This is a genomic window from Copranaerobaculum intestinale (genome assembly GCF_009831105.1).
Taxonomy (GTDB): Bacteria; Bacillota_I; Bacilli_A; order Erysipelotrichales; family Erysipelotrichaceae; genus Copranaerobaculum; species Copranaerobaculum intestinale.
Map to the genome: position 1 here is coordinate 1 of NZ_WUUQ01000006.1, position 57,671 is coordinate 57,671.

The 57,671-nt window shown below is 42.4% G+C and carries 59 protein-coding genes, 2 tRNA genes and 1 pseudogene (1 of these 62 running past the window's edge); 47 read left to right on the plus strand and 15 right to left on the minus strand.

Translation table 11 applies throughout. The features are described from left to right. Positions 1-117 (plus strand): annotated as a pseudogene (locus GSF08_RS10220) (IS30 family transposase); the annotation flags it as partial. A gap of 44 nt (positions 118-161) precedes the next feature. Here GSF08_RS10220 and GSF08_RS10225 read toward each other — a convergent pair. Next, positions 162-365, minus strand: a complete 204-nt coding sequence (locus GSF08_RS10225; protein WP_160625695.1) for a type II toxin-antitoxin system antitoxin — start codon at positions 363-365, stop codon at positions 162-164. Positions 366-377: 12 nt separating this feature from the next. Then, a complete protein-coding gene (locus GSF08_RS10230) occupies positions 378-1,382 on the minus strand; it encodes an SPFH domain-containing protein (protein WP_249806089.1) in 1,005 nt (334 codons plus the stop codon). A gap of 172 nt (positions 1,383-1,554) precedes the next feature. Here GSF08_RS10230 and GSF08_RS10235 point away from each other — a divergent pair, with 172 nt between their 5' ends. Beyond that, positions 1,555-1,953, plus strand: coding sequence for a hypothetical protein (locus GSF08_RS10235; protein ID WP_347338002.1), 399 nt, complete (start codon positions 1,555-1,557; stop codon positions 1,951-1,953). 10 nt (positions 1,954-1,963) lie between these two features. Here the strand turns inward: GSF08_RS10235 and GSF08_RS10240 are convergent, their stop codons facing one another. Together GSF08_RS10240 and GSF08_RS10245 are read right to left on the minus strand one after the other, a co-directional pair. Further along, positions 1,964-2,926: an L-lactate dehydrogenase gene (locus tag GSF08_RS10240; protein ID WP_160625775.1), complete on the minus strand. Its 963-nt coding sequence runs from the start codon at positions 2,924-2,926 to the stop codon at positions 1,964-1,966. A gap of 420 nt (positions 2,927-3,346) precedes the next feature. Then, entirely contained in the window at positions 3,347-4,714 is a 1,368-nt protein-coding gene (locus GSF08_RS10245) for a S1C family serine protease (RefSeq protein ID WP_249806091.1), read from the minus strand. A gap of 197 nt (positions 4,715-4,911) precedes the next feature. Here GSF08_RS10245 and GSF08_RS10250 point away from each other — a divergent pair, with 197 nt between their 5' ends. From GSF08_RS10250 to GSF08_RS10300, 11 genes are all read left to right on the plus strand, one after another. Beyond that, a complete protein-coding gene (locus GSF08_RS10250; RefSeq protein WP_160625696.1) occupies positions 4,912-5,979 on the plus strand; it encodes a hypothetical protein in 1,068 nt (355 codons plus the stop codon). A gap of 104 nt (positions 5,980-6,083) precedes the next feature. Beyond that, positions 6,084-6,159 (plus strand) — tRNA-Glu (locus GSF08_RS10255). 68 nt (positions 6,160-6,227) lie between these two features. Further along, positions 6,228-6,872 (plus strand): flavin reductase family protein, encoded by a 645-nt coding sequence (locus tag GSF08_RS10260; protein WP_160625697.1) that lies wholly within the window; start codon positions 6,228-6,230, stop codon positions 6,870-6,872. 603 nt (positions 6,873-7,475) lie between these two features. Next, complete coding sequence (locus GSF08_RS10265) at positions 7,476-8,108, plus strand: RpiB/LacA/LacB family sugar-phosphate isomerase (RefSeq protein WP_160625698.1); 633 nt, start codon at positions 7,476-7,478, stop codon at positions 8,106-8,108. 79 nt (positions 8,109-8,187) lie between these two features. Beyond that, positions 8,188-8,718: a dihydrofolate reductase family protein gene (locus tag GSF08_RS10270; RefSeq protein WP_160625699.1), complete on the plus strand. Its 531-nt coding sequence runs from the start codon at positions 8,188-8,190 to the stop codon at positions 8,716-8,718. Between the two features lie 91 nt (positions 8,719-8,809). Further along, positions 8,810-9,367 (plus strand): sugar O-acetyltransferase, encoded by a 558-nt coding sequence (locus tag GSF08_RS10275; RefSeq protein ID WP_160625700.1) that lies wholly within the window; start codon positions 8,810-8,812, stop codon positions 9,365-9,367. Between the two features lie 50 nt (positions 9,368-9,417). After that, positions 9,418-10,686, plus strand: coding sequence for a replication-associated recombination protein A (locus GSF08_RS10280; RefSeq protein ID WP_160625701.1), 1,269 nt, complete (start codon positions 9,418-9,420; stop codon positions 10,684-10,686). Positions 10,687-10,831: 145 nt separating this feature from the next. Then, a complete protein-coding gene (locus GSF08_RS10285; RefSeq protein ID WP_160625702.1) occupies positions 10,832-11,641 on the plus strand; it encodes a BtpA/SgcQ family protein in 810 nt (269 codons plus the stop codon). Between the two features lie 2 nt (positions 11,642-11,643). Continuing rightward, positions 11,644-13,155 carry an FGGY-family carbohydrate kinase gene (locus GSF08_RS10290; RefSeq protein ID WP_160625703.1) on the plus strand — a complete coding sequence of 504 codons (1,512 nt, stop codon included), beginning with the start codon at positions 11,644-11,646 and terminating at the stop codon, positions 13,153-13,155. A 182-nt stretch (positions 13,156-13,337) separates the two neighbouring features. Next, positions 13,338-14,273 (plus strand): AEC family transporter, encoded by a 936-nt coding sequence (locus tag GSF08_RS10295; RefSeq protein WP_160625704.1) that lies wholly within the window; start codon positions 13,338-13,340, stop codon positions 14,271-14,273. A gap of 69 nt (positions 14,274-14,342) precedes the next feature. Further along, positions 14,343-14,843, plus strand: a complete 501-nt coding sequence (locus GSF08_RS10300) for a hypothetical protein (protein ID WP_160625705.1) — start codon at positions 14,343-14,345, stop codon at positions 14,841-14,843. Between the two features lie 52 nt (positions 14,844-14,895). On the opposite strand, the gene GSF08_RS10305 is transcribed toward GSF08_RS10300, so the two are convergent. Further along, positions 14,896-14,971 (minus strand) — tRNA-Asn (locus tag GSF08_RS10305). Between the two features lie 95 nt (positions 14,972-15,066). On the opposite strand from GSF08_RS10305, the gene GSF08_RS10310 reads away from it, so the two are divergent. Beyond that, complete coding sequence (locus tag GSF08_RS10310; RefSeq protein ID WP_249806093.1) at positions 15,067-15,459, plus strand: thioesterase family protein; 393 nt, start codon at positions 15,067-15,069, stop codon at positions 15,457-15,459. Positions 15,460-15,553: 94 nt separating this feature from the next. Continuing rightward, complete coding sequence (locus tag GSF08_RS10315; RefSeq protein ID WP_160625706.1) at positions 15,554-16,729, plus strand: hypothetical protein; 1,176 nt, start codon at positions 15,554-15,556, stop codon at positions 16,727-16,729. A 71-nt stretch (positions 16,730-16,800) separates the two neighbouring features. Here the strand turns inward: GSF08_RS10315 and GSF08_RS10320 are convergent, their stop codons facing one another. Beyond that, complete coding sequence (locus GSF08_RS10320; RefSeq protein ID WP_160625707.1) at positions 16,801-18,609, minus strand: ABC transporter ATP-binding protein; 1,809 nt, start codon at positions 18,607-18,609, stop codon at positions 16,801-16,803. Then, positions 18,602-20,335 carry an ABC transporter ATP-binding protein gene (locus GSF08_RS10325; RefSeq protein WP_160625708.1) on the minus strand — a complete coding sequence of 578 codons (1,734 nt, stop codon included), beginning with the start codon at positions 20,333-20,335 and terminating at the stop codon, positions 18,602-18,604. Before GSF08_RS10325 ends, GSF08_RS10320 begins: the two co-directional genes overlap by 8 nt. A gap of 313 nt (positions 20,336-20,648) precedes the next feature. Between GSF08_RS10325 and GSF08_RS10330 the strand changes: the two genes are divergently transcribed. From GSF08_RS10330 to GSF08_RS10355, 6 genes are all read left to right on the plus strand, one after another. Further along, positions 20,649-21,419, plus strand: coding sequence for a threonine/serine exporter family protein (locus tag GSF08_RS10330; RefSeq protein WP_160625709.1), 771 nt, complete (start codon positions 20,649-20,651; stop codon positions 21,417-21,419). After that, complete coding sequence (locus tag GSF08_RS10335; protein WP_160625710.1) at positions 21,416-21,871, plus strand: threonine/serine exporter family protein; 456 nt, start codon at positions 21,416-21,418, stop codon at positions 21,869-21,871. The genes GSF08_RS10330 and GSF08_RS10335 overlap by 4 nt, the downstream gene beginning before the upstream one ends. 77 nt (positions 21,872-21,948) lie before the next feature. Beyond that, a complete protein-coding gene (locus GSF08_RS10340; RefSeq protein ID WP_160625711.1) occupies positions 21,949-24,231 on the plus strand; it encodes a U32 family peptidase in 2,283 nt (760 codons plus the stop codon). 15 nt (positions 24,232-24,246) lie between these two features. Then, positions 24,247-25,635 (plus strand): MATE family efflux transporter, encoded by a 1,389-nt coding sequence (locus GSF08_RS10345; RefSeq protein ID WP_160625712.1) that lies wholly within the window; start codon positions 24,247-24,249, stop codon positions 25,633-25,635. Further along, entirely contained in the window at positions 25,595-26,560 is a 966-nt protein-coding gene (locus tag GSF08_RS10350) for a D-2-hydroxyacid dehydrogenase (protein WP_160625713.1), read from the plus strand. The genes GSF08_RS10345 and GSF08_RS10350 overlap by 41 nt, the downstream gene beginning before the upstream one ends. 160 nt (positions 26,561-26,720) lie before the next feature. Continuing rightward, on the plus strand, positions 26,721-27,161 hold the full coding sequence (locus GSF08_RS10355; protein ID WP_160625714.1) for a LytTR family DNA-binding domain-containing protein: 441 nt from the start codon (positions 26,721-26,723) through the stop codon (positions 27,159-27,161). 29 nt (positions 27,162-27,190) lie between these two features. Here GSF08_RS10355 and GSF08_RS10360 read toward each other — a convergent pair whose 3' ends face one another. Together GSF08_RS10360 and GSF08_RS10365 are read right to left on the minus strand one after the other, a co-directional pair. Continuing rightward, the gene (locus GSF08_RS10360; RefSeq protein ID WP_160625715.1) at positions 27,191-29,797 is read right to left on the minus strand and encodes a hypothetical protein; all 2,607 of its coding nucleotides are present in this window, start codon (positions 29,795-29,797) and stop codon (positions 27,191-27,193) included. Beyond that, a complete protein-coding gene (locus GSF08_RS10365) occupies positions 29,794-30,516 on the minus strand; it encodes an ABC transporter ATP-binding protein (protein ID WP_160625716.1) in 723 nt (240 codons plus the stop codon). The genes GSF08_RS10360 and GSF08_RS10365 overlap by 4 nt, the downstream gene beginning before the upstream one ends. Before the next feature lie 172 nt (positions 30,517-30,688). Here GSF08_RS10365 and GSF08_RS11675 point away from each other — a divergent pair, with 172 nt between their 5' ends. From GSF08_RS11675 to GSF08_RS10375, 3 genes are all read left to right on the plus strand, one after another. After that, positions 30,689-30,823, plus strand: a complete 135-nt coding sequence (locus tag GSF08_RS11675; protein ID WP_283809462.1) for a hypothetical protein — start codon at positions 30,689-30,691, stop codon at positions 30,821-30,823. 23 nt (positions 30,824-30,846) lie between these two features. Beyond that, positions 30,847-31,137 carry a LytTR family transcriptional regulator DNA-binding domain-containing protein gene (locus tag GSF08_RS10370; RefSeq protein ID WP_160625717.1) on the plus strand — a complete coding sequence of 97 codons (291 nt, stop codon included), beginning with the start codon at positions 30,847-30,849 and terminating at the stop codon, positions 31,135-31,137. 212 nt (positions 31,138-31,349) lie between these two features. Then, the gene (locus tag GSF08_RS10375) at positions 31,350-31,829 is read left to right on the plus strand and encodes a hypothetical protein (protein ID WP_160625718.1); all 480 of its coding nucleotides are present in this window, start codon (positions 31,350-31,352) and stop codon (positions 31,827-31,829) included. Between the two features lie 178 nt (positions 31,830-32,007). On the opposite strand, the gene GSF08_RS10380 is transcribed toward GSF08_RS10375, so the two are convergent. Further along, a complete protein-coding gene (locus GSF08_RS10380; protein WP_160625719.1) occupies positions 32,008-33,525 on the minus strand; it encodes an FAD-dependent oxidoreductase in 1,518 nt (505 codons plus the stop codon). A gap of 79 nt (positions 33,526-33,604) precedes the next feature. Between GSF08_RS10380 and GSF08_RS10385 the strand changes: the two genes are divergently transcribed. The 5 genes from GSF08_RS10385 to fusA all read left to right on the plus strand — a co-directional run bounded on the left by GSF08_RS10385 (position 33,605) and on the right by fusA (position 39,547). After that, positions 33,605-34,135 (plus strand): GNAT family N-acetyltransferase, encoded by a 531-nt coding sequence (locus GSF08_RS10385; RefSeq protein WP_160625720.1) that lies wholly within the window; start codon positions 33,605-33,607, stop codon positions 34,133-34,135. 20 nt (positions 34,136-34,155) lie between these two features. Beyond that, positions 34,156-34,665, plus strand: a complete 510-nt coding sequence (locus tag GSF08_RS10390) for a nitroreductase family protein (RefSeq protein ID WP_249806095.1) — start codon at positions 34,156-34,158, stop codon at positions 34,663-34,665. 335 nt (positions 34,666-35,000) lie between these two features. After that, on the plus strand, positions 35,001-36,548 hold the full coding sequence (locus tag GSF08_RS10395) for an ATP-binding cassette domain-containing protein (protein WP_160625721.1): 1,548 nt from the start codon (positions 35,001-35,003) through the stop codon (positions 36,546-36,548). Positions 36,549-36,782: 234 nt separating this feature from the next. Continuing rightward, positions 36,783-37,451 (plus strand): ankyrin repeat domain-containing protein, encoded by a 669-nt coding sequence (locus GSF08_RS10400; protein WP_160625722.1) that lies wholly within the window; start codon positions 36,783-36,785, stop codon positions 37,449-37,451. A gap of 14 nt (positions 37,452-37,465) precedes the next feature. Beyond that, positions 37,466-39,547 (plus strand): elongation factor G, encoded by a 2,082-nt coding sequence (gene fusA / locus GSF08_RS10405; protein ID WP_160625723.1) that lies wholly within the window; start codon positions 37,466-37,468, stop codon positions 39,545-39,547. A gap of 167 nt (positions 39,548-39,714) precedes the next feature. On the opposite strand, the gene GSF08_RS10410 is transcribed toward fusA, so the two are convergent. After that, entirely contained in the window at positions 39,715-41,220 is a 1,506-nt protein-coding gene (locus GSF08_RS10410; RefSeq protein WP_249806097.1) for a carboxypeptidase M32, read from the minus strand. Between the two features lie 112 nt (positions 41,221-41,332). Here GSF08_RS10410 and GSF08_RS10415 point away from each other — a divergent pair, with 112 nt between their 5' ends. The 3 genes from GSF08_RS10415 to GSF08_RS10425 are packed head-to-tail and all read left to right on the plus strand — an operon-like array spanning position 41,333 to position 43,028. Next, complete coding sequence (locus GSF08_RS10415; RefSeq protein ID WP_160625724.1) at positions 41,333-41,794, plus strand: phosphatidylglycerophosphatase A family protein; 462 nt, start codon at positions 41,333-41,335, stop codon at positions 41,792-41,794. A gap of 23 nt (positions 41,795-41,817) precedes the next feature. Continuing rightward, positions 41,818-42,243, plus strand: coding sequence for a DUF6568 family protein (locus GSF08_RS10420; RefSeq protein ID WP_160625725.1), 426 nt, complete (start codon positions 41,818-41,820; stop codon positions 42,241-42,243). Beyond that, complete coding sequence (locus GSF08_RS10425) at positions 42,213-43,028, plus strand: AAC(3) family N-acetyltransferase (RefSeq protein WP_160625726.1); 816 nt, start codon at positions 42,213-42,215, stop codon at positions 43,026-43,028. The genes GSF08_RS10420 and GSF08_RS10425 overlap by 31 nt, the downstream gene beginning before the upstream one ends. Before the next feature lie 15 nt (positions 43,029-43,043). Here the strand turns inward: GSF08_RS10425 and GSF08_RS10430 are convergent, their stop codons facing one another. Further along, complete coding sequence (locus GSF08_RS10430; RefSeq protein WP_249806099.1) at positions 43,044-43,580, minus strand: GNAT family N-acetyltransferase; 537 nt, start codon at positions 43,578-43,580, stop codon at positions 43,044-43,046. Beyond that, positions 43,580-44,458: a VIT1/CCC1 transporter family protein gene (locus GSF08_RS10435; protein WP_160625727.1), complete on the minus strand. Its 879-nt coding sequence runs from the start codon at positions 44,456-44,458 to the stop codon at positions 43,580-43,582. The genes GSF08_RS10430 and GSF08_RS10435 overlap by 1 nt, the downstream gene beginning before the upstream one ends. 210 nt (positions 44,459-44,668) lie before the next feature. Here GSF08_RS10435 and GSF08_RS10440 point away from each other — a divergent pair, with 210 nt between their 5' ends. The 11 genes from GSF08_RS10440 to GSF08_RS10490 all read left to right on the plus strand — a co-directional run bounded on the left by GSF08_RS10440 (position 44,669) and on the right by GSF08_RS10490 (position 52,231). Then, complete coding sequence (locus GSF08_RS10440) at positions 44,669-45,301, plus strand: SGNH/GDSL hydrolase family protein (protein WP_160625728.1); 633 nt, start codon at positions 44,669-44,671, stop codon at positions 45,299-45,301. Next, a complete protein-coding gene (locus GSF08_RS10445) occupies positions 45,298-45,669 on the plus strand; it encodes a hypothetical protein (RefSeq protein ID WP_160625729.1) in 372 nt (123 codons plus the stop codon). The genes GSF08_RS10440 and GSF08_RS10445 overlap by 4 nt, the downstream gene beginning before the upstream one ends. Before the next feature lie 58 nt (positions 45,670-45,727). Beyond that, entirely contained in the window at positions 45,728-46,498 is a 771-nt protein-coding gene (locus tag GSF08_RS10450) for a polysaccharide deacetylase family protein (protein ID WP_347338003.1), read from the plus strand. A 103-nt stretch (positions 46,499-46,601) separates the two neighbouring features. Continuing rightward, positions 46,602-47,423: a MurR/RpiR family transcriptional regulator gene (locus GSF08_RS10455; RefSeq protein ID WP_160625730.1), complete on the plus strand. Its 822-nt coding sequence runs from the start codon at positions 46,602-46,604 to the stop codon at positions 47,421-47,423. A gap of 180 nt (positions 47,424-47,603) precedes the next feature. Next, the gene (locus GSF08_RS10460; protein ID WP_160625731.1) at positions 47,604-48,020 is read left to right on the plus strand and encodes a PTS sugar transporter subunit IIA; all 417 of its coding nucleotides are present in this window, start codon (positions 47,604-47,606) and stop codon (positions 48,018-48,020) included. Positions 48,021-48,024: 4 nt separating this feature from the next. Next, on the plus strand, positions 48,025-48,507 hold the full coding sequence (locus GSF08_RS10465; protein ID WP_160625732.1) for a PTS sugar transporter subunit IIB: 483 nt from the start codon (positions 48,025-48,027) through the stop codon (positions 48,505-48,507). 21 nt (positions 48,508-48,528) lie between these two features. Then, positions 48,529-49,287: a PTS mannose/fructose/sorbose/N-acetylgalactosamine transporter subunit IIC gene (locus GSF08_RS10470; RefSeq protein ID WP_160625733.1), complete on the plus strand. Its 759-nt coding sequence runs from the start codon at positions 48,529-48,531 to the stop codon at positions 49,285-49,287. Between the two features lies 1 nt (position 49,288). Continuing rightward, on the plus strand, positions 49,289-50,119 hold the full coding sequence (locus GSF08_RS10475) for a PTS system mannose/fructose/sorbose family transporter subunit IID (RefSeq protein WP_249806104.1): 831 nt from the start codon (positions 49,289-49,291) through the stop codon (positions 50,117-50,119). An 18-nt stretch (positions 50,120-50,137) separates the two neighbouring features. Then, the gene (locus tag GSF08_RS10480) at positions 50,138-50,863 is read left to right on the plus strand and encodes an N-acetylmannosamine-6-phosphate 2-epimerase (RefSeq protein WP_160625734.1); all 726 of its coding nucleotides are present in this window, start codon (positions 50,138-50,140) and stop codon (positions 50,861-50,863) included. Between the two features lie 40 nt (positions 50,864-50,903). Further along, the gene (locus GSF08_RS10485) at positions 50,904-51,440 is read left to right on the plus strand and encodes a hypothetical protein (protein WP_160625735.1); all 537 of its coding nucleotides are present in this window, start codon (positions 50,904-50,906) and stop codon (positions 51,438-51,440) included. After that, positions 51,437-52,231, plus strand: a complete 795-nt coding sequence (locus GSF08_RS10490; RefSeq protein WP_160625736.1) for a Nif3-like dinuclear metal center hexameric protein — start codon at positions 51,437-51,439, stop codon at positions 52,229-52,231. The genes GSF08_RS10485 and GSF08_RS10490 overlap by 4 nt, the downstream gene beginning before the upstream one ends. Before the next feature lie 132 nt (positions 52,232-52,363). Here GSF08_RS10490 and GSF08_RS10495 read toward each other — a convergent pair whose 3' ends face one another. Together GSF08_RS10495 and GSF08_RS10500 are read right to left on the minus strand one after the other, a co-directional pair. Beyond that, positions 52,364-52,777: a helix-turn-helix domain-containing protein gene (locus tag GSF08_RS10495; protein WP_160625737.1), complete on the minus strand. Its 414-nt coding sequence runs from the start codon at positions 52,775-52,777 to the stop codon at positions 52,364-52,366. A 181-nt stretch (positions 52,778-52,958) separates the two neighbouring features. Then, positions 52,959-54,161 carry an acetyl-CoA C-acetyltransferase gene (locus GSF08_RS10500; protein ID WP_160625738.1) on the minus strand — a complete coding sequence of 401 codons (1,203 nt, stop codon included), beginning with the start codon at positions 54,159-54,161 and terminating at the stop codon, positions 52,959-52,961. Between the two features lie 371 nt (positions 54,162-54,532). Between GSF08_RS10500 and GSF08_RS10505 the strand changes: the two genes are divergently transcribed. The 4 genes in view from GSF08_RS10505 to GSF08_RS10520 are tightly spaced (at most 45 nt apart) and all read left to right on the plus strand, a layout consistent with a single transcriptional unit that may run on beyond the window. After that, a complete protein-coding gene (locus GSF08_RS10505; RefSeq protein ID WP_160625739.1) occupies positions 54,533-55,672 on the plus strand; it encodes an acyl-CoA dehydrogenase in 1,140 nt (379 codons plus the stop codon). Positions 55,673-55,692: 20 nt separating this feature from the next. Beyond that, the gene (locus tag GSF08_RS10510) at positions 55,693-56,481 is read left to right on the plus strand and encodes an electron transfer flavoprotein subunit beta/FixA family protein (protein WP_160625740.1); all 789 of its coding nucleotides are present in this window, start codon (positions 55,693-55,695) and stop codon (positions 56,479-56,481) included. Between the two features lie 12 nt (positions 56,482-56,493). Further along, positions 56,494-57,516 (plus strand): electron transfer flavoprotein subunit alpha/FixB family protein, encoded by a 1,023-nt coding sequence (locus GSF08_RS10515; protein WP_160625741.1) that lies wholly within the window; start codon positions 56,494-56,496, stop codon positions 57,514-57,516. 45 nt (positions 57,517-57,561) lie between these two features. Then, positions 57,562-57,671 carry the 5' portion of a 3-hydroxyacyl-CoA dehydrogenase family protein gene (locus GSF08_RS10520; RefSeq protein ID WP_160625742.1) on the plus strand. 730 nt of this gene lie beyond the right edge of the window, so only the first 110 of its 840 coding nucleotides appear in the window; it begins with the start codon at positions 57,562-57,564; its stop codon lies off the right edge, out of view.

Here is a 57,671-nt window from a genome sequence, read left to right on the forward strand (position 1 = left end):
CAGTATTTAGATGATATAGCATTTAAAATCAATTCAATGCCTCGTAAAATGTTTGACTTTAAAACTCCTTATGAGGTAGAATTTCATAAATTACAATTTGGTGCGGTTGAGATTTGAATAAAGAAAACTCTGTATCAACAAAGTGATACAGAGTTTTTAAGTTATTTTATATCCAATTCAGGAGGTTCATCCATATGCTCAGATACATAGGAACCATTTTTCTTTCGCTGTCGCACACACTCGGATAAAAGATATTCTATCTGACCGTTTACGGAGCGAAAATCGTCCTCAGCCCATGCGGCAATCGCATTGTATAGCTTTGAAGAAAGCCGAAGCGGTATCTGCTTTTTCTGTGTATCGCTCATCGTTAAGCTTCGTTAATAAAGACTTCCTGAATTTACGATTGGCTGGGCGTCATGATTTCCACAGAGGACAACGAGCAGATTGGATACCATAGCCGCTTTGCGTTCTTCATCAAGTTCCACAATATTGTTTTCATTAAGACGTTCAAGTGCCATTTCAACCATACCCACAGCACCATCTACGATCATTTTACGAGCATCGATGATTGCGGATGCCTGCTGCCGCTGCAGCATAACTGCCGCAATTTCAGGTGCATAGGCGAGGTAGGTAATGCGGGCTTCAATAATTTCCAGACCTGCATCCTTTACTTTTGATTGAATTTCATCACGGATTCGCGATGCGACAATCTCACTGGAACCGCGCAAACTTCCTTCATCAGCTTGACCGTCTCCGGTGGTATCCACATTCGGTGATATATCGTAAGGATAAATACGGACGATGTTTCGCAAGGCACTGTCACATTGCAAAGAAAGATATTCTTTATAGTTATCAACCTCAAAGACTGCTTTAGCAGTATCAGTAACTCGCCACATCACTGCGATACCGATTTCTACCGGATTTCCCAAGCAATCATTGATTTTCTGACGATTGTTGCTGAGCGTCATGATTTTCATGGATATTTTTTTGCTTACCGCTTCCGCAGCAGCGTTGTTATTGGCATTTTTTACCGCCAGCTTCGTGATTCCGCCGTCCACATCTCCACTTTGACTTAAATGTGTCTTAGCGGCTGGATTAACAGCAGAACAGAAAGGATTGACATAATAGAATCCTTCTTCCTTCAAGGTACCCTTGTAGTTTCCAAACAGTGTTAATACAAGTGCTTCCTGTGGTTTTAATACCTTCAATCCAAGTAGGAAAAACCATCCGATACAAAGCCAGATGATTGCAATAACAGATACGGCCGGAAGTTCTTCCAGACATACGACCAAAGCAATCACAGCCACAATGTAAGAAATCAAAACTAAAAATAAAACCAGCATTCCATTCTTTTTGTTACGCAATACTTTCTCTTCCATCATATTCACTCCTTTTATATCTATTTGATATCATAAAGATATCACCTTATATATGCTTTGTCAAATATTTTCGATCTGATATCTCAATAAAAAAGAGTATTTGATTTCTTAGCGATTATCATGATTTATGACATCATTTATGCTATAATAACTCATATTATGAAATGGAGATGTTATGATGAAAGCTTGGCTGCAGCGTTTTATGTATGGCAGATACGGTGCTGATCAACTGAATATGGCATTGATGATCCTATTTCTGGTAATTGCGCTGACAACACCGTTTTTGAAAAACAACATACCTTTGATTTTGAATTTGGTGCTTATTGTACTGATTTACTTCCGGATGTTTTCACGCAATATCAGTAAGCGATATGCAGAAAATCAGAAATTCTTAAAGCTTTGGAATCCGATCCGTAATAAATTTCACTTTACGATAAAGCATACAAAAGAGCGCAAGGACTACCGTTTTTATAAATGTCCAAGCTGCAAACAAAAAGTTAGAGTACCCAAAGGGCGCGGAGAAATTACAATCACCTGTCCAAAATGTCATACGAAATTTGATAAGAGAACATAAAAGCCGCGATTTAAGCGGCTTTTTTTAAGATCGGATCAATTGTCTGTTCAATTGCTTCTTTTAATGTTTTACAGCTTACATCAAATTTTGCCTGATCGACATCAGTCAATGGAAGTCTGATAATTTCCTCTATTCCTTTACTGCTGATAATAGCCGGAACGCCGATATAGAGATTTTCCTGATGATATTCTCCCTGTTGATACGCAGAGACGGTTAGAATGCTATGCTCATCATGAAGAATTGCCGCCAATAATCGATTCAAGGATAGCCCGATCCCATAATAGGTAGCTTTCTTACGTGAAATAATCTCATAGGCCGCCTGCTGTACCTGAGTATAGATGTCATGTAAATCACTTAAATCCTTATGCCGCTCATCCAACAGCTCTAATAGACTCTTACAGCCGATATAGCAGTTTGTCCAAGGGACAAAGGAAGAGTCTCCATGTTCTCCCATAATATATGCATGAATATTGGCTGATGAAATATTCAAATATTCACTCATCAGATACCTTAGTCTTGCTGTATCGAGAATCGTACCAGAACCAATTACCTTTGATGCGTCTGCTTTGCTTACAGCTTTAACGACATAGGTCATGAGATCGACTGGATTGCTGGCAACGACATAAATTCCGCTGAATCCGCTTGCCGTGATTTGTTCGGTAACTCCTTTTACAATCTTGGTATTGATCTGTGTTAATTCCAGTCTGGTCTGCCCAGGCTTCTGAGCGGCACCTGCTGTTACTACAACAATCTGGGCATCTTTGCAGTCAGCGTATTCACCCGCCGTTATTCTCATTTTATTACGTGCATAAGGCAGGCCGTGTGACAAGTCCATTGCTTCGCCTACTGCTTTTTCATGATCAATATCTATCAGAACCAGTTCATCAATACCGGTTTGAGATAACAATGAATAAGCCATACTCATACCTACAAATCCAGTTCCTACTAAAACAACTTTACGTTTCTGTACCATTGATTCCATAAGCCACATCCTTTCCTTTAGTATAGTCAGTATAACATAAGGCTAAACATTCTCATTGCGATTTGCTTTTTGAAAAGAAATGATTATTTGACAGGTAATAGAGTAAAAATTTGTTGATGCAGTTTTGATAACGTTATATTTAAAACATATAGAAAATGGGAAGGTACTTGTAAAATAGAAAATATAGGCATGAATGATGGCATTGAGTATGATAATCGTTATAAACATGCAATGATAATTATTTTATGAAATGTAATCAGAATATAGTATTGTATGATTTGTTATTATGGAAAATCTAATCATAAGAAGGGACTTTGTGTTTATCAATTGCTTAGCATTTTCAAGTATTAGGGATAAAAAAGATCAAGCTTATCAAAACACAGAAAAGCACCCTCGCGGGTGCACTTTTGATTAATAGCCGTTTTTTCCATTTTCACTATTCTGGGAATTTTGATCCGTAGAATCATTCTGAGCAGCTTCTTTCAAGGTTACTTTAACACTTACTTTTTTTCCATCACGTTCGACAACAATTGTAACCTTGTCGCCGGCTTTATGAGAATGTATCACCGAAACTGCTTCACTTGCAGAACTGATTTCTTTACCATCGATAGAGATTATTTTATCTCTTACTTTCAAGCCTGCCGCTTGTGCTGCGGATCCATCGGTTATACTGGAAATATACGTGCCGGCATCATCCACACCAGCTCTGAATGCTGACATCTCATCATCGATATCAACGAGAGAAACACCCAGTGATGGACGATTGGCAACATAGCCGTTTTTCATCAGTTCTTCAATTACTTCCTTAGCATCGTTGATAGGAATCGCAAAACCCAAACCTTCAATACCGCTGCCGCTTGTTTTAGCATTGACAATACCGATTAATTCGCCCTTGGCGTTGAATAAGCCTCCACCGGAGTTTCCGGAATTAATGGCTGCATTAGTCTGCAGCAGCTTCATGCTTTCGCCCTCGACTGTGATATCACGATCAAGTGCAGATATAATTCCGGTTGTTACAGTACCGCCTAATTCGCCTAATGGATTACCGATTGCGATTGCTGTATCTCCGACTTCCAGCTTGCCGGAATCGCCAAGGACAGCCGGAGTAAGTCCGGTTGCATCTATTTTCAGGATGGCAAGATCACTTTGTGAATCCTTCCCGATTAATTTCGCTGTATACGACTTACCGTCCCGCGTTCTGACGGTAATTTTATTAGCTCCGTTGATAACATGATTGTTTGTGACAATATATCCGTCTTTGCTGAGAATTACACCACTGCCGGCACCTTTGGTAACCGCCTGCGACAGCATACTGTTGGTCTGTAAAGATTCAGTCTGTATTTCAACGACACTGTCCATAGTTTTGGCAGCGATATCGCTAACACCATTTGTGGACGTATTAACGGTTTTGGCAGATCCAGTATCGACTCCTTGATAAAATACGGTCTTGCCGTTGCTGCCATTCATATTCATAGCTACATAAGCACCGCCAAAACCTCCTGCACAGGACAGTATCAAAGCTCCGCTTAGAATTGCCGCTCCCTGATGCCGCTTGATGAAGCTTGGCTTCTTTAAATGCGAATTTGGAATATCATCCACAGCTTCTTCCTTGTTTTTCATTGAGGATTCCGCTTTTAAGTGTTCGCTTTCTATTGTATCTTCAGTCTTTGTTGATGTTTCCTCATGATCCATATGCAGCGCTTCCGTATCTGTTGAAGCATCTTCACCGGACTGATTCACGGTTTCCTCTACATTATTTTCTTCATGCTCATTAAACATAAGCAGTACCTCCTTTTGTTGTCATTATTATAGCCAAAAAAATGCGCAATAAATGTTCGTTATCATGTGAAATTTTAGGATTATTTGCAGAAAACCCTCGAAATTATGTGATGATATCGGAAAAAAAACGAATCGAAACAGGATTCTACCAATATGAAAAGTGATATAATAAAGTAAAGAAGAAAAGAGGGGTATACATGGCAGCAGTGAAAAAGACAGCTACTGTAAAACAGTTAGAGACGAAAACAGTAAAAAAAATCAGCAGCAAACCGGAAGCAAAACGGCTCACTGCCAAGGCAGCTCCAAAGAAAATAGAAGCTAAGCCGAAAGCTAAGCAGCTCACTACTACAAAAGCACCAAAGCAAATTACCGCAAATGAGCCAGCTAAAAAGATAACCAGTATCGACTCAAAGCGCCTGACTGATCGGGAACTATCAAAGCCGCCGGTAAAGAAAGACCGCTATGCGCAGCTGGATCTATCTGTATGCATGGAGTATATAAAAAAGATGGGAATTAAGGAAAGTATTGAGGATCTGACTGACATGCTTTCCAAGCAGAATGCCGCAGCTGTGAAGGAAACACTGTTGAAGTCCTATGGTATTAAGAAAACATCCTTTACGATCAAAAAGGATGGATTCAATGTGCAAGTGATAGATGCAGTCCTAAAAAAGATAGCGGAAAAGCATGCGGAGACTGGATCAGAATATGGTGACCTGAATGCTGAGATACAAGCTGTAAAAGCTCTTTCACTCACTGGTGACGATGAAAAGAATGCAAATCTCTATCACCGAATGTTTGCGGTCATGGAGCAGCTGCTGATGATTGGACAAAAGGTGAATGTCCATGAATTATCGATGATTGAAAAAAATATACAAATATCTGATTTAGAGACGGTCGTCCTGCAGTTCATGCAGATTGCAAATGGAGTACTCGATAAATTTTTGTATCGTGATGTTGAATTTTATGAATCCTTCATGTATGAATTTTGTTCGCAGTATGATGATATTTACTGGATCATTGAACAGGAATTACAGATGGATATCGCCGATCTGTATATTCGGCATCAGGATTATCAGCGGGGAGATGTGAACTATGGCTATTTGCTGCGGGAGAATGGTATTCGCGATAAGGTCTACTCAAGATTTGTTCGCGTGTATGAGAATATCGATCATGATAAAGCAAAAGGACTTGCCCATGAAGCATCTCGCTTCACAAGCGTGGATTCCCCGCATTATGCGTACATTCATAAGATTATGGCTTCGTGAAAGTAAAAAGATATTTGATAAAAAGAGTGTTATGCGCTCTTTTTTATTTTTTGCATATATTGCTTGACGCAGATGCGTCCGTTTGTTATAATAATCAAGCAATTGGCGCGTTGGAGAAACGGTTAACTCACATGCCTTTCACGCATGCATTCACGGGTTCAAATCCCGTACGCGTCACCAATTAAATAAGCAAGCTCACAAAGGTGAGCTTTTTTTATGTGCTATAATAGAAAAAAGAGGGTGAAATTATGAAAATTGAAGTTGATCGTACATTTCCGAAATACTTTCAATCAGCTTATCCGGAAGAGTTTAAATTGTTTTCCCATTTGGAAACCAGCGCTGCCATTCCACAGGTATTATTTGCCATTACGACCTGGAAAGAAAATGGACAACCGAATGTTTGCTTTCATTCGTGGAGCTGTTTCCATGGTGATCGGACCGCATTTTTTGCAGTACTAGGCGGTATATATCAGAAGACTCACACCTTTACCAATATGAAGCGGGAAAAGGGTTTTGTTTTAAATTTTCTTTCCATGAAATATTATGATTCCCTGACAAAAACCATCCATCATAATCGAATGGAGGACGATGAATTTCAAGCAGGAGGATTTACTTTGAAAAATGCTCAAACTGTACACGCTCCGTTGATTGCAGAGAGTTTTATGCATCTTGAATGCACATTAAAGAGCATTCAAGATATAAGCGAAGCGGGTATCACTGCCATGGTGATTGGTGAGATTCAGCAGGTAGCTGTCGATGAGGCCTTTGCCAAGGGTTATGAACGTTATGGAAAGGATGGTTTTATGATGATGATACCAGCACCGCAGAATCTGGTGAGTGGTGCAGTGAATCAAACTGCATTCGCAAATCTCACTATTCAGAAATATGATTAACGAAACAGGAGCATAAAGAGATAGAATCATACCATGATACTGCTAGTAATCAATGCCCAAAAGATATTATTAATCACAAACTGTATCGCTTTGAAGAATTTTTAATAGATATGAAACCCTTGATCCATGCCGTTAGAGAAAATCAAATCGAGTCATCTATGTCTGTCACAATAATGAACCGGATATCCTAATAATGAATTCCGTTAAACCGAGGTTTTACATTATGTAGAACTTAGTCCATTATCAAAGAACGAATTTTTTGATAAATTTGTAAATAGTGTTTTTAAAGATACAGGACATTTTGAATAACTCAGCACAAAAAGGAACTGATCATTGCGGATATATTATTGTGTGGATGCATCAATAATATATACATTCGATCGTGGTTTTCATGTCATAGATCCATCAAGAACAAATACAATGGTCATTAACTATTTCACGGCGGGTGAGACAAATTATCATTATTATGAAAACGTAATGTAGAATGCTTGAATTTGTAAATAGTCGTTGATTGTATAAAAATAAAAGATAAATCTTTATAAACAATGAATAAATAGAAACGAGTAATGTTCTCGTGAATAATAAGAAGATAGGAGAGAAATTATGAAAATTGCGGTCATTCAGGCAAGCTCGCAGAAAACAAAAAATGAATTGCTTTATAAATGTACACAAAAAGCGGTTGAAGCAAAGAGATATGAAGTCATAAATTTTGGCATTTATGCTGATGATACAATTGATTTTTCTTATATCCAGACCGCTTTTCTTATCAGTTTGCTGCTGGAAAGCAAAGCGGTAGATTTTGTGGTTACCGGATGTTCCTCCGGTCAGGGAATGATGCTTGCCTGCAATAGTTTGCCAGGAGTACTTTGCGGCTATGTGGAGAATCCTTCTGATGCATTTTTATTTGGCCGTATCAATGATGGAAATGCGATATCTTTTCCCCTGGGGCTTCAATTTGGATGGGCTGGGGAGATCAATCTGCAAGCTTCGCTGAATCATTTATTTGAAGAACCGTTTGGCTGTGGTTATCCGGAAACGGATGCACAAAGAAAACAAGCAGATACAAAACTGATGAAGGAGCTGAATGCCATAACCAAGCGCAGCCTAAAGGACATTCTTGGTGAATTAGAACCGCGTTTTGTGAAATCATGCCTGCAGCGTGATAAGGTTTACCAATATGTTTGTGATCATGGCGAAAACTCACCGCTGCTTGATATATTAAAAACATTTCGATAGCAGAATCACGTAATGCAGTTTGAAACCCTATGGGATTGGGAAAACTGATACCAGTCCTTGAACGGCATACGGAGGTTCTATGAGAAAAGTGATTTTATTTATTGCTATGAGCTTGGATGGCTTCATTGCCGATACAAATGGTCGTGTGGATTGGTTAGCTGGGCAGCAGCCAAACGAGGATGATATGTGTACCTATAAGGAATTTATCAAAGGCATAGATAGTGTGGTCATGGGGTGGAAAACCTATCATCAAATCGTAACCGAGCTTTCTTCTGAAGAATGGTTTTACAAGAATCTGAACAGTTTTGTAATTACTCATCATGATATTATTTCCAATGAGAAAATCACTGCTGTACATGGCGATGTATGTGCTTTTAAAGAGAGCTTGAAAAAGAAAACTGGCAAAGATATCTGGATATGCGGCGGTGCTGATGTGGTTTGTCAGTTGATGAAGCAGCAGCTGATCGACCGGTATCACCTATCCGTAATACCAACGATTCTTGGAGATGGGGTTCGTCTGTTTTCCAAGGTTGAAGAACCGCATAAACTGAAATTGATCAAAACCGAATCCTATAACGGTATCGTGGATGTGATTTATGAGAAACGTTAAAACAAGTGCTTTTGGATAAGGCGCTTTTTTATTGCTGGAAATAAAACAGCAGTTTGTATATAATAGGGATAATCAAAGTGAGGATACGCGTATGAGTGAAAAATCCAGAATGCTGAGGGGTGAGAGCTATCATGCAGCTGATCCCAAACTTGTATGGGAGCGGGATCGTGCAGCGAGAATTCTGCATGCATATAATAAACGTGTTTTTCATGAAATTGATATGCATAATCGATTGATGCGGAAGCTCCTGCATACCGAAGGAAATTTTTGGATCAAACCGCCTTTCTATTGTGACTATGGTTATAATATTTATATTGGGAAAAATGTAATGTTGAATTACGGATGTGTATTGCTGGATGTAAATCGGATTGAGATTGGCGATGATACCTTGATTGGGCCGAATACGCAAATATATACAGCATATCATGCAATGGATCCAACTGAACGCAAAAATGGAGTCGAGTATGGAAAACCGGTCCATATCGGTAAAAATGTTTGGATTGGCGGAGGTGCGATTATTTTACCTGGAGTATCAATTGGTGATCATACGGTAATTGGCGCTGGGAGTGTTGTTACGCATGATATCGAAGCCAATACGATTGCTTACGGGAATCCCTGCCGTCCGCAAACGATCAATCGAAAAGAATAGAAAAATCATTACCCGGGAAACAGGAGCTATGTGAAAATGAGGTGATCAGGATGCCATTAGCGGATACCATGCGTCCTCAGCGGATTGAGGAGGTTGTCGGACAGCGGCATATATTAGGTGAAGGAAAAGTACTGACTAGAATTATGGAAAGTAATATCCTGCCGAACATGATTTTTTATGGACCCTCCGGTACTGGAAAATCAACAGTAGCGAAAATTATTGCAAAGAATACGGATAAACAGTTCTTTCGTTTAAATGCAACGACGATTTCTTTGTCGGATATGAAAGAAGTCATGAAGGAAGCAGACAGTTTACTGGGTTCTAACGGTGTATTGCTGTTTTTGGATGAAATACAATATTTGAATAAGAAACAGCAGCAGAGTCTTTTGGATTATATTGAAACTGGACGGGTAACCTTGATTGCCTCGACGACAGAAAATCCCTATTTTTATGTATACAGCGCGATCTTAAGCAGATCGACCGTTTTTGAGTTTAAACCGATTACCGGCGATGATATACTGCCGGTGCTGAGACGGGGTATCGTCTATGCGAAAGAACATCTGCAAATTGACGCTTCGGTAACAGAAGCGGCATTGAATCATATAGCACAAGGCTGCGGCGGCGATGTGCGCAAGGCCTTGAATGCATTAGAACTCTGTCTGTACGCTGGAGCGAAGCAGAATAATCAAGTGATAGTGGACAAGGATCTAGCAAAACAGTTTACTCAGCAAAGTATACAGCGATTTGATCGCAGCGGGGATGAGCATTATGATACCCTGTCAGGACTCCAGAAATCAATTCGCGGTAGTGATCCTGATGCAGCGCTGCATTATTTAGGTAGATTACTAGCTGGCGGAGATATGCTGTCGGCGATCCGCAGACTGTTGGTGATTGCGGCTGAGGACATCGGCTTGGCTTATCCGCAGGCTATTTCGATAACAAAAGCATGTGTTGACAGCGCATTGCAGATTGGGCTTCCGGAAGCTCGAATTCCACTTGCAGAAGCGGTAGTGCTGTTGGCAACGGCGCCTAAATCAGATTCTGCGTATAAAGGTATTGCGAAAGCGATGGAAGATATTCAAAATGGCAAAGGAATTGGGTATCCTCGCTGTGTTCAAAATCAGCATACGGATGGAGAAGGCGGCTCGCTCGGTCAAAATTACCGCAACCCTCATAGTTATGCGCTGCATTATGTTGAACAGAATTATATGCCCGAGGATTTGATCGGACGGCAGTATTATGTTTATGGAGAAAATAAAACTGAACAAGCTGCTAAGTCCTATTGGAAAGCAGTGAAAACAAAAAATGAAAACAGGTAATCAACCTGTTTTTTGGTTATAAAGCAGGTTATCTATGTAAAAAGGAATAAAAAACGTTATATAACGTTATAAAGATGCTTTTATCATTGAAAAAGCAATTTTCCTATGATAGCATAATGTTATAACAAACTTTAGGAGGATGCATATGACTTGGTTAAAAGAGATGTTTCATACAGAAAAACCGATTATTGGATTGCTTCATCTGGAAGAACTTCCAGGTGATCCATATTATCGGGATGGTACGAGGATGAAGGATGTCATCGCCTTGGCCAAAAAAGACTTAATTGCTTTGCAAAACGGCGGAGTAGACGGCATTTTAATTACCAATGAATTTTCCCTGCCGTATCAGCGTAAGGTTTCGCAGGTAAACACCAATGCAATTGCGATGGTGGTCGGAGCATTATCGGATATGATCACCGTACCTTATGGGGTTGAGGCAATCTATGATGGAGATGCGACAATTGAATTATGTGCGGCTACTGATGCGCAGTTTACAAGATGTCTGTTCACCGGTGTATGGGCAGGAGACCTGGGACTAGTGGACCGTAACATTGCGGATACGATACGCTTAAAGCATTATTTGCGCCAGGATGATCTGAAGCTGTTTCATTTTATCAATTCTGAGGATGAGGTTTATCTGAACAACCGCAGTCTTGCCTCTATGGCAAAGAGCCTTGTAAGCAATGTCGCTCCTGACTGCTTTGTCGTAGCCGGAAGCGGCGCGGGGAATGGCCCGGCTATGGAAAATATCCATGAGGTTGTAGAGAATGGTAAGGGTACTCCGGTTTTTTGCGGAACCGGCTGCCGAAAAGAAAATGTTGCGGATATTCTCAAGATATGCAGCGGTGCATTTGTCGGCACGACGTTTAAAGTAAACGGACAGTCCCGCGGACGTATTGACGAAGCAAGGGTGCGTGCTTTTATGGATGTGGTAAAAGCTGCTAGAGGAGAATGATCATGAAAAATACCTATACGATGGGTATCGATGTAGGAACCAACGAGACTAAGGGAGTCCTGATCGATCATGCCTGCAATGTAATTGCTTTTGCCAATCGATCCCATTCGATTGAAAACCCAAAGCCTAACTACTTTGAAATGGATTGTGAAATATGGTATCAGGAGGCATGTGAAATTTCAAAAGAATTACTGGCGAAAAGCGGCGTTGATAAAGCAGCCGTGACAACGCTGGGCACTAGCGTTATGGGCTGTGACTGTATTGCGGTAGATGAGCAGTGTAAGCCTTTGATGAAAGCGATCCTCTACGGAGTGGACTGCCGAAGCTATGAAGAAATTCAGTATTTGAATGATTTTTATGGCGATCAGGCGGAAGCGGTATTCCGCCATGAAATCTGTTCCAGCGATATCGCACCGAAAATTTTGTGGATTCAGAAGCATCGCCCGGATGTGTTTGAGAAAGCTTATAAATTTCTGACCGGTTCCTCTTATCTGAGTGCGAAGCTGACAGGACGTTATGTTATCGATCAGTATCTTGCCGAGGATTTTTTCCCGCTGTATGATATTGATAAGGGTGAAATTGTCGAAGTAAAAGAACCGTTTTTCTGTCATCGGGAGCAGCTGGCTGAACTGGCTACGGCAATGGATATCATCGGCACACTTAACGAACAGGCAGCCAGTGATATGGGACTGACAGTGCAGACACAGGTTCTGTGCGGTACCGGTGATTCGGGTGCAGAAGCGGTGAGTACCGGTGTGTTCACCGCTGGAGATCTGATGGTGCAGCTTGGTTCTTCTTGTTACTTTGTTTATCTGTGCGATCATTTGGCAAAAAATACCGGTTTGTGGCCAGGAACCTTCATCATCCCGGGAACATACAGCATCCTGGCAGGCACCAATACTGCAGGTACGCTGACAAAATGGTTCCGCGATACAATGTATTTTGATAAATATGCTCAAGAGCGTGAAGGCGGTCTTAATGCATATTCCGCGATGACCGAGGATATTGCCGATGTGCCAGCGGGAAGCAACGGTCTGATTTCACTGCCGTATTTTGCCGGTGAACGTACACCGATCAATGATCCGCTGGCAAAGGGCATGATCATCGGTTTGAATGTATCGCATACCAGAGGGGATATGCTGAAATCCGCTTTGGAAGGAATTGCTTATTCCATTGCACAGCATATCGATATTCTGGAGGGACAGGGACTCCCATTAAAGAAGATCATGCTGGTTGGCGGCGGAACAAAAAATCCGCACTGGATGCAAATCATTGCCGATGTTCTTCAAAAGGATGTCTGCACGTGTAAAGTATCCTTTGGAGCGGCTTATGGAGACGCATTAATGGCAATGATCGCAGAAGGCTCCTATGCCGGTTGGGAAGAGCTGGAAGAAGTAGTGAAACCGGATCAGATTATTCATCCCAATCCAGCTAATCGGGAAATTTACGCAAAAGGAAAAAAATTGTTTAAAGAGCTGTATCAGATTAATAAAGATATTATGCATCAGCTATAAGAACCTTATTAAAGGTTCTTTTTTAAGGAAAAAATCCAAGCGGAAAATAACATACGGAATGATATGATAATAAAAGTAAATAAAAATTTTATAATTGTACTTGAAAAAGGCTTTTAATAAAGAATCCGATTGGGGATATTGAAAGAATTTTGTCTTTTATTTACAGAAAAGTGAGTGTGTCTATGAATACTTTATATTTTGCTTTTTCAACTGTTTTTCCGCTTTGTTTTACCTTGATTTTAGGATATCTGGCGAGAATGCTGAAATGGCTGTCTGAGGATGCCAGCAATCAGATGAATAAAGTCTGTTTTTATATCTTTTTGCCTACTTCGCTGTTTATGAGCGTCTATAAGAGTCAGCTTAAGATAATTGACTTTAAACTGATCGCCTTCGGTTTGGTAATCGTATTCCTGTTTTTTCTATTGGTATTTGCTTGGGTGCATCATACATCCTATGCTTCAATCACCAAAGGAGTCATGATTCAAGGAATGGCTCGAAGTAATTTTATTTTGTTTGGCATACCGTTGACTGCCTCTTTTTTAGGAAGTGATCAGGTTGGTACGACAGCAGTGTTGATCGCCTTTGTGATTCCGCTCTATAATGTATTGTCTATTTTTGCGCTGCAGTTGTATCAGGACAAAGGAAGCTTTCATTTGCTTTCTGTATTGAAAAAATCCTTGACCAATCCGTTGATCATCGGCACGATCCTGGCATTTATCTGTGAGCTGCTGACAATAAGGCTGCCTTCATTTTTGATTGCTTCCCTGGATTCAGTATCCTCAGCGGCTACGCCGCTTGCTTTGTTTCTGCTCGGCAGTAACTTTGTATTTGCTAAGCTTGGCAGTAATAAAAAACTACTGACACAGGTTGTATGCGCGAAGCTGGTATTGATGCCGGCAATCGTTTTAGGACTTGCGTATCTCTTGGGATTCAAAGGAGCGTCGCTGATTGCGCTGCTGGCAATGTCCGCCAGTCCTACGGCTGTTTCCAGCTATACAATGGCGCAAAGCATGCATATGGATGACGAAGCTGCCGGTCAGATCGTTGTCATAACGACTATTCTCAGTATCTTCACCATCTTTGTATGGATTATGATTATGAAAACATATATGCTTTAGAAAGGCGGGATTCCACTGGGAGTACTGCTTTTTCTATGATAGAATACGGGATAGAGGAGGCGTGTAAGCATGCAGTATTCATCAAAAATGAAAGATTTTCCGTATCGATCTTCAGCAATTTGCTATTTGACGGTAGATCACTGCGGTAAACTCGATGAGATAAATAAAAATGATCTTGTGGCAATGAAACAGTTATATCAGCGACTGCTGAATCAGGATGGTGAGCTTTATGCGGTATGGCCGCAGACTTCACCTTGCTGCTTGTATCAGGTAGATGATCTGTCGGCATTCGCTGAAGCATTTCATTTACTGGAACCCCAGCGGCATCTTCATGAAATTACTTGGAGCTATGATGATGGCGATGATGGCATATCAACATATGCGGTGATTCTTATACAGTTGAATTGCGGCTGTAGAATACGCTTTAACGGTTTGCGTCAGTTTGCTGAAGAAATGAGAAATCAAAAAGGCTGGATAATTGATCAAGACTGCGGAATGAGCATGTCATCAGAAGAGGAATACACTGTCTATAAGCTGCGTGTCCTGCGCTCCAGTCTGCATAACATTTAGATCACGTTAACCGATATAAAAAAACATCCGTTCTGGATGTTTATTTTATATATGGCGCCTAAAACAGGACTCGAACCTGTGACCTGTCGGTTAACAGCCGAATGCTCTACCAACTGAGCTATTTAGGCAAGTGCTCTATTATATTATCATAAAGTATCGGGGAATACAATATAGAAATGCAAGATTATGAATGCTATAATGCTTCCATATGGAGGGATGTTTGATGAAGGAAATAACTTTGGATACTAGCTATACGATGGAGTTTACTGTAGCGGATTTCATGAGCGCAAAGCAGGTGGGAAGCGGAGATGCAGATGTACTGGCTACACCGATCATGATTGCATGGATGGAAAATGCGGCGAAGCATGCTTTACAGCCGTTTCTTGAGGCAGGGGAAACAACGGTCGGAATCCATGTTGACTGTTCTCATGATGCGGCATCACCGATCGGCATCAATGTGAAAGTAACCGCGGTGGTGAAAGAAGTTCATCGGCGGATCATTACGTTTGATGTTTATGCAGAGGATGCGAAAGGGCCGATTGGAAGAGGCACACATGAGCGTGCCGTAGTGCTTAGTGATCGATTCATGCGCAAAGCAGCGGAAAGAAGTTTGTAAATTTTCTTGATACTTTTTATGATATTATAAGGAGCTTATTAGCCTGACTTCTTTGCACAACTGTTTTATAATAGAAGTGGAAGAAGGTGAGCATATGAGAAACAGAATTCGTTTGGTTATGGTCTCAAAAATTGATGATGGTTATCTCCGTGAGTACCTGCAAAGACAAGCTACCAAAGGATATCGTTTGACACGGATGATCGAACCGTTGCTTATTTTTGAAAAGGATGAACAGGCCGTTACGGAAATTTATACAGCTCTGCCCCGTGATAGCTTTGAAGCAGAATTGCGGATGCATAAGCCGCAGCCTGAACATGCGATGCTGAGCGGATGGCGGTTTCATATTTTAAAAGGCAAATACGAAGCACCGATATCCGTTGTATCGCAGTATCTGGATATGCTGATCTATCTGCTGTTATATGCGATGCTGCTGGGGGGAATGTTTCGCTATGCGGAATTTCTGCCTTTTTCATTTGAACGGTTTTTAGCGATCGCTTCGTTAAGCGGTATCGTTATTTTGTGGCAGCTGTTGTTTCTCGTATTGCGGATTCGATCTGTCAAGCTGTATAAAAAGCTTCAGCTTACCGTACCGTTGCGAAATCTGCTGGTAATAATTTTGGTTGTTATGTGGTTTTGCAATCTATATTCAAAATTTGATATTCTGCATATCATTTATATTTTGTTTCTGCTTATTTTGCTTTTCTGTGTGCGGATTGGAATCCTGAACGGTCATCATAGCTATTGGCTGCGCATAGCGATGCTGTTTCTTTCTATCGGTATTCTGATCCTTAGCGGTATGCAGTTGTATTCCCACAACACGGATGCCGCTTACCAATGCAAAAAGGATGCGTTTACCCTGTATTTGAAAGACCTTGGACAAAAGGCAAAAACTACCGACTGCGTCCAGAATGAAACATCTTATACCTATCAGGAAAGCGATCAAAAATATACCCATTGGTATAATGATGAAAGATTGCCAAGCCAAGATCGAGAAAATATTGTTTCCAATTTTTTTACACAATATGAAAATGAGCAGGGAGCCGCTGTGGAATATCGTGCTCAAAAACAATCATTAACAGATAATTATGGAGAACCAAATGATCTCGATCCATCATGGAATGTCGATCAAGGATGTTTCATATACGGAGACGGCATCGAGGTGCTTATGGTTCAAAAGGGAAATCGGATCTACCAATATACGATGGAAAAGGGAAACAATTATGATGGAGAATGGATGGATGTTGTAAAACAAAAATTCTTTACACAATGAATATTTTAATAATATAAAAAAGAAAGAAGAAGCTCAGACGAACTTCTTCTTTTTTATGAATAACGATCTTGTTAAGAGTCGGATTCGATTTCATCGGCACAGCTGGCAAATTGTGAGTTATACAACTGTTCATAGAAGCCTTTCTTGGCGAGCAGCTCCTCGTGTGTGCCGGATTCCATAATGTCACCGTTGTTGATAACGAGAATCAAATCCGCGCTGCGGATGGTAGACAGACGATGCGCGATGACAAAGCTGGTTCGTCCCTTCATCACATTTTTCATAGCGGTTTGAAGCATCAATTCCAAACGAGTATCGACAGAGCTGGTTGCCTCATCCAAAATCAGGATCTGCGGATTTTTCAGAATCGCACGGGCAATTGTCAGCAGCTGCTTCTCTCCTTGTGAAATATTATTTCCTTCTTCGTTGATAAACATGTCATAGCCGTCTGATAAGGTCCTAATAAAGTGATGAACATTCGCAGTCTTGGCAGCTTCAATCACTTCATCCTTACGGGCATTCAATCGTCCATAGCGGATGTTTTCAAAAATGGTTCCTGAAAACAGCCAGGTATCCTGCAATACCATCCCGAACATCGCCCGCAGATCATCGCGTTTCATATCGCGAATGTCGATACCGTCAATCTTAATACTGCCGCTGTTAACATCATAAAAACGAAGCAATAAATTAATCAGGGTTGTTTTACCGGCACCCGTCGGGCCGACAATCGCAACCATTTGTCCGCTCTTTACTTCAGCATTTAGGTTGGATATGATCGTTTTATCCGGATGATATCCGAATTTCACGTTTTCAAAGGATACATTGCCTTTTACCTCAGGTATGATAGCTGCCGGTTCTGCTTCCTTAACCTCTTCCGGTTCATTTAAGATAGCGAAGACCCGGCTCATTGCTGCGAAAGCAGATTGAATTGCGCTCGATAGCTGTGATACTTGAGAAATTGGATCATTGATTTGCCAGATATAACGAATGAAGGCCTGTAGGTTGCCGACCGCAAGCGTACCGTTGATAGCGTTCAGCGTTCCTAGTACGGCAACTCCGCCAATACCCAAATACGTTACCAGAGATATGGATGGTGACATGGTAGAGGAAATAAATTGCGCCTTGAAGGCTGATTCACGCAGTTTATCATTTGAACTGCGGAAACGCTCGATCATTTCATCCTGACGGTTATAAAGCATAATTTCATTGAATCCGGTATACATTTCTGTAATATTACCGTTCAATACTCCGAGTGCATCCTGCTGAGCTTTAAAGTGCTTCTGTGAAATTCCTACGATTACTTTGGTGATAAGGAGACCGCATGGAATGATCAGCAGGGTAATGATGGTCATCCAAAAGTTGATGCTGAACATCATGCCGACTGCCAGACATACTGACAATACGGCGCTGATGACTTGAGAAAAGCTCTGCTGGAGTGCATTGGAAACCGCATCAATATCATTAGTGATACGGCTTAATACATCCCCAAACTGATTGGTATCAAAATAGCTGACCGGAAGCTTATGAATTTTATGTTCCAAAGCATTGCGTAAATCATGCATTGTATTTTGAATTGCATTTGTCAATAAGAATACGGATACGATCTGAGAGAGGGTTTTACATAGATATACACTGCCGCAGACAATCAAAATATGAATAATATAGGTAAAATCAACGCCTGCTCCGCTAACGCCTTTCAAAATATCACTGGCATCCTTCGCAAGCTGGGTCGTGATCATGCCTTCTACTTTTGGGGCAATGGACATGAACACTGTGGAAGCGATGATAAAGATAATGGCAAAGACAAAAGAGAAGCGATAAGGACGAAGAAACGGCATGAGCTGTTTAAGATTGGAACGAATGTTCGTATTTTTATTACGCATTTCCCAGTTCCTCCTTTGTCAGCTGAGAAGCCGCAATCTCATAATAGATCGGACAAGCCTTCAGCAGCTCCTGATGAGTACCCTTGCCGACCATCCGCCCCTCATTGAGAACGATGATCTGTGAGGCATCCATGATAGAGGATACGCGTTGTGCGACAATCAGCACAATGGCATCACCTGTTTCAGCCTTCAGCCGATTGCGCAGAATCGCATCGGTTTTGAAGTCTAAGGCAGAGAAGCTGTCATCAAAAATATAAATCTGGGGATGATGGACAATAGCTCGGGCAATCGATAAACGCTGTTTCTGGCCGCCGGACACATTGGTGCCGCTTTCGGTGATCAGATCATCATATTTCAGCGGCTTATTGTTGATGAATTCAGCCGCCTGTGCAACATCGGCGCTGTGCTTCATTTCCTCATCGCTGGCATTGCGGTTACCGAAACGGATATTGTCGGCAATCGTTCCGGTAAAGAGATTCGCTTTCTGTGGGATAAACCCAATTTTGTCTCGCAGTACTGATAAATCAAAGTTGCGGATATCGATTCCGTCGATGGTAATCGATCCGCAGCTGACATCATAAAAGCGGGGAATCAGGTTAATCAATGTTGACTTGCCGGAACCGGTACTGCCGATAAAAGCGATCATATCACCTTTTTTTGCGGTAAAGCTGATATCATCCAGTACTTTCTCCTCGCCGTCCGGATAGACAAAGGATACATGATTGAAGGCCAGCTCCTGCATATTTCGCTGAACGTGTATGCCTTCTTCGGGATTTTTAATCAACGGATCGGTATCCAATATTTCTTTGATGCGCCCAGCCGATACCTCAGCCCGTGGGTACATGATGAATACCGAACAAAAAAGCATCATGGAAAGCATGGCATGAAACAGGTAGTCCATAAAGGCTACCAATTTACCGATCTGCAGGGTACCGGCATCGATCTTGGTACTGGCAACCCAGAAGATCAGCATCATGGCAATGTTCATCAGGCAGAAAAAGACCGGTTGGGTCAAAGACATCAATTTAAAGATTTTTTTAGAATGATCGGTATACGCATCGTTGGTCTCATTGAAACGGGTTTCTTCATACGCATCATTGTTGAAGGCGCGGATCACCCGGATCCCGGTAAGATTCTCACGCGAGATGCGGTTGAGTCCATCCAGAGATTTCTGCTGCTTCTGAGAAATCGGATGCGACATCCATGCGACCAGAACGACCCCCAGGATAATGATCGGAAACGTACCGGCTAAGATTGCCGACAGCTCCAACGAAGTTCTGATCGTCAGAAAAACACTCAGACCGAGCATGACCGGTGTGAGCAGGGCGGTCCGCAGAATGACATTGACAAACAGCTGAATCTGAAATGCATCATTATTGGTTCTGGTGATCAAGGATGAGATGCCAAACCGGTTGAACTCCGTATGGGAGAAGGTTTGAATCTTATCAAAGACATCGTTGCGGATATCACGGGTGATACTGGTTGATATTTTAGCGGAACAGTAACCCAATAAAATTGTACCGCCGACTCCGACTACGGATATGACAACGATCAACAGTCCCATTTGATAGATATAGCCGGGGTCTTGGTTCATCACTCCGACATCGATCATATTGGCAACAATTGTAGGAATCCCCAGCTCTACCAAAGCGAAGCCGAAGACCGAACATATATTGATCAGTATTAATTTCTTATAATGACCTAGATAATGTAAGATAAAACGCATATTTCCCCTCCTTAAACAATCGGTAAAAAAGAAAAAAGAGCGTGCAGACCCTGCCCTTTTGTTTCTTATTATTTCCGATATTAGGTTCATGTTAACACCCTTTATTTTTAAAGTCAATCACTAATGAAAACCCTTGGTTATATTGTATATGCATGATATATCGTATCTATGATTTGACTATTCTATATAGACAAAACCAATATCTAAGCATACGCTGCTTAGATGATATAGAATTTGTCAATTTCAAGAAAAAAGCTTTCGTCATCTGATACACTTTATGATACTATTATCATGTTAGGATATGAGGTTTTTTATGGATGCTAATAAATTGATCAGTATTTCTGCCTATGCGGGGAGGCTGCTGTTAGAAAGCGGCGCTGAAACGTATCGGGTGGAAGAAAGCATGGTACGGATTTGCCATGCATTTGGGGCAAAGGATGCCCAGAGTTTTGTGACACCGACCGGCATCATGGTTTCGCTTATGGATGAAGGACAGAATTTTGCGACAGTATCCCGTATTCAGAACCGCGGGGTAGACCTGAATCGAATTGATTTGGTCAATGATCTGTGCCGCAGTATACAGCAAAAGCAGCTGACCATTGATGAGTTTGATGAACAGCTGCATGAAATTGCGGCGATGAAACGATACAATTTCCCGACCACGGTATTTTTTGCGGCTTTGGGAGCTGGCGGATTCGCTTTCTTTTTCGGCGGCAACTGGTATGATGCGGCAGCGGCATTTTTTACCGGCATGGCAATAAAAGTGATATCCATCTTGATGGAGCGCTTTGAAATCAATTCTTTTTTCAATATGGGGATATCTGCCTGTGCGGCGGAATTGCTTTCTTTGATCTTTATTCAGTTTTCAAGCGATATGAATCATTCGGTAATCATCATATCCAGCATCATGCTGCTGGTGCCGGGACTGGCGATTACCAATGCGGTGCGCGATATCGTTGCCGGTGATTATCTTTCCGGCATGGCTAGAGCGATGGAAGCTTTCCTGGTTGCGATTGCGATTGCGATCGGTACCGGTATCGTATATAGTATTTGGATCAAAACCATGGGAGGGATGCTGCTATGATCGTAATCATTTTATCATCGTTTGTGGCCTCGTTTGGATTTGGAATCATATTTAATATCAAAGGCAAGAAGCTGGTGGCTGCGGCAGTAGCCGGATGCCTTGGCAGCGTGGTGTATACACTGCTGATGAATCATGGAGAAGCCGAACCGGTATGTATGCTGTTGGCTTCTATATCATTCTCTGTTTTTTCAGAGGTCTTTGCCAGACTATATCATACCCCCGTAACGACCTTTGTTATCTGCGCCTTAATTCCGCTGGTGCCGGGGAAGGGCATGTATATGACGATGCAGGAGGTAGTAGCAGGAAATACTAACGGCGCACTGCAGGAAGGATTGGCAACCTTGTCCAATGCCGGGGGACTGGCGCTAGGAATCATCGCGGTATCGTCGCTGACCCGACTGTTCTTTCGCTATAAATCTATTCATAAAAAGCATTTACTGGAAAATCAGTAAATGTTTTTTTCGGTTCTGTTTGTCAAGCATAGGATGGATGCGATACAATGAAACCATGGGAATTGGAGGCTGTGCATATGATACGGAAAGTGGAATTATTGGCGCCTGCGGGATCGATGGAAGCGCTGAAGGCTGCTATACACAGTGGCTGTGATGCTGTTTATATGGGCGGTCGTCTGTTCGGTGCCCGCGCCTTTGCGCAGAATTTTGATGAGGAAGCAATGGTAAAGGCCGTACGCTATGCTCATCGCTATGGGGTGAAGGTTTATATAACCGTCAATACTCTGATTAAGGATCAGGAAATGGAAGAATGCCTTGCTTACGTGGCAGGGCTTCAGGATATGGACGTCGATGCTTTGATCATCCAGGATTTGGGACTGCTGGATGCCGTGCATCAGCAGTTTCCGGATTTTGAGCTGCATGCATCCACACAGATGCATATTCATAACCGTGAGGGACTGGAGTTTCTAAAGGAAATGGGAATTCAGCGTGCAGTTGTGGCAAGAGAGACGACCATTGAACAAATTCAGGAATGGTCCAACATCGGTATCGATCTGGAAGTTTTTGTGCACGGTGCCATGTGTGTCAGCTATTCCGGGCAGTGTTTGATGAGCAGTCGGTTATTTGATCGCAGCGGCAATCGCGGAGCGTGTGCCCAGCCTTGCCGAATGGCTTATGAACTGCTTCATCAAAACGGGCAGAAATGTGAGGTAATCCGACAAAAGGATGCTTATTTACTCAGTCTGAAAGATATGAATACCCTGGCGCATATTCCCCAGCTTCTGGAAGCGGGAATCACTTCGTTCAAAATTGAAGGAAGAATGAAAAGTCCGGAATATGTTGCACAGACTGTGAAGGCTTATCGCGAGGCAATCGACACCTGCTTGTCGAAACAATCTTATACTTATCATCAGGAGCAGGAGAAAGAACTGCTGAAAGTATTCAACCGCGGTTTTAGTGCAGGTCATCTGTTTCACAGCAATCACGCTCAATTGGTTAATACGTATCGTCCCAATCATATGGGAATTCCGATTGGGACAATTCTTTCCAGCACCCGTCAGCGAATGCGGATAAAGCTCTGTGAGGATATCTGTCAGGGAGATGGTATTCGCGTGATTCAGGAGCCGGAAGACTATGGATGTATGGTCAATCGTATGTATGATAAGCACAATCAGCTGATTAAGCAGGCCGCTTCGGGATCAATCGTTGAGATTGAAAAAAGCGGATTTGTTGTTTCGGGCTCCTCGGTGATTCGCAGCATGGATAAAAAGCTCATGGAAACAGTGGATCAGCAGATTCAGCATAAACCGAAGCGCATCCCGATTACGATGCGTTTTGAGATGAAAATCGGAAGCTTGGCAAAGCTGTGGGCGGCGGATGAAGAAGGCCATGAAGCACAGGCAAACAGCAGCTGTGAGGTGGAGAAGGCACTGCGCTCACCACTTGATCAGGCTCGCATTATTCAGCAATTGTCCAAATGCGGCGATACATGCTTTACGATCCCAAATATGTATTTGGATACCGATGAGCAGGGGACGATGCCCATTAAGGAAATCAATGCATTGCGTCGCGAGGTGCTGAACGCACTGACAAATCAGCGTGAGCGTCGTAACGGTGGACGTCGCACGGCGACATACGATCGTAAAGCTCCAGCGGTCACACAAGAGCGATCGCTCAGTGTAGAGGTTGCGGATGAAGAACAGCTTCAAGCCGCAATTGAGGCAGGAATTCAAATGATCTATACCAGCCGCGGCGATCTTGTGAAAAAATATCCGATGGTACGCCGCATTCATGAGCGAGTGCATCCGTTTCCGTATTCGCTTCAAAAACAGGATGCGGTAGGCGAAGTCGGCGGTCTGCTTGCAAAGCAGACTGTATCCGGGGAAATTTCCCTGAACGTTTTCAACGCATATACAGCCGCCTTTCTGCACGCGCATAGGGTACAGTCGCTGATCCTGTCCAGCGAATTGAATAAAGCAGAAGTACATACTCTGATTCAGGAATATCAACATCGGTATCATCAAAAGCCGAATGTCGGCGTTTTGATCTACGGTCGTCTGGAACTCATGATAACTCGTTATTGCACCGTATCCGCAATATTAAAAAACGGACAACCGAATTGCGGCTTGTGCCGGCAGCCCGGATATTATGTATTAAGGGATCGTAAAGGCAGATGTTTTCCGCTGCTTCATGATGAATTTTGTAATACGCATATTTTGGATCAGCAGCCGCTTGATCGAATCGATGAACTGGCTTTTTATCAGCAGGCAGGGGTTCGGGAATTCCGACTGCGTTTTACCTTAGAGGACAAACAGGAAACAGCGGCAATTATTCGCCGCTATCAACAAAGACTCTCATAAGAAAGGAGTGAGGCAATGGATAAAAATATTCTGCTTCAGCAGCGGATATCAAGAATGTATTTACGATTTTTAATTCCGACGGTGATCGGAATGGTCACGCAGTCTGTCTATTGTCTTGCGGATGTTTATTTTATTTCAGCCGGAACCGGAGCGAATGGTTTGGCAGCTTTGAATATCGCAATGCCGATTTTTACGATTATGTCAGCGATCGGTTTATGGGTCGGAGTGGGCTGCGCGACAACCATGTCGGTTAGTGAGGGCGCCGGATGTATCGAGGACAAGCACAAGGTATTTACGATGGCAATGATCCTTGCGGCGGGAGCGGGTATTGTCCTGACGCTTGGTGAATGTTTGTTCCTTGAGCCATTCAGCCGCATGCTGGGAGCTACTGACGCCCTGCTTCCGGATGTACTCACATATCTTCGCCCGATCATTCTTTTATCAACCTTTAATATCATCGGGTGGGTATTGCAGATCGTGATTCGTGCAGACAACGCTCCTGGTCTGGTTATGGGAGCAACCGTTGTATCTTCGCTCCTCAATATTGTGCTTGATTATTTGTTTGTGATCGTATGGCGCTGGGGATTGTTTGGGGCATCCTTTGCGACGGCACTTTCATCCTGTGTATCCTGTGCCTGGCTGTGCAGTTACTATTTCCATCGCGAACGTAATATCCGATTTGTGAAAAACTGTTGGAACGGCAAGCTCTTTCGGCGAATGATCGGCAATGGCGCGGCTTCCGCAATGCTGGAAACAAGCGCCGGTATTGTCATCATCTTATTTAATTATGCGATTTTGAATATCGCTGCGCCGATTTATCTTGCGGCCTATTCGGTCATTACGAATATTGCCTATGTCGGTAAAGGGATTTTGAACGGATTTGCCCAAGCTGTCCAGCCAATTATTTCTACCAATCATGGAGCCAAGCTGTTTCATCGTGTACATCATTCTCTGGGCATCGCCTGTCTGTATACGGTCAGTGTCGCTCTGATTGGATATGGAATCATTCTGCTGTTTCCGGGTCAGATTGCCGGTATCTTTGCGAAAGGTGATCAAACTCTGCTGAAATTGGCAGAGCATGGTATTCTCCTCTATTTCAGCTCGTTTGTTTTGACCGCAACCAATACGATTTTCATGTATTATTTGCAGTCGATTGAAAAGGGCCGGCTTTCCACGTTATTTACAATTATCCGCGGCTTCCTGCTGATCCTTGTCGGTCTTATGATACTGCCAAGTTGGCTGGGAATTGATGGGGTATGGTTATGTGTAACCTTTGCGGAAGGAATTACATTATTGATCTCACTGCCTTTTATTTATAAACAGATCAGACAGGATAAAAAACGTTTACTGGAGGAGGAAGACCATGAAAAAAGTATATGTGTACCCGACTTGGGAATTGAGTAAATCTCAAAAGCAGGCACTGACCCAAAACATACCGGCTTCTTTTTGCTTCGATGAGCCAAGCGAAGAACGGCTGAAAGAGGCTTCAATCATCATTGGAAATCCCCGCCGTCAGCATCTTTCCTGGTGCACCCGGCTGGAATGGATTCAGCTGATTTCAGCTGGGAGCGACCAGTACCGCACGATTCCTGAATCAATCCTGCTTACCAATGCAAGCGGTACATTTGGAACAGCGATTGCTGAGCATATGATCTGCGTTACGTTGATGATGATGAAGCGCATGCCGCAGTATCAGCGCTATCAGATGCACAGCGTATGGAAAAATGCCGGCAGGATCGATTCTATTATCAATAGCACGTTTGTCATTTTGGGAATGGGAGATCTGGGCAGTGAATATGCCAAACGCATCAAAGCACTCGGCGGGTATGTTATCGGCATAAAAAAACATCCGGCACCATGTCCTGACTATTTGGATGAGCTGTATACGATGGAAGCTCTGGAAAAGCTGCTGCCCCGTGCGGATGTATTGGCTATGTGCCTGCCAAATCATGAGGAAACGCAACATATCATGAATGAGCATACCTTCACGCTTATGAAGCCTGGCTCCTACCTGATCAATACCGGGCGCGGCAGTGCAATCGATGAAACCGCACTTTGTGAGGCTTTAGATACTCGTTTGAAAGGAGCGGCACTTGATGTCACCAAAGTGGAGCCGCTTCCCAAGGATTCACCGCTTTGGTTACGTGAGGATGTAATATTAACCCCCCACATATCCGGTAACTGGAACTTACCTTCCACTACTGATCGCTTTCTGACGATAGCCCATGAGAATCTCTTAGCTTTTTTTGAAGGCCGTCCGCTTCATAATCTGGTGGATCGGACCAGCGGTTATCGAAATACGCAAGGAATTTATGACGAAAGGAAATAAGCTGATATTTCCTTTTTTCTTACATCTTATGAATTTCTCTGAGAAAAATTAATCCCATAATTGTAAATTCTGGCATTGAATTCGCATATTGTATAACTTTCATGGATTTGGTTAACTTTACCAATTAAAATGTAGATAACATCATAATTGGGGAGAGTTTATGAATATAAAGTTTGAAAAGAATTGCCTGATGGGTAAGGGCGATATTGTTATACAGTATAATTGTGCCAAAGAAGCAGCACAGAAAGCATTGTATAACAGTATCGGCTCTCAAATCAGTATCAGCGTTCTGGATGAAGATCATCGTTTTAAAAGAATTTCGATATGTGATATTCAGTATATTGAAAATATTGACGGTCACTGTTTTCTGTATACCGCAACGGATAGTTACCGTAGTCCTTTCACGTTTAAACAACTCCATAAAAAGTTGAAAGATGTGAATTTTATTCAAATTAATAATATTACTTTAGTAAATGAGGAGAATATTGATTCAGTAAAGATTTTGCCGGAATGTAAAAGATTGGTTACGATCAAAAGCGGTGAACGTCTATTAGTTAGCAGATCGTTTAAAGACAGTGTCAAGCATTTGATCAGCAAATAAAAGGTATGGCCTGAGCCATACCCTTTTTGTTAGGATGGATGCTTTTTATGATTCAAAATAAGCATCCAGATCAAAAATACCAATATGGTGAGAAACGGCAGCAGTAGGATCATATTTCCGGCGGTGGAAATCGCATAGATCCCGAGAATCTGGAACAGGTAGTGAAAATAGAACCATTTGATAGGAAAAAATACAAGCAGGGCGATCACACAGGATGTCATCAGCATCAAAATGCTCTTGGTAAGACTCAGCCGTTTCACAAAGGAATGAGACCAGCCGGTGCGGATCATAAAGCTGCGTTCCGTCTGCTTATGCATTTCCTCCTCCGTGATATTCGCAATGGTCAGGATGATAAACATCAAAATCATGATGCCCATGACCACGGTCATAACCGCAAAAGTATTACGGTTGATCTGATGGTTGCTAACTGCCATTTGCTTCAGAATTTCATCATAGGATGTAAAACTGATCCCTTCCTTTTTCAAATAAGATTCAAATACCTTTTTCGAAACACCTTTTTTCAAATTGATAACGATACCGTTGCCGATATCATTGCCTTCCGTGTTCAGCACCAGTTTATCGATAGGAAGCTGTTTGCCTGCTGTCATAGCAGTGAAGGCGACATAACCGTTGTTGATGAGCGAATTAATACCACCCTTGATATACATGTAATTATCCTGCTGATACATGGAATGCAGAAATGGCATATATGAGAATGCCAGACCTTTTTTATGAATACCAGCGTTGGCATTTTCATCTGTGATGGCACCTTTCAGCTCCATCAGCTTGCGCGGCAAAAGCGCTTCCCGCTGATAATAGTAGAGATTACCGAGTGCATCGACATCAACACCGGGCTTTGGATAAACCCCCGACTGTTTGTTCATGAACTGTTTGACCTTATCATTCTCTGCTGTCTGTGGATTATCCGGCTTCACATCGTCATAAAGGGTAATCAGGGCTGCGTCATAATATTGATAGACATCAATTCCATCAATCTCACCGGTTTTCTCCATGAAATAGCGAGTGCTGGTGTTTAAGATGCTAACGTCTTTCAAATAATCCTGCTTCAGTTTTTGATACTGTTTTTTATTAAGGTGAGAGATGGTATAGTCAAACGTCAGACCAATTGTTTCCCGATTATATAAGTGATCCAACGTTTCATAAGAACAGAAGGTCAAAAGCATGCAGAGGATCAAAAAGGAAGTAGCGAAAACGACTCGGATAAACTTAAATTTATTTGCCAGCAGATCACGCAGCGACATTTGAATCAACTGTCGCTTATAGTCAATGGTTATGCGGGGCGGTTTCTTGATCGTCAAGTCTTTTTCTTTCATCACCCGAGTCAGATTATTTGTAAAGAAATGCTTGATCTGAAGGATTATCATAATTCCCAGTAAAATAAACATCACCAGGGCTAACAGTAGCGTAATCTTCAATAATTGCGGCGCTGCATCAAAGAACATCGACAGGTATGGCTGCTTGTGAAGCTGAAGGACGAAGCAGCCGATAAAATTCAGAACTGCACAGATTAGCAGGGTAGCTCCGGATAATACACCCAGTTCGCTTAAATAGGCCTTGATAATATTTTTCTGCTTGATGCCGCAAAGCACCATCATTGCCAGTTTGTTCTTATCTTCATCGAGTTTGCGTTTGAAGAAGGCATAAAAGACAAAAAAATCGGAAACGATTAAGGCTGCCAAAAGGGTATAGGATAAATATTTAAATATATTCTGGGTCATATTGTCATCTTGGAGCTGATAGTAGAGCGGATAAATTTGTGCGTAATTGGCACCGACTGAATTAATCTGTATTAGGGTAAGCAATTTGCTTTCATTCTCTACGGAATAATCGGTTAAATGAATTTTGTGAACAACTTGATAGAGCATATACGGTTCTTCTTCCAATTCCACAGTATTGAATTGTTTTTCGATCCGTATCGCATTCTTTTTCACTGTATCGAAATTGCCGAGGGCATGGAATTTCGTCGTCTGTAAATCTGTTTTCAAAATTGTCGTATCTTTAAGATTCGATGTCGCATCTTCTGTATAGGTGGGATCCTCATATACGCCGACGATTTTATAACGGTAATTCGTATCATTGTTGTAGAAGGTTCCGCCGATGACTTTCATGTGTTTCCTTTCAAGGTCTCTGGCGCACTGTTCATTAATGACGATTTCATTGCCTTTTAATTTACGATAGGATTTTCCCTTAAGCATTTTATAGTTGTTCGTGCCCTTGTGTGACACGTAGCCTTCCAGATAGACGTTTTGAAGCGAAGCAAGCTGCTTATCGCTCATTTGATTGACATCAATTTCATGCAAATTTTGAGCGAGGAGAATGTTGAAATACGTATTTTCTACTGAATCCACCAGATCAATGTCATTTTCTTCATTAACGCGCGATAAATAATCGGGAATATCGTCATCACTTTCCTGATTATCCAAATTACGGGTATCTGCAACATAGATATTGGTGTGGGCGGCATTTATTGCATTTACTTTTTGTATCATGGTTTTATTTTTCAAAGTGACCGTAGCCGACATCTGTATTGAACATACGGTCAGTACCAGCACTAGAATGAGGATGCCGTATTGAAACAGCTTTTTATTATATAAAGCTTTAAAAATGAGTTTCATAAAATATCCTTGACCATATCGCGAATTTTTTCTACATTTGCTTTACGGTCTTTGCCTAGCGGTTCATCCTGATAGAAGACACCGTCTTCCATAATCATGATGCGCGTTCCATATGCTGCGATCTGCGCACTGTGAGTAACCATCAAAATGCATTGGCCCTGCTCATTGAGATGCTTGAAGATTTCCATGATATCCGAAGCACTGCGGTGATCCAGCGAGGCGGTTGGTTCATCCGCAAACAGAATATCCGGTTGATTGATCATTGCCCGAGCGATTGCCGCCCGCTGTTTTTCACCTCCGGAAACCTGGGAAGGATATTTATCCGCCAGCTGTTCAATATGCATCGAAGCCAACAGTGATCGTCCCAGCTCATAGGCATTGGGATCATATTGAAGCCGAGACATACACACATTCTCCAAAACTGTGAGATTATCGATCATATAATTATCCTGAAAGATAAATCCGAATTTTTTAAGTCGAATTTCTTCCATCGCTTTATTCTTTTTGTCATGCAGAGACAGATCATCAAGTAATATCTGACCCGATGTGATTTCACTGAGTCCGCTGATACAGCTTAGGAAAGTGGATTTCCCGCATCCGGATTCCCCCATGACCACAGCGAACTCGTTATCGGTTATCGTCAGGGAAATGTCTTTTAGTACCGGTATTTTTTTGTCTCCGACCTGATAGGTTTTATTGAGCTTTTCAACTTTTATCATATTTCCTGCTCCTTTAAGTAATAGATAAGATTTGTTATCTTTATTTTAGTACGATAAGGAATAATTGGAAAGTCCTGCTTTCTGTAAGTTGCCTCGTTATAATGTAACTTGCTCATTTTCACTTGCATAAAAGCAGGTTTCTTTTAGAATGGGTTTAGATGAGGTGATAGACATGAAAGTCCGAGTTGCTTGCCGTGATGAAAATCGTGAGGCAGTTATTCAGGCGGTGAATCAAGGAAATTTGGAACTCGATGAACATGCGGAATATGTTATTTTGGAAGCTGCAAGAATACCATCGACATTTTGACCGTAAAAGAGCGGGGAGAGTTTGTGCGTATCCCAATGAAAGTTGTTCTGTATCTGGAAAGTCTGCATAAGGATGTGATTGTTCATACTCAAGACGGTTGTATGAATGCTCTGGATACCCTTTCCAATCTGGAGCTATTGCTGAGTGAAAAGGGTTTTTTAAGGGTTCATAAGTCATATATCGTTCAGATTGACAAGATCAAGCGGATCCGGATTAGTCTGAACACAAAGTTTCTGCTGGTCATGGAAAATCTTGATACAGTGGAGGTAAGTCGCACGTATTATTATCGTTTTAAAGAAAGATTGGGTATATAGGGAGGTGATACTATGAAGAGCGATGTAAATATGCTTTATTTATCCATTGCGATAGCAGTTATCTGTGGAATCTTATTACTTTTGGGTACAAAGCGCTGTATGAGCGAAATATCAATAAAGCTCTGAATCATAAAAAAGTATACAAGCTTCCTCCCATCTGGGTAGTATTACTTGTCTATATCGTTATCTGTGTTATCGTTGTTGATTCTTTTGTGAAGATAGAAAGCACCCCACGCCATATCTGTGATGTTAAACAAAATGAATTGGTCTTTCAGTCGGAAGAAAAGGAATCGATTGATTCGATCTTATCAAAGTGGCTTTCTAAACAGAAACACGCAGATGTGTCAAAGCATGATCAGGGAAATGGTTTTGAAGTAATTATTGGAAACAGTGAAGGTGAAAATAATATTGTTTTCGTATCTTATCACGTAAACGGAGTCGAGGAAAATGATAAGCTGGAAATGGAAGTTAAAAATGTTCAGCAAACCTTTCATGCAAAATTCGATGATGGTCATATCCCCTATAAAAATGGGGGGAAAATTTATTTTTATTTCTATAGTAAGAATGATTCAAAATTATGTACGAAAACTTTTGAGATTTTTGTGAAAGTGAAGGGGAAAAATTATTTATCCGCGGAGAAGGAAGTAAATATGACTTCGGGTGAAGCTGTATCTTTGTATTACAAAAAGTAAAAAAAGGGATAACGAGTGGTGTATCTATTCGTTACCCCTTTTCGGGTTCTCTTATATGAAGGAAGTTATCTGGCAATGAAAATGGTAATTTCAGTGTTTATCATCTGAAATTTCGGATCATAAAGCTTTCGCTGATCATTATGAGTGATCAATTCTTTTCAAACAGAATTTAGGAGGTTTATTTTATGATGTGTGGATCGATATGATTTCTTCCTTCTCCATATGCGTGCAGAGGCTTGGAAGCCGGTCCTTTGATGATATTGCCGTCAATATCAAAACGGGATCCATGACAGGGGCAATCCCATGTTTTATCCAGTGGATTGAAGACACAGGTACAACCCATATGCGGACAGGTGATATCCACGATGTGTACCAAATGTTCATGGTCGGTGTAGACCCCGTACATATGTTCATCAATTTCCATTGGTGTGCCTTCACCGGCTTTAGGAAGCTTATAAGCTCCGCTTGTCAGCTTGCTTTTTACCAGTGCTTTAACGGTTTCCCAGTTGTCTTTGATAAAGGTTGGTGAGAAGATAAGCTCACGGCGGTGAGGATCAAACATATCCTTGTATTGACTCTCGTGATTGAGTACATATGCACACAACAGCTTGCCGGCTATGGTTCCGGTCGCATTCCCCCACTTTTGATAACCGGACGCAAATAAAATGCGGTCATTATCTTTTTTCAGGGGCCCGATAACGGCGATATGATCGGCTGTCATATAATCTTGGGAACTCCAGTGCTGAAAATGCTTGCCCAAGTGAAACCGTGAACGGTTCCGCATAAAGAAATCTTCTAAATGTCCCTGATCGAAGCGTCCGACCGGATGCTTATGTCCGCCGGCCAACAGATAGGTATCATCCATATACCGATAGGTGCGGTAGGAATCCAGCTGATCATCACAACTGATGATCTGTTCATCCGGCAGCGGTTCATCATAGCGGGCCATCATGAGCTCGGACTGCTCGTTGATTAATTTGGTAAAGTAAAACTGAGATTTATCCAGAAAGGGAAACTGTGTGGCAAAGACGACATGTTTGGCTGTTACTTCATAACCGCCGGCTTTTATGAGAATAACATCACCTTGTTCCTCCATGGCAGTCACCGGCGTATGCTCGTAAATCGCGATGCCTGCTTCATTTACAATCGACGCTAGGGCATGCAGATATTTAATCGGATGGAACTGTGCCTGCTGATGGAAGCGTATGCCGGCTTTTAAGGTTATCGGATATTCACTTTCGCAGATGTATTCGCAGTCGATGCCAAGATCGAGACATGCCTGGAATTCATCCTGCACCGCTGCCTTTTTTTGTTCATCGGCAGTATATACAACACTGTCCAGGCGGCGGAACTGACAATCAATCTGATAGCTTTGAACAATTTCCTCCACTGAGTCGATCGCTTCCTCCTGCGCTGTATAATAAGCTTTCGCAAATTCGCGTCCTTTCTGTTCACTCAGCTGGTGATACAGCAGACCGTGCTGACTGGAAAGCTTTCCGGTACTTCGGCCGCTGGCACCGTATGCAATTTTATCTGCTTCTAAAAGAATAACATCGCTGTGATCTTTACTGATGTAGTAGGCGGTTGTCAAGCCGGTGATGCCAGCCCCGATGATGACAGTGTCTGCAGCTTGGTTTTGTTTAAGTTTTGGATAGGTTGTTTCTGGTACGCTTTTCAGCCAATAAGAATCATTCATGTAATTCACCTCTATCTTATATAATGGCTTACCAAATTGGGATTATAATGGTAAAATAGAAAAAGATAAGGAGAACGATATGGATTTACAAAAATGGTATAAGGAAAAACGGTGCATTGTAGGCGATGGAATCGTTCTGCATCCGATTACAGAAGCGGATGTGGATGATATCTTTGCGAATTTCACAAAGCCCGTCACAAAATATATGTATCCGGCAGCACCAAAGGATAAGTCAGAAACGGAAGCGTTCGTTTATGGAGCGGTACGAGGCTGGCAATGCGGGATTGAAACAGTGTTTATCATCCGTGATAAGGAAGGCGGGTTTATCGGCTGTGTCGGACTTCATGGAATTTTATGCGGTCATCCGGAAATTGGAATCTGGACAAGTGAAAAGGTTCGGGGACATGGATATGGAAAACAGGCGGTGGAGCTGGCGGTCAGATTTGGACGGGAAATGCTGAAGCCGGACTATTTTGTATATCCGGTCGATCACCGCAACGGACCAAGCCGCCGTATTCCCCTGTCGATGAACGGCAAAGCGATGCGTGAATTTACCTATGAAAATAAAAGCGGTGATACACTGGAAATGATCGAATACTGGATCGATTGAGAGAATCTCTGGGAGGAAGAATGATGACGGTATTGGAGTGTATAGAAGCAAGGAAAAGCATACGGAGTTTTGAGGCAAGAGAGATCGAAGCGGAAAAGCTGGATAAGGTACTGGAAGCGGGACGACTGGCGCCTTCGGCATCAAACCGGCAGACATGGAAATTCATAGTTGTGCAAAATGAGAACCTGCGCAATAAGATGATTGAAGCATGCTCCAACCAGGAATTTGTCGGTGAAGCTCCGGCGATACTTGTGGTATGTGCAGAATCACATTTGATGCGGTGTCAACAGGATGCAGCGACGATTGATGCGTCGATCTCATTATCCTTCATGATGCTGGAGGCACAAGAACAGGGCTTGGGAACCTGTTGGATCGGAGCATTCTATGAAGAAAAGGTCAGAAAGCTGTTAAAAGTGCCAACTGAATATCAAATTGTGGCGCTGACACCGATCGGTTATCCGGCAGAAACTGGTAATAAACATTTGCGGAAGGATCGAAGCGAAATAGTTTCTTACGACAGTTTTCGTTAATTATAAGCATGTGCAGCCACTGGCTGCATTTTTTAATCCTGAATTTATTGAATAGATTTATTTGAAAAAAAAGTGGGTTTACTATTCAAATTTTTGTGAATGATTCAATAATGCTGAATTGGGATCGCGATGTCCGGTACTTGATCATCATTGACGGTCTGACAGATGTTTGCTATACTGAAACCAACGTTAGGAGTGGAAAGATGAGAAATAAAGGATAATTGAGAAAAACCAAATCTGTTTCGGTCTTACAATTATCTTTTTTCATGCCTGCCACAATGCAATATAGAAGGAAAAGGACGGTAAGCGTCCTTTTTTTCGTGGAGGTGATGTTTATGCTCAATCTGCTCAATGTTAAAATCCGGCATCAAAACGGAGATTTATTAATAGATACATTAAATTTACAGGTTCATGAACACGATCGGATCGGGATTATCGGTGAAGAGGGTAATGGAAAATCCACTTTGCTGAAAGCGATCGCTGATTTATCATGGGTAACAGATTATGCAGGTATTGAAGGAACGATATGTAAGGAACGAAATTTAAAAATCGGATATTTTGCTCAGGCACTGGAACCGATTTGGAAGGATACACTGATTTATGAATATTTATTAAAATCGTCTCCTGAAGCAGAGGTAAAACAGGAACAATACAATGAACTGCGGGAATATGCCAAGGAAGCGCAGCAGTTGAAAATGGACGTTGAACTATTACAGCGCGATCAGTTGATCGTTCAGGCCAGCGGCGGGGAAAAGGTAAAGCTGCGATTCTTGAAAATGCTGCATGAGCAGCCGGATATTCTATTGCTGGATGAACCGACAAACGATTTGGATTTGGATACGCTGGGCTGGCTTGAAAGCTTTATGCTGGGATGTACCAAGCCGATATTGTTTATTTCACATGATGATGTGCTGCTGGAGCGCTGTGCTAACCGTATTATTCATATTGAACAGCGTAATCACCGAACCAAACCGGTAACTACGGTTGCCAATACTTCTTATCGGGAGTATATCGAATCACGCGGCATGCGATTGGAACGAGAACAGCAGCAAGCAAAAAAAGAGAAAGCGGAGTATATCAAGAAAAAGGTCAAATTAAACGATTTGAAAAATGCGGTGCATGATGCGCTGAATGATACGGTCAGAAGTCCGTTCTATGCGGCTGGATTGGCTCGCCGTATGGCCAATCTAAAGGCTGTGGATAAACGCTTTGAAAATGTTGGTTATTCACGGGTGGATACCGTAGAGGAAGCAATCGATATTGGTTTTAAAGTGGCGCCGTTACCAACCGGTAAAATTATTTTAGATCTGGATCGTCCTGTGATAGGCGTGGGGAACCGCGTACTGTTGGAGAATGTCCGTTTACTGATTCGCGGCAGGGAAAAGCTGGCTTTGGTTGGCCCTAATGGCTGCGGTAAGACAATTTTTATGAATCAAATTTATGAATTATTAAAGGATCGTCCAGATATTTGCGTCGGTTATATGCCGCAGGATTATGCTAGGGCATTTGCTGGATTTGATTCTCCGGTTGCATACCTTTTAAACGCTGGTGATAAGGATGATGTTACCCGCAGCCGTGACCTATTGGGAAGGATGAAATTCACTGCCGATGATATGCTGAGACCCTGTGCTTCGCTGTCAGAAGGACAAAAAGCAAAGCTGTGCCTGCTGAAATTTATCAAGGAGGACTGCAATGTACTTTTGCTGGATGAACCGACTCGTAATCTTTCAGCACTGAGTGCCCCGACAATTTGCCGTATTCTCGCCGATTATCAGGGCTGTATGTTTTCTATCAGCCATGACCGTACCTTTTTGCGGTCATGTGCAGATACTATTTATGAAATCAAGGATCGAAAATTGGCGGTTGTAAACAGTATTTTATGAAAGTAATGAAAATGAATGGAAACGCTTGCATAAATCATAATTTAGCGTACAATAAGAGTATACTAAGAAGCGAGAGGAGTGGGCATCATGAATCAAACATTGACTGTTCACAAGGTTAATAAGAACCCTGATAATGTCCTCTACTTTTATGCGGTTTTAAAACGGATGTAATGCGAAAGCGTGCGTCCGTTTTTTTATCAGAGATTTTGATCTATTGAAAAGGAGGAATTTAATATGGATCAGATGAACAAGGCTTTCTGGGAAGCAGCTGCAAATGGTGATTTTACAACAATTTGTGCAGAGGTAAAAAAAGGTACTGACATTAACTATCAAAACGGTGACGGACGTACTGCCTTAATGCGCAGTGCTAAACGTGGTTATAAAGATATCGTTCGCGTTTTGCTGGATAATGGTGCAGATGTCAACCTTGAAGATAATTCCGGAAAGACGGCAATCATGGGAGCAGCGAAAAAAGGTCATAAAACGATCGTTAAGAAATTGATTGAAGCAGGTGCGGATGTCAACAAGCAGGACGATCGCGGCCGCAATGCGCTGATGCGTGCTGCATTCCTCGGCCAGGATCGCGTGGTTACTGTGCTGCTAGACGCCGGTGCTGATATTAATACACAGGACGAAGTGGGAAGAACTGCTTTGATGGAAGCATGTGTTGCTTTTAAAATGGATACGATCAAGCTGTTGGTTGAACACGGCGCTGATCTGAACTTATGTGATAATAATGGATGTACAGCGCTGATGCGCGCAGCGTATGCCGGCTATCGTGATTTGGTTGAATATCTGCTGGATCATGGTGCAGACAAGGAGCTGTTGGATAAAGAAGGTAGAAAAGCGGTTCATTACGTTCGTGAACACTGTCTTGACGAACTGAAACCGATTTTGAAATAGGAGGGCTGGCGGATATGAGAGACTATTTAGCCCATGAAGTTCGCAATGTATCAGTTTTAGGACACAGCGGTGCCGGCAAGACAGCGGTGCTGGAAGCGATGCTCTATTTTACCAAGGCAACAGATCGTTTTGGAAAAACCAAAGAGGGAAGCTCTTTGATCGATTATGACAGTGAAGAAATACGCCGCGGCATTAGTGTTTATACATCGCTTGTGCCGATTGAATGGAAAGAGAATAAAATTAATTTTATCGATACACCAGGTTATCTGGATTTCGTCGGTGAAAGTGAAGCCGGCGTTGCGGTTGGTGATAATGCGTTAATTGTAGTAGGTGCGAAGGATGGTGTGCAGAGCGGTACCCAGAAGGCATGGGAAGAAGCGCAGTCGCGTAAGCTGCCGACGATCTTCTTTATCAACAAGCTGGATGAGGAGAACGCATCCTTTGACAGCGCCTATCAGAATCTGCGTGATGTATTTGGAAAGGCGGTTATTCCATTTGAGGTACCAATCGTTGAAAATAATGAAATTATCGGTTCTGTCAATATTTTAAGAGATAAGGCATGGTATTATAAGGGACCTTTGGCTGATCCGGAAAAAGCCCAGCCGGTACCTGAAAATATGGTGGATGTGGTAAACGGATATAAAGATCAGATTGCAGAAGCAGTCGCCATGGGTGATGATGAACTTATGGAGAAATACTTTAGCGGAGAACCGTTCTCAGAGGCTGAATTGACGCGCGGGGTGCGCATCGGTGTTCGCAGCGGTGAAATTCGTCCCGTATTCAGCGGCAGCGCCGTTCAAAGCATCGGCATAGAACGTTTGATGGATCTGATTGTGAAGTATTTCCCTGCTTATGGTGAAATGGGAAGCTTTGAAGCAATGGATCTGGCTAAGCATGAACCGGTGATCTTAGAGACGAATGAAAAGGAAACTATGACTGCGCAAGTATTCAAAACAATCATAGATCCGTTTGTCGGCCGCATTTCATATCTGAAAGTTTGTTCCGGAGTGATGAGTGCTGATTCGCAGGTGTATAATCCAAAACAAGATCGTACCGAAAAGATCTCACAATTGTTTATTATCAAAGGAAAGCATCAAACCGCTGTCGGGAAATTGTTTACCGGTGATATTGGAGCGGTGGTAAAGCTTCAGAGTACGCTCACTAATGATACCTTGTGTGATAAAGACAGTCGTATCGTACTAGCAGATATCCCGTTTTCTGAACCGATGCTAGGTCAGGCAGTTTATCCGAAATCAAAGAATGATGAGGATAAGATGAGTAATGCCCTGCAGCGCATGTGCGAAGAAGATCCGACATTGAAATTGATCAATAATAAAGAAACCAGAGAAACAGTCTTATATGGAGTTGGTGATCAGCATATTGATGTTGTATTAGCCAAACTAAAATCAAAATATAAAGTGGAAGTAATCCTGCGCGATCCTAAAGTCCAGTATCGAGAGACCATTCGTAAAAAAGTAATCGGTGAAGGGCGGCATAAGAAACAAACCGGCGGACACGGACAGTTTGGACATGTGTTCGTAGAGTTCGCGCCTAATCCGGATGAAGTGGAAATGGTGTTTGATGAAAAAGTATTTGGCGGAGCAGTGCCGCGTCAATACTTCCCGGCCGTTGAGACAGGCCTTCACGAATGCTGTGAAAAGGGTATTTTGGCAGGATGCAGGGTTGTCAATATGAAAGCAACGCTATTGGATGGAAAGTATCATGATGTCGATTCCAGTGAAATGGCTTTTAAAATGGCTGCACATTTGGCTTATAAGGACGGCATGACAAAGGCTGAACCGATTTTGCTGGAGCCGATCGTCATTGCCAGTGTAAAAGTACCGGATGAATATACCGGCACGATTATGGGTGATTTCAACAAACGCCGCGGTATGATCATCGGTATGGATCTGCAGGACGGCTATCAGCTGATCAAAGCAAGTGTGCCGCAGGCTGAAATGATGAAATATCCGATTGAGCTTCGTGCGATGACCCAGGGACGCGGAACATATACACAGGAATTTGATCGTTATGATGTTGTTCCTCAGAACATTGCAGAGCGTGTGATTGCCAGTGTAAAAAACGATAGTGAGTAAATACCTTAAGACCGATTCATTTCGGTCTTTTTTTAAGCAGGAAGGTTATCAGGTATTTTTCAATATCTGTGTTTCTTGCCTGATTATGCTTAAAGCGCTAATGCAAATATCAAATCATACAGGTATTAAAAAAACGGATTCCTTGATCGTGAATCCGTTTTTTGTGTTTATACCTGATATATAGAACTGTATTTCTGAATGAGATAATCGATATAATATTGCGGATTGAATGGTTCGCCGGTTACCCGCTTTAAAATTTCTTCGCTTGGTAAGTAGGAACCATATTTATGAATGTTGTCATGCAGCCACTTTGCGATTACCTCGAAATGATTTTGTGCGAGCAGGGAATCGACATCCAGGTCTTTCATCATTTGATGATAGAATTGCGCGCTGAAGGCACTGCCGAGTGCATAAGTCGGGAAATAACCGATCTGACCGCTGCCCCAGTGCATATCCTGTAAAATACCCTCAGCTGGATTAGCTGGACGTATTCCTAAATATTCTTCATATTTATCCGCCCAGATCTGATCCAGATGATCAAGCGGCATGTCCTCGTTGAAGATGGCTTTCTCCAGTTCATAGCGGATCAAAATATGAATCGGATAGGTCAGCTCATCCGCATCAGTACGAATCAGCGAAGGATGAGAAATATTGATTTGTTTCATGAAGCTGTCCAAATCCACTTTGCCGAGCTCTTGAGGAAACAGCTCCTGCAATGCAGGATAGTTGTTGACCCAAAAGCTGCGGTTTCTGCCGATATAATTCTCCAGCATTCTGCTTTGTGATTCATGAATGCCCATACTCATATTTTCACCGAGCACATGGGTATTGTCATATTCAGAATCTACCTGCATACCGTAAAGTGCGTGACCGTACTCATGAATGATCGAGAAAATGCTGCTGGTGATAAAATCCTCATCGTAGGCAGTTGTCAAACGGGTGTCGCCGGGGCCAACCTTCATCGTATACGGATGCATTGAAACACCCATATAACATTTGCTTGCGTCAAAGTGCAGATATTCCTTAACAACCTCTATGAAAGCCGCCTGTTTCTCAGCATCGAAGTGCTGATGCATCGCTGAATCATCGATTTGCTTACCCTCTTTACCGATTTTTTGGATAAAGGGAAGCAGCTCCTGTTTGATTTTGGCAAAAAAAGCATCGTATTTTTTGATGTTCATTCCTGGTTCATAATCATCTAAGAGCATATCATAGGGTGTGCCGTTTTCAGCTCGATAGGAAAGCAGTTTTTTCAATGCCTGAATTGTCTTTTTCAGATATGGCTCAAAAATAGCATAATCCTTTTTTTGCTTGGCTTCTTCCCAAGCTACAGAGCTATCTGCAATCAGATTTTGATAAGCCACATATTCCGCTTTGGGGATAATGCGAATATCACGAAGCAGCCGCAGCCGCTGCCGTACGCTCTCTTTTGTGATGTCATCCAAATCGTCCAGCTTCAGCATCGCTTCCAGCTTTTCGAGATTTTTCGGATCGGTCATATAGCTGAAGGATTCACCTTCCAAAATGGATGTCAGCTTATTGCGCATCGCTGCGCCGGCTTTTGGGGCAATCGTCGTTTTATCAAAGTAAATGATAGAATTTGCCAGCTGATACGCCGCGCACATTTCTTCATAGTCTTGATAGAATTTCACATAGTCATTTGTATTCATCATTTTCACCTCTAAGGGTATTGTACCCGAACTTATAAAAATACTCAATTTTTAAACTGCTGAATATTGAAATATTTGTTATAATAAATATATATCATGGAAAGAAGGTGAAGACATGTATCAGAAGTGCGTAGATATGCTGCATAGCCGGGGTGTACAGCTGCAGGATATAGCGGACTGCGTCATGTTTCTGCAAAAGAAATATCAGCCGGGGCTGACCAGTGAAAAGTGTATGACGGCGATTGATACCGTGCTTCACAAGCGGGAAGTCCAACACGCGATTATTACCGGCATCTACTTGGATCGTGCTGCCGAACAAGGAATCATGGATGATCATGATTTGGAACACATATTGATGAATGACAATCCGCTGTATGGGATTGATGAAGTGCTCGCTTATGGAATCTGTAACTTGTATGGTTCGATCGCCCTGACAAATTATGGCTATATTGATAAGGTAAAGCCTGGGATCATCGAGAAACTGAATATCAAGGGTGAACAATGCAATACATTTTTAGATGATATCGTGGGTGCGATTGCGGCTGCCGCTGCATCAAAGCTGGCTCACAATGTATAACTGACGTCGAAAGGGGAATCGAAATGAAGAAGCTGCTGATCATGTCCTGCTGTCTGTTGGCAGTCATGACTGGATGTAAAAAAGAAACAAAAATGGAAACAGAACATGTCGTGCAGCTGAGCGCGGAAGAGGTCAATAAAAAGATACGGCGCAAAACCGGATCTTTCCTTCTATATCTCACGACTGATGAGTGTTATTCCTGCAATGAATACGACAAAGTGCTAGCGAAGCTCCAGAAAAATGCATCGTTTAAAATTTATTTTGTGCTGGTTGACGATGAAGATGAGGAGCAGCTGCGTGAATTAAAAATGACACTTGGCAATTATGAGACATTGCCGATGACCTATTATATCCAGGATGGAAAAGTAAGCAAAGAGAATACAAAGGCAGGATATATGGAAAAGGATGAATACAGGAAATGGCTGCAGAAATTGGACGTCATAAAATAGAATCAACGATAGATGTGACTGCTTCGAAAAGTGATATCATCGAGATGCTGGAAAGCATGGGCGTACAGCGGGGAATGCTGCTGCTGGTTCAGGGGGATATGCGCCGTTTGGGCTATGTGTGCGGTGGTGCGCAGGCATTGATTGAAGCATTGATGGAAGCAGTTAGCTATGAGGGAACGATCGTAATGCCTGCCTTTACGGATTCGCTCGTTGATCCAAGCTGTATGCGTAAGCAGGTGTTGGAGCGTGACTGCTGGGACGATGTTCGTCATGCAGCACTGCCGTTTGATCGAAAAAAAACGGTAGATGGATTGAAGGATACTCTGGCGCTGCAGTTTATGCGAAATGAGGGGGTGCTTCGTTCTTATCATCCTTTACATTCTTTTCTTGCATGGGGAAAATATGCGAAGGTGCTATGTGATAAGCATCCGCTGCATTTCTCATTGTCGAAGGATTCACCCTTGGGACGGCTATATGATATGAATGCGTTTGTTCTTGAGCTGGGTGTTTCCTACCGAAACTGTGTAGTGTTCCATTTAGCGCATTATTATGATGAAACGGAGCCGATTCATGTGGTGTGTGCGCCAATTGAAAAAGGCCAGCGCATGATTTGGAAGGATATGCTCGATCTGGATTTTGACAACACCGCTTATGAAACACTAGGAGAAATCATGGAAGACCGCAATATCGTCAAAGAAGGCTTTTTGAACCGCGGTTTATGCAGACTTTTCTCAGCCCGTGAAGCAGTGAATATTGCCAATGCATATTTTCATATTCAAAAATAAACGCCTGAGATCATTTCAGGCGTTTTTTATGAAATCTTTTTTACGTGCGCTGTAGATCAGATGCGGCATTTCAATATCGTAATAATGCTTTGTAAATTTGCCGCGCACTTCCATGCTATTGTTGAGGGCAACATTGCGGGAAGCGATATTATTTTCGCGGATGATGGAATATACTTCATCAAATTCCAGCTGTTTAAACGCGTAGATACGGCAGGCACTGGCAGCTTCTATCGCGAAACCCTGATGCCAGTGGTTACGATTCAGAAGATAACCGATTTCCGGTACTTCTTTTCCCGGGATCTTTTGCATGGTAATTCCACACTGTCCGATCACTTCACCGGTTTCCTTCAGCACGACTGCCCATAATCCAAAGCCATCCTTCTGATATCGGATGATCTGATGAGTGATCCAATCTTTTACTTCCTGATCGCTGAATGCGTGTTCGTATGCATACATCGTTTGTTCATCTTGCAGGATAGAGGCAATTGCTTTTGTATCACGCATCGTCATTTCCCGCAGCATAAGGCGGCTGGTTTCCAAAATCACATGCATCAGATATCAATTCCTAAAAATTGTTTTACCAAAAGACCGATAACAAAGGAGATAACCGCTACACCTAAAGAGATACACGCCATTTCTAAAAAGCGGGAGGAGAACTTATAATCCTTTGCAACGCTGATATAGTAATTGAAGAAAAAGATAATCAGCAATACGATCGCCAGCATTGTCAACAAGGCATACAGATACATCTCATTTCCAAAAATGAGATATGGGGTTACCAGCAGCACAACAGTGATCAAATAAGCAATACCGGTATATATACAAGATTTTAAGGCATTGGGATTGCCGTCAGCCCGTTCAGCCAGATAGTTGCTTGCGGCCATGGAAAGGGTTGCGGAAATACCAGTGATAATACCGGACATCGCTACTAATCGAGTATTGGTAAGGGCAAATGTCATGCCGGCAATGGTGCCGGTAAGTTCAACCAGGGCATCATTCAAGCCCAGTACCATGCTTCCTACATACTGTAGCCGCTCTTCATCCAGCATATGGATGATGGCCTGTTCGTGGCCGCGTTCATCCTTTTCCATGGCGATTGCTTCGGGAAACTGCTTGATCATTACATCGTATTCCTGCTGCGCAAGTTGCTCATCCTTTTGAATAATTTTTAAGACAAAGGTAAAGCCGAGCAGGATACTCAATAGATTCAATCGGAATAATTTGAAGGAATCCGGCTTTACCTCGGTGTTTGTATAATGCTTCCAAACTGCCGCATGATCATTTTCATCCCGCGACATCTGTTCCAACAGCCGGCGGTTTTCCTCGTGCTTTTCACGCTTTGCCATTTTCTGATACAACAGTGCTCCGGTTACTTCATCCCGCTGACGTTTTAGCAGCAATGTTCTTAATTCCTGACTTAATTCCATCATGATCCCTCCTTTATGTTCATATGCTTGATGCTTGAATCGTGTTTTCCTAGCGGACAATGTCATCATTTACAAGGATAATCCAAATCATCAATTTGCTCCTCTTAATCTTACTTATTTTAACGTAATTTTGATCAGAATACCATACATTTCCTTTTATGTATGAGAAGTGAAGCAGGTTTATGATAGAATATAAAAAAAGGAGGAACCAATATGAAAGTAGTATGTTTTGGAGATTCCAACACATGGGGATATAATCCGATGGATGGCTCCCGCTATGATGAAAAGACGCGCTGGCCAAGATTGTTGGAACAGTACGGAAAATTTGAAGTAGTGGAAGAGGGGCTGAACGGCCGGACAATTTCTTTTGAAGATCCGTTGAATCCTAATCGCTGCGGGCAGAAGATCTTACAAATGGTGTTAGAGACTCATAAACCATTCGATGTTTTGATTATCATGCTGGGAACCAATGATATGATCGAAATGCACCATTGTGACAGTATGTCGATTGCGACCGGGATTCGTAATTTGATTCGAATTGCCAAGAACCCTTATCTGTGGGAGGATTATCCGATACCGGAAATTTTGGTGGTTGCCCCGCTGTTATTTCATCCCTGTATGGAAAATGTGCCGGATATGATTACCTATTATGGGACAGAAAGTTTTCAGAAAGCTCATGAGCTTCCTGACTATATGAAAGCATTTTGTGATCAGTACGGCTGTCATTTTATGAACGCAGCCGACTTTGCCTGTGCGTCTGAAATAGACGGTGTTCACTTGGATGAAGAAGGACATGCGGCTTTAGCACGTGGTATTGCGGCAAAGCTGCTTGAGATCGGCGCATGATGAAAAAACTGACTTTGGTTTTGCTTGCTTTACTGATCAGCGGCTGTGGATTCAAACGGGAAACCGCTATTGAAGCCGTCAGCAACTATGACAAGGGAGATGAAGCTGAACTGAAAACAGTTTGGCATGATAAGCATGCCAAATTGATGAAGGTAAAGACCGGTATCTATTACTTTTTGTTTGTGAACGGAAAAGAATATGTAAGCGAAGTTCACATCAAACACGAGGATGATGGTCGGCTGGATATTCGCTATGAAACAACTTCAAAAAAAACATCGGATGCTTTTATTCTATATAAGATTGATGCTCAGAAAGAAATAACCGGAATTCAAATTTATCAAAACGGCGGGAAAGTTTACAGCGAGTAGATTAAACAGTGAGTGAAAAGCACATATTCGGGAATACTATCGGCAAGGATGTGATAGTGTGCTGAAGAAACCATTGTTGATCAAAGTGAGTTTATGCTGTATCGGCTTTCTCGCTTTTGTTTTTGCTTTAAACGCGGTCGGAGGTCCGTATCTGAATGCGGTATTTTCAAAGGAAGCATCGGTTGTGTCCCAGCCGAAAAAGAAAGTGATGTATCTGACATTTGATGACGGGCCTTCTCAAAATACCCCGGAAGTATTAAAGATTTTGAAGAAATATAAGATTCACGCAACCTTTTTTGTAACCGGTGCCGAGTTGGATTACGCTTCTTATATCAAACAGGCGTATGAGGAAGGGAATGTGATTGGCATTCACAGCTATTCGCACGAGTATGATGAAATTTATCAAAGTGAATCAGCTTATCTGGAAGATCTGCGCAAAACCAGTGATTTAATTTTGGAACAGACCGGACATAAAACAAATCTGTTTCGGTTTCCCGGCGGTTCCAGCAATACCGTATCAAGACGTTATAGTCCCGGTATTATAACTGCATTGACGAAAAAGCTGACAGCGTGCGGTTATCAGTATTATGACTGGAATGCTTCTAACGGTGACGGCAATCCGAACCTGGACAGCAATACGCTGGTAAATCAGGCGCTTCGAGAAACAAAAGGACTGGACGAGGTAATGATGCTGATGCATGACGGAACCGGTAATCACGCAACCGTAGAAGCGCTTCCTATCTTAATTGAAGCATTTCAAAAACAGGGCTATACGTTTGAAGTAATTCAAACGGGAACAGATGGTTTTCATCATCATATCGCAAATTGATCATAAGCATTTCATAGATGCAGCTCGATTTCTAGTTTAGATTTTCACAAAGACGTGTTAAAATTGACATAACAAACATAGGAGAACAGGGGTTGTTTAAAAAATGAAAACAAAATCAGTGATAGCGGATTATTATCCCAATCTCACAAAGACAGAAAAAAAGATTGCAGATTTTATTATGAAGGATTTTGATAATCAGTTCTCTACCATGACGCTTTCAGAGCTTTCGAATCACTTATCTCTGGGAGAAGCATCCATTGTGAGGTTTTGTCAAAAGATACAATTTAAGGGATTTCAAGATTTGAAATTTGCATTGGCACTGGATGATGCTCAGGAACAAAATGCATTTGATCAAGATAATTATATGGACTGTGTCGCAAGCAATATGATGAATGCTATCCATGAAACCAGGGGGATGGTCAATGCGGAAGAATTATCAAGGGCGATCACATTGATTCATGACAGTGATTACACGTATTTCTTTGGAGTCGGTTCCAGTGCTTTTGTTGCTGAAATGGCAGAAGAACGATTTTTAAGAATCGGGAAACGCACAAAATGCATTAAGGAGTCACATATTCAGTGCGCGCAGGCATCGATATGTAATGAACATGATGTAATTGTGGCAATTTCATTATCAGGAGCAACCAGTGATTTACTCATGGCACTGAGAATTGCCAGAACGAATGGGTGCCGGATGATTGCTATCACCAATCATGAGTTATCACCGATTGCTCAGTTATCCGATATGGTGCTTATTACGTGTGGAAAAGAGAGTCCGGTGACTGGTGGAACCTTAACCGCGATGACGACGCAGATGTATATTGTTGATCTATTGTGTACAGGTTATTCCATACGTTATCCATATGAGTCTAAAACCAGTGAACAAAAGGTATCGAGTGCGATCAATGAAAAGCTGAACCAGTAGATCTGGTTCTTTTTTTTGGAGTTAAACTCCAAAAGTGTAAAAAATAATTGTATTTTTTTGTAAGGAAGGGTTTACATTTGCCAAATTCAGTGCTATTCTGTATTCAAGTGGAGTGAAACTCCATAAAATGCAGACTATTTGGAGCGCTCTAGTCTGATAAAGGAAAGGCAGGTAAATTCATTGTTAGGAATTGTAGTATGTACACATTCAAATTTCGCAGCCGGAATTCATGATGCTCTCACCATGATTGCTGGACCACAAGATGATTTTGAGGTCATGGGCTTTCAAACCGGTGAGGATATGTTGGAATACAGCGAACGTTTAAAAGCGATCGCTCAACGTTTTGAAGACCGTAAACAGCCTTATGTATTTGTTGTAGATTTGTTTGGGGCTACCCCATTTAATGCGTCAGCAGCGGCTTTGTCTGCCTTTGACACAACTGTGATCAGCGGTGTTAATCTTCCGCTGCTCTTAGAGTTAGTATTGCAAAGAGAACACGCGCAGGATATACCAGCTTTATTGGAAACAGCGGTTCAATCAGCTAAAGATAGTATTCAGCTGGTAAAGATGCGTGAAATGTTCAATACAAAGGGGTGATGATATGTTAACACTGGCACGCTGCGATGATCGTTTGATTCATGGACAATGTATGACGGTCATTATTAAGGAATATGATATCCAGCATATATTGGTCGTTGATGATTTTACTGCTGGTAATCCTATTTTGAAAACTGTTTTTCAAACTGCTGTTCCTTCCAATATGACAGCGAATGTCTATTCTGTTAAGGAAGCAATCGAACCAATCAAAACAGCAATGAAGGATCAAGTGAAAACTTTGCTGTTGATGAAAAACCCAATCGTTTATGAAGAGCTTCGCAGGCACATTGAGGATTTGCCGATGGAGCTTAACATCGGCCCGATGAGTAATCGTAAGGGTACTGTAGCGGCAACCCCGCAGGCACAGCTGCTGCCGGATGAAGCAGAAGCTATTAAGCATTTGACGGCGGATGGCGTACGCGTATTTTTCCGTCAGATACCATCGCAAAAAGCGGTTGAATGGGATGAAGTAAAAGATCGATTTTAGGATCCGATAGGAGGAAATGATATGTCATTGATTCAGGCATTATTACTTGGATTATTCGGCTGGATGAGCTCAATTTATTCACCGGTGCTCATTTCAGGACTTGGCGGCTGGTATACACTAGGCCGACCGCTTGTCTCAGGTATGGTGATTGGTATTATTTTGGGGGATGTGAAAACCGGTATTATTCTTGGTGCTGCCGTACAGGCACTTTACATCGGTTTGGTTACTCCGGGCGGAACGATGCCGGCTGATGTTAACTATGCGGCGTGGATTGGTATTCCCCTAGCAATGGTTGCCGGAGCCGGTAAGGAATATGCGCTGGCATTAGCGGTTCCATTGAGCTTTTTGGGAGTAGCGGCGGTTTACTCTACCGTAGCGATCAACTTATATTTTGTTCATCGTCAAGATCATTTGATTGATGAAGGGAAATTAGCACAGGCTGCCAGAATTCCAATGGTTGGACAGATTACGAATTTTGTATTCCGTTTCACACCGATTTTTCTGATCAACTTTCTAGGAGCGGATGTCGTTACAGAAATAGTTAAGGTAATTCCGCAGTGGTTTACAGATATTCTGCAAATATTCGCCAGCATGCTTCCGATCGTCGGATTTACTTTATTACTAAAGATGATCGTGAAGTCCAACTTTGATTTATTGTTCTTTGTATTCGGATTTATCATGGTATCCGTAGGCGGCTTATCTATGATCCCGATTGTTATCGTGGCAAGTGTTCTTGCCTATATTGATTTCAAATACAGTAAAGATAAGGAGGCTGCTTAATATGAGTACAGAAAACAAACAGCTTCTCTCTAAAAAGGCGATTCGGCGTGCCTATTGGGATTGGATGTTCTGGAATTTATCAGTACAGAATTTTGAGCGTATGGAAGGACCGGGCATCGTTAAAATGCTTGCTGATGTACGTGAAGAGCTTTATCCAAACGATGTGAAAGCACAGCAGGAAATGATGCAGCGTCATACGATTTTCTTCAATACAGAGCCTTTCTTAGGATGTATTGTACCGGGTATCGTGTTGGGAATGGAAGCGGAAAAAGCCCGCGGCGGTGATGTGTCAGAAGAATTTATCAACGCGATAAAGACCGCTTTGATGGGACCGTTTGCGGGTATCGGAGATTCTTTATTGCCGGGTACGCTTTGTCCGATCTTATTGTCCATTGCAATGGGATTATCCAAGAACGGTGAAATTACCGGTCCATTATTCTATATCTTTGTATTCTTGGGTATCATGCTTCCGCTGACATGGTTCTTATTCAACTATGGATGCAAGGCGGGAGCGAATGCCGCACAGATGGTATTGGCAAATGGTATCAAGGATAAGGTCACAAAAGCAGCGGAGATCATCGGTTTAGTTGTAGTAGGAGCAGTAACCGCCTCCTATGCGAAAGTGAATATTGGATTTGTTTATGCAAGCGGTAAAATGAAAATCGATCTGAACAGCATTATTAATTCAATTTTACCTGGCTTGCCAGTGCTGTTAACAGCATTTTTAGGATACTATTTGATGGTTAAGAAAAAATGGTCAGTTAACCGCATGATGTTATTTTTCTTGATCGTGGCAATCATCGGATATGTAACAACAATTTTAGCTGTATAATTCAAAGGAGGTTGTGCTATGCATCAGGCAGTAGAGAAATTGATCCATAAAATCATCGTGTCATGCCAGGCATATGAAGATACTCCTTTGTACGGAGCTGATTACATGAAGCGGATGGCGGAATGTGCCATCATGGGCGGAGCCGCAGGAATACGGGCATGTTGGCCGCAAGATATAAAGGCGATCAGGGAATGCTGTGATAAACCGATAATCGGTATCAATAAGTATATTACCGAAGGGGATCCTTTGGATGAAATCATCATTACTCCCACTTTTGAAGCAGCCGAAGAGGTAATAGAAGCCGGAGCGGATATTATAGGCTTGGATTGTACAATACGGCCAAGCCGAGGTTTTGAGGAATTGACAAAGCTATTGGAACATATTAAGAAAATATATCCTGATATTGCTATTATGGCGGATATTGCCTCTTATGAGGAAGGAATAAAAGTCGCTGAAACAGGTTTGGTCGATATTATCTCGACAACCTTGTCCGGTTATACGCGAGCAACGTTATGCGACTATGGGGATGAACCCAATGTGGAATTGCTGAAGCAACTGAAAGCAAGTATATCCATTCCGATCAATGCGGAGGGCAGAGTTTGGGAACTTTCTCATTTAAGCTCATTGTTAGATGCTGGTGCGGATATGGTAACAATCGGCACGGCAATCACCAGACCGCATTTAATTACCAAACGCTTTACAGATTTTAATAACGAATATTTGAAGCATCTTACAGGAAAGTGAAGATTCACTTTCCTGTACTTTCATATAAGGAGGAAACTTTATGCAATATTCATTTACATTTACGCTGTCAGCGGATGAATATGTAGAATTTATCCGCTGGCAGGCATTGCAGGCAAAGCTGTATCGGGGTTTGCGCATGCTGATCAATGCCAGCATCATAACCTTTTTAATCTGCACGGTAATTTTCTTTACGCTGTATAAAAGCTGGATATGGATGGGGATTGTGATTGCGTTGGGTTTCCTATGGCTTTTATATGGCGCTCCCTATACATTTCAGCTTCTGTTGAAGCATCGAATTCAAAAAGATATACTAACAAAGCTGGGAATTACCGGTTTTCAGCCGGTCACCATTGATTTTGATTCGCATGGCGTGCATTATCAAATGCATGAGAAACGTTTTCTCCCTTATGAACAGATTATAAAAGTAATACCTTTACACAATGTATTTGTCATCATAGGCAGTAGTCATGATACACTGTTATTGCCTTATACAGTTTTTTCAGATGACAGCAGTATGCGAACATTTTTAAGAGATTTTGAAAAGCAATGTAATGAATGGAAGGGGACTAGTATATGAAAATAAAAGATGTCATACTTGATTTACAAAAAAACCAAACCTGGGTGAATTGGAACCATACCCGCGATCATATTTTAGCCGGCGATGAGAATCAGGAAGTAACTGGAATCGGAGTATGCTGGGTAGCAACCAAACAAATGATTGAGGCGGCGCATAAAGCTGGTCTGAATTTTGTGATCACTCATGAAAATCCCTTCTATGATTGTTCTACGAATCCTCAAACTGCTGTTTGGGAAGCCGTTTTAGAAAAGCAAGCATTGATTAAAAAATATAATATTGTACTGTATCGCTGTCATGATGGATGGGATATGTTCCCTGAATACGGGGTAGCCGATCAATGGGCGAAGCGGCTTGGATATGCATTTGAGCCTAGATTATTAAATTCTTACAATCAGTATGCGCAGATTCCCGAGCAAAGTGTTGCGGAAATAGCGCAGCACGTGGCAGCTGTGCTCAGTCAGGATGGTGAGAATGGAGCATATGTTTTCGGAGATCCAACCAAACGTGTCAGACGCTTAGCCATCGGAACCGGGGCAGCGACAAATATCTTTTCGATGCTGGATTATCGTCCGGATGCTGTGATCGTCAGTGATGACGGTATTACCAATTGGTATGCAGCACAATTTGCGATCGACCATGATCTTCCGCTGATTGTTGTGAATCATGCGGGGTGTGAAATTTGCGGCATGAAGGCTATGGAAGCATATTTAAAACAGCAGCTTCCCCCAAATATCAAGGTTATGTACATCGCTGAAGGATTCGATATTCACTATTATACAAGTGAAGCATAAATGAACGGAATGATAAGCAGGTAAGCTTTATGATAAGATTGAATACTATCCATTCCATATATAAAAAATCTGATGGGCAATACGCTGTCCGTCAGATTTTTATATCATAAAACATATATAAGCGATTGTGTATCAAGATAGATTTTTATAAATATTTTGAGCCATGATATATACACCGATCAAAGATTCTCCAACAGCGATTCCCACTAAAACCCCCGATATAAAATCGCGAACAGCCGAGCCGTGAATAAAATTGGACATCACAAAAAAGAGGATACCGGTTATGGTCAACATGAGTCCCAATAACAGATTTTTCTGATTTTCTAATGTCTGAATGCGGGTGAGCAAATCCATTACTTGCGATTCATTATTATAGGAATGCGACCCTTCATCAGCCTTTCCTTCTAATAATTCGTGGATGGTAATTTTCAATTCATGGCACAGCGGGTTGATTGTCTGATAGTCAGGCATACTTTTTCCGGTTTCCCATTTAGATACTGTTTTATTAGACACATGCAATTTTTCTGCCAGCTGCTCTTGCGTCATGTTCTGTTCCTTACGTTTTTATCGTAAAAAAATTTCCCAATGGCAATCAGATTCATAGAAATACCTCCGTATATCTATTTTAAAGGTAAGAAATGAGAAAGTATATCCCCGTTTCATAGAATTTAAGAGGAAAAGAATCCCTGCAATAAAAAAGTGATCTTTGCGGATCACTTTTATTTTCTTAGCGCTTTACGATAACTGCTGTACCCATACCGCCGCCGATGCAAAGAGATGCAAGACCGGTGTGCAGATCGCGCTTCATCATTTCGTGAATCAGTGTAACGAAGATTCGGTTTCCGGAAGCACCTACCGGATGACCTAAGGCAATCGCGCCTCCGTTCACGTTAGTTTTTTCCATGAATGCATCGCGATCGATCTTGTGTTCTTCCACCAGTTCGTGGATAACACCCAGTGACTGAGCGGCAAATGCTTCATTCAGCTCAACCAGTTCTACATCGTCTAATTTCATCTCTGCCTGGTTCAGGGCATTGCGGATTGCCGGTGTAGGACCAAGACCCATTACTTTTGGATCAACGCCGCCCTGACCGAATCCGACAATTTCACACAGAACGTTCAGATTATATTTTTTAACTGCATCTTCGCTTGCCAGCAATACGAAGCTTGCGCCATCGTTGATGCCGGATGCGTTACCTGCGGTAACACTGCCGTCCTTGATGAAGGCCGGACGCAGCGTAGCTAATTTTTCACGTGTTGATTTGCGGTTTGGATGTTCATCTGTATCAAAGATGACCGTCTCTTTACGCTTTTTCACTTCAACTGGTACGATTTCATCTTTAAAGCGTCCGCTGTCTACTGCGGCGATCGCTTTCTGCTGCGAAGCATAAGCGAAGTCATCCTGCATCTCACGAGTGATGCTATATTTGGCAGCGATGTTTTCGGCAGTAACACCCATGTGGATGTTGTCGAATGCATCGGTCAATGCGTCATAGATCATGTGATCAACGGTAGTAAAGTTACCCATTTTGTTTCCGGTGCGGGCATTGCCTGGCACCAGGTAAGGGGCACCGCTCATGGACTCCACACCACCGGCTACGACGATATCGTTGAAACCGCACTGGATGGACATAGCACCTTCCATAACGGTTCTTAAGCCGGAACCGCAGACCATATTTACGCTGTGTGCGCAAACTGTTTCAGGGATACCGGAGAGAATTGATACCTGACGGGCTACGTTTTGACCAAGCCCTGCGGATAATACATTACCTACGATTACTTCATTGACATTTTCAGGAGCAACTTTGGCATCTTCCAATAACGCTTTTACAACCGTTGAACCCAAAACCTCTGGCTTTACCGTTGTCAAAGAACCAAGGAAACTGCCGATCGCACTACGTTTAGCGCTGACTACATACGTTTTTCTCATTTTCCTCAACCTGCTTTCTTTTCATATTGTATTTCCTAGCTTAAATACATACCCATGATAGCGAAAAAAGAATGGTTTGTCAATAAACTTGTGAAAAAATTAATAAGCAAGAATTGATGATTATTAACAAGCAGAAAAGTCATGAAAAAAGGAAATGAAAAATGTAAACGCTACCAAGTTTTAAAATGCAAAATTACTTGTTAATATTTTAACAATTACCATTGACGGAGTGGGATTTAGGTTATAAAATTAGAGAGGTTACAAGGCGATTTTATACTGTCTGGCTTTGTAAGAAATCCTTCGTGATGGATTTATGAATGACCAGAACGAAGGGAATTATGTTCAAGATATTCAAGGAGAGGAGAACATTTATGGATTTCATGTTAACAGAACAACAAAAAATGATGAAAAAGCTTTTTTCCGAGTTCGCCGAAAAAGAAGTTAAACCGATTGCCGGTGAAATTGATGAAGAAGAGCGTTTTCCACGCGTTACTGTCGAGAAAATGGAAGCCTGCAAAATGCTAGGTATCCCATTCCCACGGGAATATGGAGGAGCAGGAGCAGATTATCTGAGTTATATTCTGGCGGTAGAGGAGCTCAGTAAGGTCTGCGGTACTACAGGCGTCATCCTGTCTGCACATACATCATTGGGCACCAGTCCGATCGCAGCCTTCGGTACTGAGGAACAGAAACAGAAATATCTGCCTGATCTTTGTACCGGAAGAAAGCTGGGAGCGTTTGGCTTAACTGAGCCGAATGCCGGTACGGACGCAGCCGGTCAGCAGACAACAGCGGTAAAGGATGGTGAGGACTACATCATCAACGGTTCTAAAATCTTCATCACCAATGCCGGAGAAGCAGACATCTATGTAATCTTCGCCATGACGGATAAATCACAGGGAACCCGCGGTATTTCCGCATTCATCCTGGAAAAGGGAATGCCGGGATTCACGATCGGCAAACATGAGAAAAAGCTGGGTATCCGTGCTTCTGCTACCTGTGAGCTGATCTTTAACAACGTTCGCGTATCCAAAGCAAACCTGCTCGGTCAGGAAGGCAAAGGATTTAAGATTGCCATGCAGACCCTGGACGGCGGCCGTATCGGAATCGCCGCGCAGGCACTGGGAATTGCCCAGGGCGCGATTGACGAAGCTGTGGCTTACGTGAAATCTCGTAAACAGTTTGGCCGTCCGATCGCAAAATTCCAGAATACGCAGTTCCAACTGGCAGATATGCAGACAAAAGTAGATGCTGCCCGCTTCTTAGTATACAATGCCGCTATGTGCAAGCAGAATGGTCAGCCATATACCGTTGCGGCTGCGGAAGCAAAATTGTTTGCGGCAGAAACTGCGATGGAGGTTACAACAAAGGCAATCCAGCTGTTAGGCGGATACGGCTATACAAGAGATTATCCAGTAGAGAGAATGTTCCGTGATGCGAAAATCACTGAAATTTACGAGGGTACATCGGAAGTACAGCGCATGGTTATCAGCGGACAGATGCTGAAGTAAGAGAAAGGATGACAACTGATATGAAAATTGTAGTTCTTGTAAAACAGGTACCTGATTCAACTGAAATCAGAGTCGATAAAGAAACCGGAACCCTGATTCGCGCCGGTGTTCCAAGCATCATCAATCCGGACGATCTAGCCGGTGTGGAAGCTGCTCTGCAGCTGAAAGAAAAACATGGTGCTACGGTAACCATTATCTCCATGGGACCACCACAGGCTTCCGATATGCTGAAAGAATTATATGCGCGCGGTGTTGATGAATGCATTCTGATTACAGACCGTGCGTTTGCCGGAGCTGATACTTGTGCAACCTCTTCTACCCTGGCGGCGGCATTGACCAAGACCGGTTATGATTTAATTATTGCCGGACGTCAGGCAATCGACGGTGATACTGCACAGGTAGGACCGCAGACGGCAGAGCGTTTGAATATTCCTCAGGTAACCTATGTTGATGAGATCATCGATCTAAATGACAAAACGGTTACCGTAAAGAAAGCCTTAGAAGACAGTGAAGAAATCTTAGAAGCAAAATTACCTTGTGTATTAACAACCTTGAGCGGTATGAATGAGCCTCGCTACATGAATTGTAATGATATTGTCGATTCGTTCAGCAAAGAAGTAAAAATCATGACCTTCAGCGATCTGGATATCGATGCAAGCAAAGTTGGTTTGGCCGGTTCTCCTACCAAAGTACACCACACGTTCACAAAAGAAGTTTCTGCCCAGACAGAGACATTTACATTACCTGCTGATGAAGCCGCAAAATTGATTGCGACGAAATTAAAAGAAAAGCAGTTAATTACGAAATAGGAGGACAGCGAAATGGCTAAATTTGAAGGATATAAAGATATTTACGTTTTCGTTGAACAGAAGAACGGAAACATCGCCAATGTTGGCTATGAATTGATCAGCGAAGCGCGCAAGCTGGTAAAACAGATTCCCCACATGAACTTTGAAGTTGTCGGAGTACTGCTGGGACATCATATCGCTTCGAAAGCAAACGATGTAATCGCACACGGTGCTGATAAAGTAATCGTAGTCGATCACGAACTGTTGGAAAACTATTCTACGCAGTTCTATACGGATGCTTTGACCCAGGTCATCAATGCATTCAAACCAGATTCTTTCCTGACTGGTGCTACCGTGCTTGGCCGCGATTTGGCACCGCGGGTTGCGGCACGTCTGAACGCCGGCTTAACTGCCGATGCGACAAAAATTGAAATGGATCCGGAAAAAGAAGATGAAGCACTGCTGTTAGTCACTCGTCCGACCTTCGGCGGTAACTTATTCGGAACGATCATCTGTCCGGATACCCGTCCACAGATGGCAACGATCCGTCCTAACGTATTCTCCATGGATCCGGTTGATCCTGCTCATGAGGGAGAAGTGATCGTATTCAATCCTTCCTTTGATGATACGGAAGCTAAAGTTGTTGTAAAAGAAATTATTGAAAAAGTCGTGGAAGGCATCGACATCACAAAATCTGATATTCTGGTAGGAGCCGGCCGCGGCGCGGAAGACTGCCTGGATATAGTAGAAGCAGTTGCTGAAGAGCTGGGCGGGGCAATGTGTGCCAGCCGTGCTGTGGTTGATGACGGCTTTGCCGACAAAGCAATTCAGGTAGGACAGACTGGTAAGACTGTACGCCCTTCCCTGTATATTGCCTGCGGCATCAGCGGAGCTTGCCAGCATGTTGCCGGCATGGAAAAATCCGATATGATTATCGCAATTAATCGTGATCCTCAGGCAGAAATCTTTAATATCGCCAATATCGGAATCATCGGTGATGTGAAAGAAATCCTGCCGCTGCTGAAAGAGGAAATCAAAAACGTAAAAGCGGCATAAGCTGCAAAGCTATATAATGATGAAAGTGAAAAGGAGCGAACTATTATGAAAAAGATTGGTGTAATCGGCGCCGGCACTATGGGCCAGGGCATTGCGAACGCATTTGCTTCAAACGGATATGAAGTTACCGTATGCGATATCAACATTGAATTTGC

Coding starts and splice junctions, on each gene's coding strand:
- GSF08_RS10320 (WP_160625707.1), bottom strand. CDS start 18,609: ATGCGTAATAAAAATACGAACATTCGTTCCAATCTTAAACAGCTCATG.
- GSF08_RS10260 (WP_160625697.1), top strand. CDS start 6,228: ATGAAAATTGAAGTTGATCGTACATTTCCGAAATACTTTCAATCAGCT.
- GSF08_RS10440 (WP_160625728.1), top strand. CDS start 44,669: ATGAAAGTAGTATGTTTTGGAGATTCCAACACATGGGGATATAATCCG.
- GSF08_RS10380 (WP_160625719.1), bottom strand. CDS start 33,525: ATGAATGATTCTTATTGGCTGAAAAGCGTACCAGAAACAACCTATCCA.
- GSF08_RS10315 (WP_160625706.1), top strand. CDS start 15,554: ATGAGAAACAGAATTCGTTTGGTTATGGTCTCAAAAATTGATGATGGT.
- GSF08_RS10355 (WP_160625714.1), top strand. CDS start 26,721: ATGAATATAAAGTTTGAAAAGAATTGCCTGATGGGTAAGGGCGATATT.
- GSF08_RS10485 (WP_160625735.1), top strand. CDS start 50,904: ATGCAATATTCATTTACATTTACGCTGTCAGCGGATGAATATGTAGAA.
- GSF08_RS10420 (WP_160625725.1), top strand. CDS start 41,818: ATGAAGAAGCTGCTGATCATGTCCTGCTGTCTGTTGGCAGTCATGACT.
- GSF08_RS10505 (WP_160625739.1), top strand. CDS start 54,533: ATGGATTTCATGTTAACAGAACAACAAAAAATGATGAAAAAGCTTTTT.
- GSF08_RS10335 (WP_160625710.1), top strand. CDS start 21,416: ATGATCGTAATCATTTTATCATCGTTTGTGGCCTCGTTTGGATTTGGA.
- GSF08_RS10490 (WP_160625736.1), top strand. CDS start 51,437: ATGAAAATAAAAGATGTCATACTTGATTTACAAAAAAACCAAACCTGG.
- GSF08_RS10400 (WP_160625722.1), top strand. CDS start 36,783: ATGGATCAGATGAACAAGGCTTTCTGGGAAGCAGCTGCAAATGGTGAT.
- GSF08_RS10345 (WP_160625712.1), top strand. CDS start 24,247: ATGGATAAAAATATTCTGCTTCAGCAGCGGATATCAAGAATGTATTTA.
- GSF08_RS10330 (WP_160625709.1), top strand. CDS start 20,649: ATGGATGCTAATAAATTGATCAGTATTTCTGCCTATGCGGGGAGGCTG.
- GSF08_RS10340 (WP_160625711.1), top strand. CDS start 21,949: ATGATACGGAAAGTGGAATTATTGGCGCCTGCGGGATCGATGGAAGCG.
- GSF08_RS10385 (WP_160625720.1), top strand. CDS start 33,605: ATGGATTTACAAAAATGGTATAAGGAAAAACGGTGCATTGTAGGCGAT.
- GSF08_RS10465 (WP_160625732.1), top strand. CDS start 48,025: ATGTTAACACTGGCACGCTGCGATGATCGTTTGATTCATGGACAATGT.
- GSF08_RS10300 (WP_160625705.1), top strand. CDS start 14,343: ATGCAGTATTCATCAAAAATGAAAGATTTTCCGTATCGATCTTCAGCA.
- GSF08_RS10250 (WP_160625696.1), top strand. CDS start 4,912: ATGGCAGCAGTGAAAAAGACAGCTACTGTAAAACAGTTAGAGACGAAA.
- GSF08_RS10265 (WP_160625698.1), top strand. CDS start 7,476: ATGAAAATTGCGGTCATTCAGGCAAGCTCGCAGAAAACAAAAAATGAA.
- GSF08_RS10410 (WP_249806097.1), bottom strand. CDS start 41,220: ATGATGAATACAAATGACTATGTGAAATTCTATCAAGACTATGAAGAA.
- fusA (WP_160625723.1), top strand. CDS start 37,466: ATGAGAGACTATTTAGCCCATGAAGTTCGCAATGTATCAGTTTTAGGA.
- GSF08_RS10360 (WP_160625715.1), bottom strand. CDS start 29,797: ATGAAACTCATTTTTAAAGCTTTATATAATAAAAAGCTGTTTCAATAC.
- GSF08_RS10310 (WP_249806093.1), top strand. CDS start 15,067: ATGAAGGAAATAACTTTGGATACTAGCTATACGATGGAGTTTACTGTA.
- GSF08_RS10495 (WP_160625737.1), bottom strand. CDS start 52,777: ATGACGCAAGAGCAGCTGGCAGAAAAATTGCATGTGTCTAATAAAACA.
- GSF08_RS10395 (WP_160625721.1), top strand. CDS start 35,001: ATGCTCAATCTGCTCAATGTTAAAATCCGGCATCAAAACGGAGATTTA.
- GSF08_RS10270 (WP_160625699.1), top strand. CDS start 8,188: ATGAGAAAAGTGATTTTATTTATTGCTATGAGCTTGGATGGCTTCATT.
- GSF08_RS10445 (WP_160625729.1), top strand. CDS start 45,298: ATGATGAAAAAACTGACTTTGGTTTTGCTTGCTTTACTGATCAGCGGC.
- GSF08_RS10285 (WP_160625702.1), top strand. CDS start 10,832: ATGACTTGGTTAAAAGAGATGTTTCATACAGAAAAACCGATTATTGGA.
- GSF08_RS10325 (WP_160625708.1), bottom strand. CDS start 20,335: ATGCGTTTTATCTTACATTATCTAGGTCATTATAAGAAATTAATACTG.
- GSF08_RS10350 (WP_160625713.1), top strand. CDS start 25,595: ATGAAAAAAGTATATGTGTACCCGACTTGGGAATTGAGTAAATCTCAA.
- GSF08_RS10430 (WP_249806099.1), bottom strand. CDS start 43,580: ATGCATGTGATTTTGGAAACCAGCCGCCTTATGCTGCGGGAAATGACG.
- GSF08_RS10290 (WP_160625703.1), top strand. CDS start 11,644: ATGAAAAATACCTATACGATGGGTATCGATGTAGGAACCAACGAGACT.
- GSF08_RS10390 (WP_249806095.1), top strand. CDS start 34,156: ATGATGACGGTATTGGAGTGTATAGAAGCAAGGAAAAGCATACGGAGT.
- GSF08_RS10245 (WP_249806091.1), bottom strand. CDS start 4,714: ATGTTTAATGAGCATGAAGAAAATAATGTAGAGGAAACCGTGAATCAG.
- GSF08_RS10510 (WP_160625740.1), top strand. CDS start 55,693: ATGAAAATTGTAGTTCTTGTAAAACAGGTACCTGATTCAACTGAAATC.
- GSF08_RS10295 (WP_160625704.1), top strand. CDS start 13,338: ATGAATACTTTATATTTTGCTTTTTCAACTGTTTTTCCGCTTTGTTTT.
- GSF08_RS10475 (WP_249806104.1), top strand. CDS start 49,289: ATGAGTACAGAAAACAAACAGCTTCTCTCTAAAAAGGCGATTCGGCGT.
- GSF08_RS10230 (WP_249806089.1), bottom strand. CDS start 1,382: ATGATGGAAGAGAAAGTATTGCGTAACAAAAAGAATGGAATGCTGGTT.
- GSF08_RS10455 (WP_160625730.1), top strand. CDS start 46,602: ATGAAAACAAAATCAGTGATAGCGGATTATTATCCCAATCTCACAAAG.
- GSF08_RS10280 (WP_160625701.1), top strand. CDS start 9,418: ATGCCATTAGCGGATACCATGCGTCCTCAGCGGATTGAGGAGGTTGTC.
- GSF08_RS10235 (WP_347338002.1), top strand. CDS start 1,555: ATGATGAAAGCTTGGCTGCAGCGTTTTATGTATGGCAGATACGGTGCT.
- GSF08_RS10425 (WP_160625726.1), top strand. CDS start 42,213: ATGGCTGCAGAAATTGGACGTCATAAAATAGAATCAACGATAGATGTG.
- GSF08_RS10480 (WP_160625734.1), top strand. CDS start 50,138: ATGCATCAGGCAGTAGAGAAATTGATCCATAAAATCATCGTGTCATGC.
- GSF08_RS11675 (WP_283809462.1), top strand. CDS start 30,689: ATGAAAGTCCGAGTTGCTTGCCGTGATGAAAATCGTGAGGCAGTTATT.
- GSF08_RS10500 (WP_160625738.1), bottom strand. CDS start 54,161: ATGAGAAAAACGTATGTAGTCAGCGCTAAACGTAGTGCGATCGGCAGT.
- GSF08_RS10240 (WP_160625775.1), bottom strand. CDS start 2,926: ATGGTACAGAAACGTAAAGTTGTTTTAGTAGGAACTGGATTTGTAGGT.
- GSF08_RS10225 (WP_160625695.1), bottom strand. CDS start 365: ATGAGCGATACACAGAAAAAGCAGATACCGCTTCGGCTTTCTTCAAAG.
- GSF08_RS10435 (WP_160625727.1), bottom strand. CDS start 44,458: ATGATGGAATTAAGTCAGGAATTAAGAACATTGCTGCTAAAACGTCAG.
- GSF08_RS10275 (WP_160625700.1), top strand. CDS start 8,810: ATGAGTGAAAAATCCAGAATGCTGAGGGGTGAGAGCTATCATGCAGCT.
- GSF08_RS10365 (WP_160625716.1), bottom strand. CDS start 30,516: ATGATAAAAGTTGAAAAGCTCAATAAAACCTATCAGGTCGGAGACAAA.
- GSF08_RS10515 (WP_160625741.1), top strand. CDS start 56,494: ATGGCTAAATTTGAAGGATATAAAGATATTTACGTTTTCGTTGAACAG.
- GSF08_RS10470 (WP_160625733.1), top strand. CDS start 48,529: ATGTCATTGATTCAGGCATTATTACTTGGATTATTCGGCTGGATGAGC.
- GSF08_RS10415 (WP_160625724.1), top strand. CDS start 41,333: ATGTATCAGAAGTGCGTAGATATGCTGCATAGCCGGGGTGTACAGCTG.